This is a genomic window from Cutibacterium sp. LaCa_89, from assembly GCF_058177555.1.
The window spans coordinates 1494699-1552369 of sequence record NZ_CP190889.1; the positions used below are offsets into that span (position 1 = coordinate 1494699).

Annotated in this window: 54 protein-coding genes (2 of these 54 cut by a window edge); 15 read left to right on the plus strand and 39 right to left on the minus strand. The window is 63.3% G+C overall.

The annotated features are described in order from the left end of the window. From ACP8LP_RS06900 to ACP8LP_RS06910, 3 genes are all read right to left on the minus strand, one after another. Positions 1–1628: the 5' portion of a vitamin B12-dependent ribonucleotide reductase gene (locus tag ACP8LP_RS06900; protein WP_279186915.1), read on the minus strand. 1219 nt of this gene lie to the left of the window's left edge; the window shows 1628 of its 2847 coding nt (coding positions 1–1628); its start codon is at positions 1626–1628; the stop codon falls past the left edge of the window. An 81-nt stretch (positions 1629–1709) separates the two neighbouring features. Next, the gene (gene nrdR / locus ACP8LP_RS06905) at positions 1710–2216 is read right to left on the minus strand and encodes a transcriptional regulator NrdR (RefSeq protein WP_016667512.1); all 507 of its coding nucleotides are present in this window, start codon (positions 2214–2216) and stop codon (positions 1710–1712) included. 226 nt (positions 2217–2442) lie between these two features. Continuing rightward, entirely contained in the window at positions 2443–2793 is a 351-nt protein-coding gene (locus ACP8LP_RS06910; protein ID WP_016667511.1) for a hypothetical protein, read from the minus strand. Between the two features lie 283 nt (positions 2794–3076). On the opposite strand from ACP8LP_RS06910, the gene ACP8LP_RS06915 reads away from it, so the two are divergent. Continuing rightward, a complete protein-coding gene (locus ACP8LP_RS06915; protein WP_016667510.1) occupies positions 3077–3760 on the plus strand; it encodes a LexA family protein in 684 nt (227 codons plus the stop codon). A 9-nt stretch (positions 3761–3769) separates the two neighbouring features. Here ACP8LP_RS06915 and ACP8LP_RS06920 read toward each other — a convergent pair whose 3' ends face one another. The 4 genes from ACP8LP_RS06920 to miaA all read right to left on the minus strand — a co-directional run bounded on the left by ACP8LP_RS06920 (position 3770) and on the right by miaA (position 9170). Further along, positions 3770–5818, minus strand: a complete 2049-nt coding sequence (locus tag ACP8LP_RS06920; RefSeq protein ID WP_117189597.1) for an ATP-dependent DNA helicase — start codon at positions 5816–5818, stop codon at positions 3770–3772. After that, positions 5808–7259, minus strand: coding sequence for a GTPase HflX (gene hflX, locus ACP8LP_RS06925; RefSeq protein WP_016667508.1), 1452 nt, complete (start codon positions 7257–7259; stop codon positions 5808–5810). The genes ACP8LP_RS06920 and hflX overlap by 11 nt, the downstream gene beginning before the upstream one ends. A 122-nt stretch (positions 7260–7381) precedes the next feature. Then, positions 7382–8206, minus strand: a complete 825-nt coding sequence (dapF, locus tag ACP8LP_RS06930) for a diaminopimelate epimerase (RefSeq protein WP_016667507.1) — start codon at positions 8204–8206, stop codon at positions 7382–7384. Between the two features lie 4 nt (positions 8207–8210). Next, entirely contained in the window at positions 8211–9170 is a 960-nt protein-coding gene (gene miaA / locus ACP8LP_RS06935) for a tRNA (adenosine(37)-N6)-dimethylallyltransferase MiaA (protein ID WP_117189596.1), read from the minus strand. A 117-nt stretch (positions 9171–9287) separates the two neighbouring features. On the opposite strand from miaA, the gene ACP8LP_RS06940 reads away from it, so the two are divergent. Then, on the plus strand, positions 9288–9488 hold the full coding sequence (locus ACP8LP_RS06940) for an antitoxin (RefSeq protein ID WP_016667505.1): 201 nt from the start codon (positions 9288–9290) through the stop codon (positions 9486–9488). A gap of 156 nt (positions 9489–9644) precedes the next feature. Here ACP8LP_RS06940 and miaB read toward each other — a convergent pair whose 3' ends face one another. Together miaB and ACP8LP_RS06950 are read right to left on the minus strand one after the other, a co-directional pair. After that, the gene (miaB, locus tag ACP8LP_RS06945; protein WP_270236013.1) at positions 9645–11129 is read right to left on the minus strand and encodes a tRNA (N6-isopentenyl adenosine(37)-C2)-methylthiotransferase MiaB; all 1485 of its coding nucleotides are present in this window, start codon (positions 11127–11129) and stop codon (positions 9645–9647) included. Between the two features lie 49 nt (positions 11130–11178). Beyond that, positions 11179–12720 (minus strand): YfcC family protein, encoded by a 1542-nt coding sequence (locus ACP8LP_RS06950; protein WP_279186909.1) that lies wholly within the window; start codon positions 12718–12720, stop codon positions 11179–11181. 181 nt (positions 12721–12901) lie between these two features. Between ACP8LP_RS06950 and ACP8LP_RS06955 the strand changes: the two genes are divergently transcribed. Then, a complete protein-coding gene (locus ACP8LP_RS06955; RefSeq protein WP_016667502.1) occupies positions 12902–13801 on the plus strand; it encodes an aldose 1-epimerase family protein in 900 nt (299 codons plus the stop codon). Between the two features lie 51 nt (positions 13802–13852). Here the strand turns inward: ACP8LP_RS06955 and rny are convergent, their stop codons facing one another. The 4 genes from rny to ACP8LP_RS06975 all read right to left on the minus strand — a co-directional run bounded on the left by rny (position 13853) and on the right by ACP8LP_RS06975 (position 17671). Beyond that, positions 13853–15478, minus strand: a complete 1626-nt coding sequence (gene rny, locus ACP8LP_RS06960) for a ribonuclease Y (RefSeq protein WP_016667500.1) — start codon at positions 15476–15478, stop codon at positions 13853–13855. Between the two features lie 98 nt (positions 15479–15576). Beyond that, the gene (gene recX / locus ACP8LP_RS06965; protein ID WP_083940472.1) at positions 15577–16125 is read right to left on the minus strand and encodes a recombination regulator RecX; all 549 of its coding nucleotides are present in this window, start codon (positions 16123–16125) and stop codon (positions 15577–15579) included. Further along, complete coding sequence (recA, locus tag ACP8LP_RS06970) at positions 16122–17168, minus strand: recombinase RecA (protein ID WP_490292848.1); 1047 nt, start codon at positions 17166–17168, stop codon at positions 16122–16124. Before recA ends, recX begins: the two co-directional genes overlap by 4 nt. A gap of 308 nt (positions 17169–17476) precedes the next feature. Then, positions 17477–17671: a DUF3046 domain-containing protein gene (locus ACP8LP_RS06975; RefSeq protein ID WP_016667497.1), complete on the minus strand. Its 195-nt coding sequence runs from the start codon at positions 17669–17671 to the stop codon at positions 17477–17479. A 149-nt stretch (positions 17672–17820) separates the two neighbouring features. Between ACP8LP_RS06975 and ACP8LP_RS06980 the strand changes: the two genes are divergently transcribed. Continuing rightward, a complete protein-coding gene (locus tag ACP8LP_RS06980; RefSeq protein ID WP_036976577.1) occupies positions 17821–18579 on the plus strand; it encodes a DeoR/GlpR family DNA-binding transcription regulator in 759 nt (252 codons plus the stop codon). A gap of 120 nt (positions 18580–18699) precedes the next feature. Here the strand turns inward: ACP8LP_RS06980 and ACP8LP_RS06985 are convergent, their stop codons facing one another. The 4 genes from ACP8LP_RS06985 to rimO all read right to left on the minus strand — a co-directional run bounded on the left by ACP8LP_RS06985 (position 18700) and on the right by rimO (position 21724). Further along, a complete protein-coding gene (locus ACP8LP_RS06985; protein WP_004811583.1) occupies positions 18700–18975 on the minus strand; it encodes a helix-turn-helix domain-containing protein in 276 nt (91 codons plus the stop codon). Between the two features lie 101 nt (positions 18976–19076). Beyond that, positions 19077–19562 (minus strand): CinA family protein, encoded by a 486-nt coding sequence (locus ACP8LP_RS06990; RefSeq protein ID WP_016667495.1) that lies wholly within the window; start codon positions 19560–19562, stop codon positions 19077–19079. Next, positions 19559–20179 (minus strand): CDP-diacylglycerol--glycerol-3-phosphate 3-phosphatidyltransferase, encoded by a 621-nt coding sequence (gene pgsA / locus ACP8LP_RS06995; RefSeq protein ID WP_016667494.1) that lies wholly within the window; start codon positions 20177–20179, stop codon positions 19559–19561. Before pgsA ends, ACP8LP_RS06990 begins: the two co-directional genes overlap by 4 nt. 120 nt (positions 20180–20299) lie before the next feature. After that, positions 20300–21724, minus strand: a complete 1425-nt coding sequence (rimO, locus tag ACP8LP_RS07000) for a 30S ribosomal protein S12 methylthiotransferase RimO (protein ID WP_036976576.1) — start codon at positions 21722–21724, stop codon at positions 20300–20302. Positions 21725–21759: 35 nt separating this feature from the next. Between rimO and ACP8LP_RS07005 the strand changes: the two genes are divergently transcribed. Continuing rightward, positions 21760–22566, plus strand: a complete 807-nt coding sequence (locus tag ACP8LP_RS07005) for a fructosamine kinase family protein (RefSeq protein ID WP_016667492.1) — start codon at positions 21760–21762, stop codon at positions 22564–22566. Between the two features lie 126 nt (positions 22567–22692). Here the strand turns inward: ACP8LP_RS07005 and pyrE are convergent, their stop codons facing one another. The 11 genes from pyrE to ACP8LP_RS07060 all read right to left on the minus strand — a co-directional run bounded on the left by pyrE (position 22693) and on the right by ACP8LP_RS07060 (position 35920). Next, a complete protein-coding gene (gene pyrE, locus ACP8LP_RS07010; protein ID WP_016667491.1) occupies positions 22693–23343 on the minus strand; it encodes an orotate phosphoribosyltransferase in 651 nt (216 codons plus the stop codon). A 28-nt stretch (positions 23344–23371) separates the two neighbouring features. Continuing rightward, positions 23372–24082 carry an orotidine-5'-phosphate decarboxylase gene (pyrF, locus tag ACP8LP_RS07015; protein ID WP_016667490.1) on the minus strand — a complete coding sequence of 237 codons (711 nt, stop codon included), beginning with the start codon at positions 24080–24082 and terminating at the stop codon, positions 23372–23374. Positions 24083–24108: 26 nt separating this feature from the next. Beyond that, positions 24109–25032: a dihydroorotate dehydrogenase gene (locus tag ACP8LP_RS07020; RefSeq protein WP_016667489.1), complete on the minus strand. Its 924-nt coding sequence runs from the start codon at positions 25030–25032 to the stop codon at positions 24109–24111. Further along, positions 25029–25823 (minus strand): dihydroorotate dehydrogenase electron transfer subunit, encoded by a 795-nt coding sequence (locus ACP8LP_RS07025; RefSeq protein ID WP_016667488.1) that lies wholly within the window; start codon positions 25821–25823, stop codon positions 25029–25031. The genes ACP8LP_RS07020 and ACP8LP_RS07025 overlap by 4 nt, the downstream gene beginning before the upstream one ends. After that, entirely contained in the window at positions 25823–29029 is a 3207-nt protein-coding gene (gene carB, locus ACP8LP_RS07030) for a carbamoyl-phosphate synthase large subunit (protein WP_063279698.1), read from the minus strand. Before carB ends, ACP8LP_RS07025 begins: the two co-directional genes overlap by 1 nt. After that, positions 29029–30117 carry a carbamoyl phosphate synthase small subunit gene (locus ACP8LP_RS07035; RefSeq protein ID WP_063279697.1) on the minus strand — a complete coding sequence of 363 codons (1089 nt, stop codon included), beginning with the start codon at positions 30115–30117 and terminating at the stop codon, positions 29029–29031. Before ACP8LP_RS07035 ends, carB begins: the two co-directional genes overlap by 1 nt. Beyond that, the gene (locus ACP8LP_RS07040; protein WP_063279696.1) at positions 30114–31451 is read right to left on the minus strand and encodes a dihydroorotase; all 1338 of its coding nucleotides are present in this window, start codon (positions 31449–31451) and stop codon (positions 30114–30116) included. The genes ACP8LP_RS07035 and ACP8LP_RS07040 overlap by 4 nt, the downstream gene beginning before the upstream one ends. Beyond that, positions 31448–32392 (minus strand): aspartate carbamoyltransferase catalytic subunit, encoded by a 945-nt coding sequence (locus ACP8LP_RS07045; protein ID WP_016667484.1) that lies wholly within the window; start codon positions 32390–32392, stop codon positions 31448–31450. Before ACP8LP_RS07045 ends, ACP8LP_RS07040 begins: the two co-directional genes overlap by 4 nt. Then, positions 32389–32964: a bifunctional pyr operon transcriptional regulator/uracil phosphoribosyltransferase PyrR gene (gene pyrR / locus ACP8LP_RS07050; protein WP_016667483.1), complete on the minus strand. Its 576-nt coding sequence runs from the start codon at positions 32962–32964 to the stop codon at positions 32389–32391. Before pyrR ends, ACP8LP_RS07045 begins: the two co-directional genes overlap by 4 nt. Before the next feature lie 157 nt (positions 32965–33121). Further along, the gene (gene mgrA / locus ACP8LP_RS07055) at positions 33122–34135 is read right to left on the minus strand and encodes an L-glyceraldehyde 3-phosphate reductase (protein ID WP_036975936.1); all 1014 of its coding nucleotides are present in this window, start codon (positions 34133–34135) and stop codon (positions 33122–33124) included. Between the two features lie 174 nt (positions 34136–34309). Continuing rightward, positions 34310–35920, minus strand: a complete 1611-nt coding sequence (locus ACP8LP_RS07060) for a glycoside hydrolase family 13 protein (protein WP_484483057.1) — start codon at positions 35918–35920, stop codon at positions 34310–34312. 154 nt (positions 35921–36074) lie between these two features. Here ACP8LP_RS07060 and ACP8LP_RS07065 point away from each other — a divergent pair, with 154 nt between their 5' ends. Next, the gene (locus ACP8LP_RS07065; protein ID WP_063279695.1) at positions 36075–38312 is read left to right on the plus strand and encodes a glycoside hydrolase family 3 C-terminal domain-containing protein; all 2238 of its coding nucleotides are present in this window, start codon (positions 36075–36077) and stop codon (positions 38310–38312) included. Between the two features lie 101 nt (positions 38313–38413). Here the strand turns inward: ACP8LP_RS07065 and ACP8LP_RS07070 are convergent, their stop codons facing one another. The 3 genes from ACP8LP_RS07070 to ACP8LP_RS07080 form a co-directional block, all read right to left on the minus strand. Then, positions 38414–38818 carry a DUF3052 domain-containing protein gene (locus ACP8LP_RS07070; RefSeq protein ID WP_004811605.1) on the minus strand — a complete coding sequence of 135 codons (405 nt, stop codon included), beginning with the start codon at positions 38816–38818 and terminating at the stop codon, positions 38414–38416. A 116-nt stretch (positions 38819–38934) separates the two neighbouring features. After that, the gene (gene aceE / locus ACP8LP_RS07075; RefSeq protein ID WP_016667479.1) at positions 38935–41688 is read right to left on the minus strand and encodes a pyruvate dehydrogenase (acetyl-transferring), homodimeric type; all 2754 of its coding nucleotides are present in this window, start codon (positions 41686–41688) and stop codon (positions 38935–38937) included. A gap of 238 nt (positions 41689–41926) precedes the next feature. Further along, positions 41927–42055, minus strand: coding sequence for a hypothetical protein (locus tag ACP8LP_RS07080; RefSeq protein WP_256998299.1), 129 nt, complete (start codon positions 42053–42055; stop codon positions 41927–41929). On the opposite strand from ACP8LP_RS07080, the gene ACP8LP_RS07085 reads away from it, so the two are divergent. Next, complete coding sequence (locus ACP8LP_RS07085; protein ID WP_171023464.1) at positions 42054–43157, plus strand: PucR family transcriptional regulator; 1104 nt, start codon at positions 42054–42056, stop codon at positions 43155–43157. The genes ACP8LP_RS07080 and ACP8LP_RS07085 overlap by 2 nt on opposite strands. A 19-nt stretch (positions 43158–43176) precedes the next feature. On the opposite strand, the gene ACP8LP_RS07090 is transcribed toward ACP8LP_RS07085, so the two are convergent. Next, on the minus strand, positions 43177–44622 hold the full coding sequence (locus ACP8LP_RS07090) for a sugar porter family MFS transporter (protein ID WP_484483058.1): 1446 nt from the start codon (positions 44620–44622) through the stop codon (positions 43177–43179). Positions 44623–44779: 157 nt separating this feature from the next. Here ACP8LP_RS07090 and ACP8LP_RS07095 point away from each other — a divergent pair, with 157 nt between their 5' ends. The 6 genes from ACP8LP_RS07095 (at position 44780) to ACP8LP_RS07120 (ending at position 49785) form a co-directional block, all read left to right on the plus strand. Further along, positions 44780–45145 (plus strand): NifB/NifX family molybdenum-iron cluster-binding protein, encoded by a 366-nt coding sequence (locus tag ACP8LP_RS07095; protein ID WP_016667476.1) that lies wholly within the window; start codon positions 44780–44782, stop codon positions 45143–45145. Next, entirely contained in the window at positions 45142–46056 is a 915-nt protein-coding gene (locus ACP8LP_RS07100; protein ID WP_063279694.1) for a 2-dehydropantoate 2-reductase, read from the plus strand. Before ACP8LP_RS07095 ends, ACP8LP_RS07100 begins: the two co-directional genes overlap by 4 nt. A 187-nt stretch (positions 46057–46243) precedes the next feature. Next, positions 46244–47116, plus strand: a complete 873-nt coding sequence (locus tag ACP8LP_RS07105; protein WP_063279709.1) for an ACP S-malonyltransferase — start codon at positions 46244–46246, stop codon at positions 47114–47116. Then, the gene (locus ACP8LP_RS07110; RefSeq protein ID WP_016667473.1) at positions 47113–48111 is read left to right on the plus strand and encodes a beta-ketoacyl-ACP synthase III; all 999 of its coding nucleotides are present in this window, start codon (positions 47113–47115) and stop codon (positions 48109–48111) included. Before ACP8LP_RS07105 ends, ACP8LP_RS07110 begins: the two co-directional genes overlap by 4 nt. Before the next feature lie 81 nt (positions 48112–48192). Continuing rightward, positions 48193–48438, plus strand: a complete 246-nt coding sequence (locus ACP8LP_RS07115) for an acyl carrier protein (protein ID WP_004811613.1) — start codon at positions 48193–48195, stop codon at positions 48436–48438. Between the two features lie 72 nt (positions 48439–48510). Further along, complete coding sequence (locus ACP8LP_RS07120) at positions 48511–49785, plus strand: beta-ketoacyl-[acyl-carrier-protein] synthase family protein (RefSeq protein WP_016667472.1); 1275 nt, start codon at positions 48511–48513, stop codon at positions 49783–49785. 61 nt (positions 49786–49846) lie between these two features. Here ACP8LP_RS07120 and ACP8LP_RS07125 read toward each other — a convergent pair whose 3' ends face one another. The 6 genes from ACP8LP_RS07125 to ACP8LP_RS07150 form a co-directional block, all read right to left on the minus strand. After that, positions 49847–50350 carry a DUF3145 family protein gene (locus ACP8LP_RS07125; protein ID WP_063279693.1) on the minus strand — a complete coding sequence of 168 codons (504 nt, stop codon included), beginning with the start codon at positions 50348–50350 and terminating at the stop codon, positions 49847–49849. A gap of 73 nt (positions 50351–50423) precedes the next feature. Next, positions 50424–51143, minus strand: a complete 720-nt coding sequence (locus ACP8LP_RS07130) for a YggS family pyridoxal phosphate-dependent enzyme (protein ID WP_016667470.1) — start codon at positions 51141–51143, stop codon at positions 50424–50426. Between the two features lie 54 nt (positions 51144–51197). After that, a complete protein-coding gene (locus ACP8LP_RS07135; RefSeq protein ID WP_016667469.1) occupies positions 51198–52160 on the minus strand; it encodes a VWA domain-containing protein in 963 nt (320 codons plus the stop codon). Continuing rightward, positions 52151–53125, minus strand: a complete 975-nt coding sequence (locus ACP8LP_RS07140; RefSeq protein ID WP_016667468.1) for a VWA domain-containing protein — start codon at positions 53123–53125, stop codon at positions 52151–52153. The genes ACP8LP_RS07135 and ACP8LP_RS07140 overlap by 10 nt, the downstream gene beginning before the upstream one ends. After that, the gene (locus ACP8LP_RS07145) at positions 53122–54126 is read right to left on the minus strand and encodes a DUF58 domain-containing protein (protein ID WP_171023463.1); all 1005 of its coding nucleotides are present in this window, start codon (positions 54124–54126) and stop codon (positions 53122–53124) included. Before ACP8LP_RS07145 ends, ACP8LP_RS07140 begins: the two co-directional genes overlap by 4 nt. 48 nt (positions 54127–54174) lie before the next feature. Continuing rightward, a complete protein-coding gene (locus tag ACP8LP_RS07150) occupies positions 54175–55299 on the minus strand; it encodes an AAA family ATPase (RefSeq protein WP_016667466.1) in 1125 nt (374 codons plus the stop codon). 151 nt (positions 55300–55450) lie between these two features. Between ACP8LP_RS07150 and ACP8LP_RS07155 the strand changes: the two genes are divergently transcribed. Both ACP8LP_RS07155 and ACP8LP_RS07160 read left to right on the plus strand, forming a co-directional pair. Next, positions 55451–56371 carry a hypothetical protein gene (locus ACP8LP_RS07155; protein WP_063279692.1) on the plus strand — a complete coding sequence of 307 codons (921 nt, stop codon included), beginning with the start codon at positions 55451–55453 and terminating at the stop codon, positions 56369–56371. Further along, entirely contained in the window at positions 56371–57168 is a 798-nt protein-coding gene (locus ACP8LP_RS07160; RefSeq protein WP_016667464.1) for an HAD hydrolase family protein, read from the plus strand. Before ACP8LP_RS07155 ends, ACP8LP_RS07160 begins: the two co-directional genes overlap by 1 nt. 146 nt (positions 57169–57314) lie before the next feature. Here ACP8LP_RS07160 and ACP8LP_RS07165 read toward each other — a convergent pair whose 3' ends face one another. Next, a protein-coding gene (locus ACP8LP_RS07165) for an esterase/lipase family protein (RefSeq protein ID WP_016667463.1) crosses the window boundary here: on the minus strand, positions 57315–57671 show its final stretch. 678 nt of this gene lie beyond the right edge of the window; the window shows 357 of its 1035 coding nt (coding positions 679–1035); its start codon lies beyond the right edge, outside the window; it ends in the stop codon at positions 57315–57317.

Here is a 57671-nt window from a genome sequence, read left to right on the forward strand (position 1 = left end):
AGCACCGAGGCCTGGGCGTTGCGGAAGCCATTGGTACGCCCCAGCTTGACGACCTTGTCCCACTCGGCCTTGGCAGCAGCGAGGACGGTGGTGTCGTTGTCGTGCAGCGGATGAACCTGGCGGTTGGCGTCGCGATGCTTGACCATGACGGCCTGGTGCGACTCGGCATTCTCGGCGTAGCCGGCATAAGGACCGACGATGGCCGCCAACTCGGCGGAGCGTCGGTAGGAGACACCGGTCATGACGGAGGTGATGGCAGCAGCCAGGGCACGTCCACCATCAGAGTCATATCCCAGGCCCAGGGCCATGAGAAGGGCGCCCAGGTTGGCGTATCCAATCCCGAGCTGACGGAAGTTGCGAGTGGTCTCCCCGATGGCCTCGGTCGGGAAGTCGGCGAAGCAGATGGAGATGTCCATCGCGGTGATGACGAGCTCGACGGCCTTGGTGAACTTCTCGACGTCGAAGTGATCATTCTCGTCGAGGAACTTCAACAGGTTGAGGCTGGCCAGGTTGCACGAGGAGTTGTCCAGGCTCATGTATTCCGAGCACGGGTTGGAGGCGTTGATCCGACCGGTGTTCGGGTTGGTGTGCCAGGCATTGATGGTGTCGTCGTACTGCAGACCGGGGTCAGCGCACTCCCAGGCAGCCTGGGCGATCTTGCCGAAGAGTTCCTTGGCATCGACGGTGTCGAGTACCTTGCCCGGCTCGGTGCGGGAAGTCAGCCCGAAGGACTTGCCCTGCTCGACCGCCGTCATGAAGGCATCCGAGACGCGCACCGAGTTGTTGGCGTTCTGGTACTGGACACTGGTGATGTCGCGGCCACCCAGGTCCATGTCGAAGCCGGCATCGCGCAGGGCGCGGATCTTGTCCTCCTCGCGAGCCTTGGTCTCGATGAACTCCTCGACGTCCGGGTGATCGATGTCAAGGACGACCATCTTGGCAGCGCGACGGGTGGCGCCACCGGACTTGATGGTTCCGGCAGACGCGTCGGCACCGCGCATGAAGGACACCGGGCCGGAAGCAGTGCCGCCGGAGCTCAGCAGCTCCTTGGAAGAACGGATACGGGAAATGTTGAGACCGGCACCAGAGCCACCCTTGAAGATGAATCCCTCTTCCCGATACCAGTTGAGGATCGACTCCATGGAGTCGTCCACCGAGAGAATGAAGCAGGCACTGACCTGCTGAGGGCTCGCCGTACCGACGTTGAACCACACCGGGGAGTTGAAGCTGAAGTACTGATGGACCAGCAGCCAGGTCAGCTCCTCACCGAAGACCTTGGCGTCCTCCTCAGAGGCGAAGTAGCCGTTTTCACGTCCGGACGTCACGTAGGTCTTGACGACGCGGTCGATGAGGGTCTTGAGACTGTCCTCACGGACAGGAGTGCCCAGGGCGCCACGGAAGTACTTGTTCGTGACGATCGTCGAGGCGTTGACGCTCCAGAAGTCGGGGAACTCGACTCCGCGCTGTTCGAAGACCACGTCACCGGTGCGCCAGTTCGTCTGCACGACGTCGCGACGCTCCCACGTCACCTCGTCGTAGGGATGGATATCCTCGGTGCTGAAGGTGCGCTCGACGTGCAGCCCCTTGGAGCGGCTCGTCCTGCGTGGTGCGGACTTGGTCTCGGTCATGGCTCCCTCTAGATATTCGGTGATACGGGTGGTTTGGTGTCGGTACTTGTCATGAGCTGAGGCGCACTTGGCCAAGGCTCGTCAGAACAGCGGCTCGTCCTGCTTCGAAGGCCGCTTGCGGCCCGAGGACCGCGTTTTCTCGGGGGACTCGTCGCGCAACCGATCGATCTCGGTGGCGAAATCCTCGATGGTGTCGTAATTGAGATACACACTTGCGAACCGCAGATAGGCGATGGGATCCAGCTCACGAAGTGGGCTCAAGATTGCCAACCCAATCTCGTCGCTCGGAATCTCCGCGACTCCTCGGGCTCGAAGGCCGTCCTCGACGCGTTGACCCAACAAAGCCAGATCGGCATCCGTGACCGGGCGTCCCTTGCATGCATTGCGCACACCACGGATCACCTTGTCTCGGGAGAAGGGTTCTTCGATGCCGTTACGCTTGTGAACCGTCATCTGCATGCGCTCGACGGTGGTGAACCGTCGTTCACACACGGGACACTGTCGTCTCCGACGGATCGCAGTGCCGTCCTCGCACACTCGGGAGTCCAGGACTCGTGAGTCGTCATGCTGACAGAACGGACAGCGCATCGTCGCCTCCTTCCCCGACCTCGCTGGGTTCCGAACGGCAGATACGCCGTCGATTCAGAAGACTACTCCGAACTTGGACCGAAAACACAACTTATGGGGATGGCGAAGTTGAACACCACAACATCTGGTGTCGAAGGGGAACTATTGAGGATGTCGTTTGATCATCCGTCAAGCTGCCACGCGTGACACGCCGAAGATGCTCAGTCCACACGACCACCTTCCACCATCAGGACCTGATATCAGGCAGGTCGCCCGACTGATGTCCATCGGTCTGGACGACGGCAGCCGGGTCGGGGTGACCGCTCTCGGAGTTGCCCTGCCACACCTGACCAAGGCGTCCCAGGGACAAGATCACACCAATGATCATCACGACAACGGTAGCCATCACGGCGACGTCCCAGAACCGATCGTGGACGGGTTCATGGCGTGCGACGGCACCGGGACGCCCTGCCATCAATTCCTGACGATCGATGACGACCACCGGCTCGGCCAGCTCATCCTGCCACGGTCCGATGACCAGGTCACCTTGCCGACTGGTCGTCGTCTCAACATCCCACTCGTACGTCTGAGCACTCATCGGATCACCTCTCTGTCGACGAGAGCCATCCGCTCCCGTCAGCGGTCCCCGGAATGGATCCCGGGGAAGGGCCCGGCGGCACAACCTCCGCCGGCGCCATCCATGACATCCGACCCGACCGACAGGTTCACCGTCATCAGACTGGAACACCAGGAGAACAACCTAGTCAGAAGCAATTCATAGGTTCCCTGAGAGCTCAGATCGACGCCGTCCCCATGCTCCGGAACAACCATCGAACAGAGCTGACGGGGAACTGTCGTACCCGACCTATACCGTGACTGGCATGACCACCGATACGCCCGGAACCGACTCCTCGGACCCGGCCGCCGTCTCGTCGGCCGTCCCGTTCACCACTACCCGTCGACCTTCTGCCAAGGAGCACGCGGTGCTGACCGCCGTCAAGGAAGGGCTGCGCCGCGACGGTCGCGCACCGACTGTTCGTGCCCTGGCTGACATGACGGGAGCAGCCAGTACGTCGACCGTCCAGAGGCGTATCTCCGCACTCATCGATCTCGGCCTGTTGCGACGCACTGACGGCACCCTCGAGGTCGTTGAGGACGTCGTCGACGTCAATGATCCCCACGGACCCCAGGCCCTTCAGATCGAGGTTTTCAACCCGAATGAGATTGCCGATGACGAGCATCACGACACTGTCATCGCGGTTCCCCCCCAGTTACTGAGCCACGGAGACCACGTGGTGGTCGTCGTCCGCGACGATGGGATGGCACCCGATTTCCACGTCGGAGACCTTGTCCTCGTCCAGCAGCTACCCATGGCGGACCTTCCCGACGACCCACCCGAGCCCTATTTCGTGGCGGCCACAGTGGGTGGCACGACCATCATCCGTTCCTTGGCCAAGCTCGGGGGGAAACCGTGGCTGATGGCCTCAAACCCCGCTCACTCACCGGTAAACCTCGATGATGCTTCTCTCATCGGTCGCGCCGTCTCCATCATGAGACGACTGTGACCCTGGTGGTCACTCCCCCAACCTGCGCAGAGCTCCGACAGCCATCTCACGATTCGTTGTCGTCCAGAACGAGGGCATGGACGCCCTCAGGAAACCGCCATATCGCGCCGTCGCCAACCGCGGGTCCAGAACCGCGACGACTCCCCGATCGTCGGAACGTCGAATGAGCCGGCCCGCCCCCTGGGCCAACAGGAGGGCCGCATGTCCGGCCGACACCGTCATGAATCCATTACCGCCAGCATCCTGAACTGCCTTGCCCCGTGCCGCCATGAGCGGGTCATCCGGACGTGGGAACGGAATCCGGTCAATGATGACCAACCGACACGTGTCACCAGGAACGTCCACCCCCTGCCACAGGGACAAGGTCCCAAAGAGGCATGTCCGCGGATCAGCCGTGAATCGGCGTGTGAGATCGGCCAGATGTCCCTCCCCCTGACACAACACCGGAATGTCCGGCATGACCTTGCGCATGTGTTCGGAGGCAGCCACCGCGTTGCGTTGGGAGGAGAACAGCCCGAGGGTACGTCCACCAGCGGCCCAGATCAGCTCGGCAAGATCGTCGAGAACCTCTGGCGCGATGCCATCTCGACCCGGGCGCGGCAGGGACTTACCGACATACAGAATCCCCTGCTTCGAGTAGTCGAACGGTGAGCCGACGTCAACCCCTCGCCACCCCATCTGAGTGTCGAGAACCTCCGGAGCGTCCCCCTCGATCTGCTCACGTGGCGACAGCCCGACGTTCCTTGCCGTGGCCAGGAAATTACCGCCGATGCACAAGGTGGCCGAGGTGAGGATCGTGATCGCCCCCGCGAAGACGTTCTCGCGCAGCAGGCCTGCCACACTCAATGGCGCGACGTGGATGCTGCGGTACCCCTTCTCCGATTCCGAGACCCACACCACGTCAGCAGCTGCCATCGACACCATGCGGTCGACGGTCTCGAAGACCTCGCGCATGGCGGCCTGAGCCTGCACCCTCTCGGCGTCGAGGGATTCCTTAGAATCCTCGTCCCGTCGACCCAACTGGCTCACTGCTTCCCTGGCCAGATCTCGCAATACCGTGCACGCCTGTATGACCTGGGCCTCGGGCTCGGTGACCTGTCCCGGCGCGGTCGCTTCCAGGGCCCTGGCCAGCACGTCAGCCTGATTGAGCAGATCGGCGCTCACGTCATCGTCAAGCCATGTCGAGGCCCGTTTCGACGTCGTCGTCACGAGGGAGGGAGACAGACCCTTGGAAGCAGCCCCGGTGAACCGATCCACCAGCTCGTGGGCCTCGTCGATGATGACGGTGTCGTGCTCCGGCAACACGTTGTTACCGTTCAGCGCATCGATCGCGAGCATGGCGTGGTTGGTGACGACGAGGTCAGCGTTTCGGGCCTTCTCACGGGCTGCTTCGGAGAGGCACTCGCTGCCGAAGGGACAGCGCTGAGTCCCTAGACACTCGTTGGCTGGCACACTCACCTGAGCCCACGCCAACGGAGTGTGCGGAGGTGCGTCATCACGATCGCCGAGCCCCGACTCCTCGACCTGCTTCTCGGCCCATTCACGCAGCATGACGACCTCGGCGCCCAGTGCGGAGGTCGGCGCCGTCCCAGCCTCCCTGGTGTCCTCGGCCTCAGCCGCGAGATCAGCCCCAGGGACCAGCGCGTCCTGTCCTCTCGCCCCCGTCGATCCACCGCGAACCTTGTGCAGACAGACGTGGTTGTTGCGCCCCTTGAGCACGGCCACCTTCGGCCTACGGGATAGGACCTTGTCCGAGGCGTCGAGAATTGCCGGAATGTCCTTGTGGGCGAGCTGTGTCTGTAAGGCAAGGGTGGCAGTGGCGACGACGACCTGCGCCCCTTCCTCGACACAATGGACCAGAGCAGGCGCCAAGTACCCCAAGGATTTTCCGGTTCCGGTTCCGGCCTGAACCAAGAGGTGCAGTTCCTCACGCATCGCCTGGTCGACGGCCTCGACCATCGTCACCTGACCAGATCTCTCCTGACCCCCCATCTGGGAGACGGCTACGCCGAGGAGATCGCGACACATCTTGCTGACCTCAGCCGACTCACGCGTCATGACACGCCTCCTCGACCTCAGCGGCCAGAGCAGGATGAAGATGGGCGATCACATGGGTGCCATCGGCGGTGTGGTCAATGAGTTCGATCGTCCCGTCGCGGTGGATCTTGTCCATGAGGTCTCCGCGCGCATAGGGCATGACGACATCAACCTTCTGGGACGGCACCGGCAGCGACCCCTCGATGGCTGTTACGAGGTTGTCGATTCCCTCTCCGGTATGAGCCGAGATGACATGAGCACCGGGGAAGGTCGAACGCAACGTCAAGATGATGTCGTCGTCGAGACGATCAATCTTGTTGAGTACCAGGATCTCAGGAATGTCACTGGCACCGATTCCCGCGAGCACACCACGCACGGCGTCGACCTGTCCGATGGGGTCGGGGTCAGATGCATCGACGACGTGCACCAGGACATCTGCCATCGCCGTCTCCTCGAGGGTCGAGGCGAAGGCCTCGACGAGGTCGTGGGGAAGATGCCGCACGAAGCCGACGGTGTCGGTGAGGGTGTAGACGCGACCATCCGCCGTCGTGGTACGACGGGTGGTGGGGTCGAGGGTGGCGAAGAGGGCATCCTCGACGAGCACTCCGGCACGGGTCAGCCGGTTGAGCAGGGAGGACTTCCCCGCGTTGGTGTATCCGACGATGGCGGCGGAGGGCACCTTGTTGCGAAGGCGATCAGCCCGCTTGGAGACACGGGTGGACTCGATGCGCTTGAGACGACGACGCAGCACAGCGATGCGATGACCGATACGTCGTCTGTCGGTCTCGATCCGGGTCTCACCGGGGCCACGGCCACCGATACCGGCGCCGCCAGCCGCGCGGCCACCCGTCTGGCGGGAGAGGTTTCCACCCCAGCCACGCAGCCTCTGCTTGAGGTAGTTGAGCTGGGCCAATTCGACCTGGGTACGGCCTTCCACGCTGCGAGCGTGCTGGGCGAAGATGTCGAGGATCAACGCCGTCCGGTCCACCACCTTGACCTTGACGCGGTCCTCGAGGTTTCGAAGCTGAGCGGCGTCGAGTTCACCATCACAAATGACGGTGTCAGCTCCGGTGGCTCGGACTATCTCGGCGAGCTCAACCACCTTGCCCGAGCCGATGTAGGTCGCCGGATCCGGGGTCGTTCGCCTCTGCATGACGGCCTCGAGGACCTGGGACCCCGCGGTCTCAGCCAGTGACTTGAGCTCGGCCATGGCGTTCTCGGCATCGACAGCTGACCCCTTCATCCACACCGAGCAGAGCACCACTCGCTCGAGCCTCAACTGTCGGTACTCGACCTCCGAGATGTCGGACAAGTCGGTCGACATGCCCGGCACACGAGTCAGGGACAACCGGGCATCCAGGTCGAACTGGTCACCGTCATATTCGTTCTGATCGTCGCTGAAGTCCTCAACGAATTCGGGCGCATCCTCGCGCTCGTCGTCGAATCGTGCGGTGTCGCTCACCCGGTCCCCGTCCTGTTGGCCCACTGTCTCGTGCCCCCGACACCTCGTGCTTCGAGGTCATCGGGCCAAGTGTAGGAGGAGAAGCCGACAGGTCAACGGCGGTTCCTTGACCTCGGTGTTCCTCATTCCTCGGGAAGGCTGACCGTCCCGGTCGCGAGAATGACCGCAGGGCCCGTCAGCACCGCGTCATAGCCGTCATCAGCAGGGGTGAGGGTGACGATGACGCGGCCACCGGGCACATGGACCGTCCACGGACCACGGTGACCGGTACGGGTGGCCATCGTCGCTGCCACGGCCACGGTTCCGGTACCGCACGACATCGTCTCTCCCGATCCGCGCTCATGGACCCTCATCGAGACCGAATGACCGTCCAGCTGCTCGACGAATTCGACATTGGCCCCCTCGGGGAAGGCCGACCGTGGACGCCAGGTGGGCGATTCATCGAGGTTGAGCGCAGTGATGGTGGTGTGGTCCGTCACGACCACAGCGTGTGGGTTGCCAACGTCAACCTTGCATGCCGGCCACCACATGTCCTGATGTTCGATGGTGAGATCGTCGCCCTCGACTCGGACCGTCCCCATCGTCACCGACACACCGCCGTTGTCATACAGGGTGACGTGACGAACACCGGCCCGCGTCGCGACGTCAGCCTCGTTACCCGCGATGCGCCCGGTCCGGGCGAGGTGCCGCGCGAAGACTCGTAGTCCGTTGCCGCACATCTCCGCGACGGTGCCGTCGGCATTGCGGTAGTCCATGAACCACAGTTCCGGATCACCGTCCCACCCGGCGACGTCGCCGGCCCGCAGAGCCTGCAGGGTGCCGTCGCCGCCGATACCGAATCGACGGTGGCACAGCCATCGCACCTGCCCAGGGGTCAGGGGGTCGGGGCGGTCGACGATGACGAAGTCATTGCCGGTCCCGTGTGCCTTCCAGAACGTCGTCGTCATGTCGTCAATCCTCCTCGTCGGTGGACAGGGCGGTCAACACCCGCGCCACAACCTTGTCATCGAGATCGGGATCAAGTGCATTGAGCCATTCAATACGATCGTCCCGGCGATACCACATGAGCTGTTTCCGGGCGAAGCGGCGGGTGCCGGTCACGGTACGACGACGGGCCTCCTCCTCGTCATACTCGCCGTCAAGGAACTCCAGCACCTGCCGGTATCCCAGCGCTCGACTTGCCGTGAGGCCGTCCCTCAATCCGACGTCGACCAAGGCACGAACCTCGTCAACCAGTCCGTTCTCCCACATCTGGTCGACGCGATCGGCTATCCGTCGATCCATGTCCTCACGAGGAAGTTCCAGACCAATGTGCACCGTGTCAGGCCAGTGAGAGGTGCCGTCGGGAATGGTGGCGGTGAAGGATCCGGTGAGGTCAATGACCTCGAGGGCTCGCACGATCCTCCTGCCATTCCCCGGCAGGATCGATTCAGCCGCCTTGGAATCCCGTCGTGCCAGTTCCCTGTGCAGGGCCTCCGGACCTTCGGCCTTCAGACGTTTCTGCCACTTCGCCCGTACCGTCGGATCGGTGGGGGGAATGGTCATCTCGTCGACGACGGCCTTGGTGTACAGGGCCGAACCGCCGACGAGCACCGGGACGACACCGCGAGACAAGCACTCTTCGGTCGCTTCGCGCGCCAACTTCTGCATGAGGACGATTGAGGAGGATTCGGTGACGTCAAGGATCGAGACCACGTGGTGCCTCACTGCACGCTGCTCGGAAAGCGTGGGGGTGGCGGTACCGATGTCCATCCCCCGATACACCACCATTGAATCAGTGTTGACGATCTCGGCCGGGCGCCCTTCACGTCCCAGGCGTGAACAGACTCGCACCGCCAACCCTGATTTTCCGCTGGCAGTAGGCCCGAGAAGACAAATGACCGGCAAACTCACACGTTCATCCTTGCGCACTGCAACGACATTGCGGGGCCAACGCGTAGAGCGAAAAACCTCACATGAGTGGACCATCTTGTGTGTAGCCTAAAGGGGTCATCCCCGAGAGGGGGAAAGCTCCCGAAAGGAGATCACATGGGACTCTTCGACAAGGCCAAGGACGCCATCAGCGACCACCAGGACGACATCAAGGACCAGGTCAGCCAGCACAGCGACAAGGTCGAGCAGGGCATCGACAAGGCTGGCGACACTGTCGACGACAAGACCGGCGGCAAGTTCTCCGATCAGGTCGACAAGGGCCAGGATGCCCTCAAGGACAAGCTCGGCGACCTCTGAGTCGTCCACGACATGACGCGGCCCGTCCTCTGAGGGGACCTGCTCCGGATGGGAGCGGATGAGCTGCGACACGAGGGGTGGTGCTCCACTGAGCACCACCCCTCGTCGCATGTCTGAACAAGTTTCACAGCAGGCTCCGATGCCACCCACCCTTGGTCAGCCCTGCGCCGCGCCGATCGTCGGAATACCGAGCATGGTGACACCGGGCTGAGCGCATGCCCCTTCACGGATCTGCCATGCGTCGCCACCACGGGTACGACGCAGGTTCACCAGGCCACCATCGGCGACCAGGTGATGGGGATGACCGGACGTGATGACGACCTCTCCTATGTCGCCCGGACGCGGGACCTCGTCATCTGGGGCCAAGCTGACATGAACCAGGCGGTTGTCCCGGGCCCTTCCGGTGACGCGGTGGGTGACCTCGTCCTTGCGCCCCTCGCCCTCGGCGAACATCACCTCGACGGTGCGACCGACCTGAGCCTTGTTTTCCTGCCAGGCGATGTCGTCGACGAGATCGACGAGGCGTTCGTAGCGTTCCTGGACGACCGGCTTGGGGACCTGGTCCTCCATGATCCCTGCCGGGGTGTTGGGACGGATGGAGTACTGGAAGGTGAAGGCAGCGGAGAACCTCGACTCCTCGACGACACGCATTGTCTCGGCGAAGTCCTCGTCGGTCTCCCCGGGGAACCCGACGATGATGTCTGTGGTGATGGCGGCGTCCGGAATGGCCTCGCGCACCCTGTCAAGGATTCCGAGGAACTTCTTGGACCGGTAGGATCGGCGCATCCGGCGCAGCACCTCGTCAGACCCGGACTGCAGAGGCATGTGCAGGCTGGGCATGACATTGGGGGTCTCGGCCATCGCCTCGATGACGTCATCGGTGAAGGCGGCCGGGTGGGGTGAGGTGAACCGCACCCTCTCCAGACCGTCGATCTCGCCACAGGCCCGCAGCAGCTTGGCGAAGGCGCCGCGATCACCGAACTGAACTCCGTAGGAATTGACGTTCTGGCCGAGCAGGGTGATCTCCTGGACTCCCTCGTCAACGAGGGCTCGGATCTCCGAGAGGATCTCACCGGGGCGTCGGTCGGTTTCCTTGCCGCGCAGCTGCGGGACGATGCAGAAGGTGCAGGTGTTGTTGCATCCCACCGAGATGGAGACCCAGGCCGAGTACGCCGAATCGCGTCGGGTGGGCAGGTTCGACGGAAAAGTGACCAGGGACTCCTCAATCTCCACCTGGGCCGTGGCATTGTGACGGGCGCGCTTGAGCAGGGCCGGCAGGGAGCCCACGTTGTGGGTGCCGAAGACGACGTCCACCCATGGTGCCCGTGCGACGACCGTGTCCTTGTCCTTCTGAGCCATACAGCCGCCGACGGCCAGCTGCATCCCGGGATGGGCCGACTTCACCGAGGCCATGTGGCCGAGGGTGCCGTAGAGACGATTGTCGGCGTTCTCCCGGACTGCACAGGTGTTGAAGACGACGACGTCAGCCGGAGCCAAGGTGTCGGTTCTGGGATCGGGAACGTAGCCGGCCTCCTCGAGGAGACCGGCAATGCGCTCGGAGTCATGGACATTCATCTGGCATCCGTAGGTCACGACCCGGTAGGTCGGGGCCTCGGTCTGCCGCACGGTGTTACTGGGCATGGCGCGAACACTCTACGTCATCAGCCCACGTACCGGACCAGCCCGTTCCTCACACGATCGTCTGCAGGACCAGGAGGATCCCGCCATACACCAGGACGAACACGACCAATGGCCACACGAACTTCAGCCAGTGCGAGTACCTGATGTCCAGCATTTGCAGAGTTGCCATGACCAATCCTGTGGGTGCCAGGAACAACATCGCGTACTGACCCCACTGATAGGCGCACAGCACTGTGGCCCGCGATACCCCGGCGGTGTCGCCGAGGGGAGCCATGATCGGCAGTGCCAGAACGGCCAGACCTGACGACGAGGGCACGATGAATCCCAGCAGGAAGAACACGATGAGCAGGGACAGTACGAAGACGGGGCCGTTGACATGGGAGACCACCTTGGCTGACTCATACAGCAAGGTGTCAGAAATCAAGCCTTCATTGAGGATGTGATTGATTCCCCGCGCCAACCCGATGATGAGGGATACGGCCACCAGGCTTGATGATCCTGCGCTGAACGCATCGACGAGTTTTTTCTCACTGAGTTTGTTTGGTCCGGTCGCAGCAATGAACATGATGACAATGGCAATGGCGAGGAATGATGACGCCATCGCCGGGAACCACCATCCTCGGGCCATAACTCCCCACACCATGATGGGGAAGGCTGCCGCAAAGAGGACGAGGATGACTTTACGACGCCAATCGAATCCCATCTCGGCGCCGTCATCACCCAAACCCCACTGAGCCGCAAAAGCGTCGCGATCCTCCCAGACGTAGGAGAATTCCGGATCTGCCTTCACCTTTCGTGAATACCAGGCGAGATAGATGACGACAGCTATCGCTCCTCCAACCAGACCCACAACACGCCATGACATACCTTCGGTGAGTCGAATACCGGCCGCATTCGCTCCAATGGCAGAGGAGAACGGGTTGATGGTCGAGAAACACGTACCAATCGATCCAGCGAGGAAGACCGACCCAACGACGACCAGAGCGTCATACCCCATGGCGATGAAGACCGGCGCAAGGATGGGATAGAAGGCGACTGCCTCCTCCTCGAGTCCACACGTCGTCCCGCCCACGATCATGAACAGGGACACGGAAAGGACAAGGATGAACTCTCTTCCCTTGGACTTGGCAGTGAGTCTCCCGAGACCGGCCTCGAATGCGCCGCTAGCCCTCACAACGCCGATGAGGCCACCCAGTACAAGGATGAAAACGATGATGTCGACGGCCTCGATCGTTCCCGTCACCATGCCGTTCGTAATCTCTCCGATACCGGCTGGATGGGATGCCAGGCGTTGATAAGTACCTGGTACTGACACCGACCCCGTCATGGACCCTGAGGTGAATTCCGAGATCCTCATGGCGACCCCGTATTTGTCCAGGGTCTCCTGGGTGGCCGCATGCTTCGTCATGGCGCCATGAGGATCCACAATGACCAACTGCTGCGAACCTGCGGAGTAACTCATCTTTGAGTAACTTCCGGCTGGGACTAGCCATGTACACGCAACGGCGAGAACTGTGAGGACGAAAAGGATTGTGAAAGCTGACGGAACCCGTAGGCGATGGCGGGTCTCAGTGGCATTGTTGCTGGACAAGGTTCACCTACTTTCAGCATCGGTGAGTCGTCGCAACGGAAAGACCGACGACACTGCCGGTTCACCTGCCCTCCGTTGGGCACTATCAACTCGACTAACAATAGTATAACAACCCAGCATCGGCAGGTACTGGGGCTTAAGAATTAACGCCCGGAAAGGACGGGACGATAGGCTTTTCATCATGATCAATGACGTCATGCTCCCCACCGGCACCCAGTACGAGATTTCCCACGGTCTTTGGCAGGCCGTCGTGACGGAGCAGGGAGCCACCCTTCGCAGTCTTCGCCACAACGGAGACGACGTCATCAAGACCTTTGAGGCCGACCAGTCCCCCGCTTCGTCGCAGGGGCAGCAGCTCCTCCCCTGGCCCAACCGCATCCGTGACGGCCGCTACCGATTCGATGACGTTGACCAGCAGCTGGCTATTAGCGAGGTCGATCGCAACAATGCCATTCATGGTCTGGTGGCGTGGTCACCGTGGCACCTCGTCGAACACACCGACTCCTCGGTGACCCAGGAGATCCGGATCATGGCTCGGCCTGGCTGGCCTGGAACGATTGATGTCCAGCTGACCCACAACCTGGATGATCACGGACTGACGGTCACCGTGAGGGCTCGGAACGTCGGGGCCACGGCAGTGCCTTTCGGCTATGCCGCCCATCCCTATTTCTGCCTTGGCGGGTCCATCGATGAGTGGAAGATTGACGCCCCGTTTGCATCCTGGCTGCAGGTTGACGATCGGCTTCTGCCAGTGCGGATTTGTGGGATGGACGAGGTCCACACGATGAGTGGGCAGTCGCTCGGTCAGCGCACCTTCGACACCGCCTACACCTTGGATCGTGGAGGAACCGTTGGATCGCCGGCATGGCGCATCAAGGTCACCAGCGATGAGGCCAGCCATGAGTTGTGGGGAGATGCGACCATGGGCTGGGCGCAGATTTACACTCCAGATGACCGCCTCAGCCTCGCCGTCGAACCGATGACATGCGGGCCGGACGCCTTCAACGAGGGGCCCACCCATGGAGACGCCATCCGCCTGGAATCCGGGGACGAGGTCACCCTCACCTGGGGAATCGCCTGAGCTGCTCGGGACGGCATCCCGAACCACCACGTTTCCACAAGGGCTGGTGGCTCAGGATTCCCCCACCGTCTCCACGGCTTGGAAGGAGCGGATGACGGTGACCCTGGTGCGTCCTGGCACGGTGACCTGCTCACCCACCGCCAACGCGATCTGACGTGCGAGTCGGGACGCGTGCAGATCGTCCACCGTACCCGGATCGACGAGGATCTGGACCTCACGTCCAGCTTGCAGGGCGAAAGCCCGTTCGACCCCGGAGAAGCTGGTGGCAATCTCCTCGATGGTGTCCATCCTGCGGACATGGGCCTCCAAGGAATCTCGACGTGCCCCTGGACGAGCCGCAGAGATTGCATCCGCAGCCTTGACGATGAGATCCGTGACGCTCACGGGCTCAATCTCATCGTGGTGAGCTGCAATGGCATGCACGACCTCATCAGATTCCCCATGGCGTCGTGCCAGTTCAGCACCGATGGCCGCGTGGGTTCCTCCAACCCCCGGGGTGAGGGACTTACCGAGATCGTGCAGGAAGGCCGCACGACGACAGGTGTCGACGTCGCCACCGATTTCAGCTGCCAGGGTGGCCGCGAGTCGGGCGCACTCGACGCAGTGATCGAGCACCTGTTGACCGTAGGAGGTCCGGAAGCGCAGGGACCCGAGGATGGGGAGGAGCCGATCGTCAATGTCGGCGATCCCGGCTTCGGACAGCGCCTCGGATGCGGCTTCCAGACACATCTGTTCGATGTGGTCGACGGCTCGCTGATGGGCCTTCTCGATGCTGATGGGGTGGATGCGACCGTCTTCGACCAGATCTACGAGAGCCTGTCGGGCCACCTCGCGCCGCATGGGGTCGAAGCAGCTCAGCAAGACGATGCCCGGGGTGTCATCGATGATGACCGTGACTCCCGTCACTTGCTCGAAGGTGCGGATGTTGCGGCCTTCTCGCCCGATGACGCGACCCTTCATCTCGTCGCTGGGCAGTGGAACGACGCTGACGACGGTGTCGGCAACCATCTCGGAGGAACACCGCTGAATGGCATCAGCCACGATGTGCCGAGCTTTGCCCTCGGCGTTCGTCGTCGCCTCGGCGATGATCGCCCGGGCACTGTATTCAGCCACCGCACGAGACTCTCTGCCGAGGTGCTCTGCCAGTTCGTCTTGGGCCTGGCCAAGGGACATCCCGGCGACGCGCTCCAGCTCCGCGACAATCTGCTCGTCACGTCGATCTAGCTCGGCGTCCCGCTCATCGAGGTGAGAGCTGCGCTCCGCCAACTCCAGGCGCTCCTTCTCGAGCTTGTCGAGGCCGGCGTCGAGGTGGCGACGGGCTTCGCGCAGCTGACGATCACGCTCTGTCAACTCTTCGGCAGAGCGCTGGTTGATCTCGAGCAGGGCCTCGGCGCTGTGGCGAGCTTGCTCGGCATGATCGGCTCGACGCTCTTCATCAGCGAGCCGCACTCGACTGGACTCGAGCGCAGCGCGAGCTGCCGCGGTCTCGTCACGACTGCCCGCAAGATCTTGAGTCGCACGCACCAGGCGCTCCTCGCTGCGAGAAAGCTCCAATGCCTTCGCATCGCGTTCGGACTCTGCTCGTTCCGCCCTCCTGCCAATGGCTCGACGGTCTGCCAGCCAGCCAATGATGACTGCCACTGAGAGCACCGCCACCACGACGAGTGCGATGAGCATGACCTCCACCCTTCCTCACATCCTGACTCGGAGCTGCAGCGTCGCCCCCCCTGACGTCGGTGCCAGGAAAACCGAGGTGAGAGGCAAACGATACGACCCTAGTCGAAGGGGCCGGTTATCGGCGCTTCGGGGGGTTCCTCACCGAGTTCCTCGCGGGCGGCACGGATGGCGGCCCAGGAGACCTGAGGTCCGTAGCCCTTGCGGGCCAGGGCACCCAACACCCGGCGGGTCAGACGGGCTTCCTCGACACCTCGACCTGCCCGCAGCTTGTTCACTGCGAGTTCGGTGGCGGCATCCAACTCGTCAGCCTCCGTGATCTGGGAGGTCGCGTCCTCAATGATCTGGGAATCGACCCCTTTGCGCGACAATTCGACTGCCACTGCTCTGCGGGACAGACCTCGCACACCGTGACGGGACGCTATCCATCGGTTGGCAAAGTCAGCATCATCGACGAGTCCCACCTCAGTGAGGCGATCAAGGACTGCCTCACGCACCTGCTCAGGCACACCTTTGGAATCCAGAGCTGCTGCGAGTTCACTTCGGGTGTTGGCCCGACGATCCAGTCGTTTGAGGCAGATCTCGCGAGCTTCCTCGTACCACTGGTCGTCGGTCAACTCCTCTGGAGAATCCTTGTGTCGCCGGCTCAGAATTCCACCTCACCGGTTTCGGGATCGACTCCCTCGGGAATTTCGGTCTCACGCAGACCCAGGTGGGTGAGGATCTTGTCCTCGATCTCGTTGGCGACGTCCGGGTTGCCCTTGAGGAAGTTGCGGACATTCTCCTTACCTTGACCCAGCTGCTCATTGTTGTAACTGAACCACGATCCGGACTTGGTGATGATCCCGCAGTCCACGCCCATGTCGATGAGGCTTCCCTCTCGGGAAATGCCCTGACCATAGAGAATGTCGAACTCGGCCTGCTTGAACGGCGGGGCGACCTTGTTCTTGACGACCTTGACGCGGGTACGGTTACCGACCATCTCGGAACCGTCCTTGAGGGTCTCGATGCGACGCACGTCCAGTCGCACTGAAGAGTAGAACTTCAGCGCGCGTCCACCGGTGGTCGTCTCCGGAGAGCCGAACATGACACCGATCTTCTCACGCAGCTGGTTGATGAAGATGGCCGTCGTCCCGGCCGCGTTGAGGGCACCAGTCATCTTGCGCAAGGCCTGGCTCATGAGGCGAGCCTGTTGACCGACGTGGGAATCACCCATCTCTCCCTCGATCTCAGCCTTCGGGGTGAGGGCTGCGACGGAGTCGATAACGACGAGCTCAAGAGCGCCCGACCGCACCAGGGTGTCGGCAATCTCGAGGGCCTGTTCACCGTTATCAGGCTGGCTCACCAGCAGGGAGTCAGTGTCGACACCAAGCTTGCGGGCGTACTCCGGGTCGAGGGCGTGCTCGGCGTCAATGAAGGCGCAGATGCCGCCTTCGGCCTGAGCGTTCGCGATGGCGTGCAGGGCCACCGTCGTCTTGCCCGAGGACTCCGGACCATAGATCTCGACGATTCTGCCGCGTGGGAGGCCTCCCACGCCGAGGGCGACGTCCAGGGCCACCGATCCCGTCGGAATCGCCGCAATCTTCACGGTCTCCTGCTCGCCAAGGCGCATGACGGAGCCCTTGCCGTGCTGCTTCTCGATCTGCTGCAAGGCCGTGGCAAGGGCCTGTTCGCGATCTGCGGTCGCTGCCATGTCGTTCCTTCCTTGAAGACGGTCTCCCGCCCCATTTGCCGCGCGGCATCGCCGCAGCGTTGGTCATGTGTCGTGATGAGGGAGACTCACCGGTTTCCTTGTGTCATCACTCAAACTGTAGGAGCGGGGTCGGACAATCCGTCAGGCAAGTTCGTTCCTGTGGATGACTGCCGTCACGGCTGTCCGCTCGCTTGTGGACAACCCTTCCAGATGCCACTGACGACTTTGCAGCGCGTCGTGTTCCGGTTTTGTTCCGTTTCCGTTCTGGCACCGTTCCTCGGCATCCGGACACGTCCCATCTCCCCAGGTCAGCGCAGCGAGTCGGGCAGCTCCAGTGCCTTCCAGCAGGCCCGCCAAATCGTCTTGGCATCGACTCCGTCAGCCAAGGCTTCCTGCACCGTCCGTGAGTCGAGACCCGGTACAGCCTGCTGTGCAGCCCAAATTCGGCAGTAGTCGTCACCCAGGGCCTCAGCCAGTCGCGTCCACAATTGGGTCTCTGTCATGAAGACAAGCCTAAGGGCAGGATAAGATCAGCGCAGATGTGCGAACGCTCACTGCACGGCTCTCCCCACGAGCCGTGAGTCGCGCGAAAGGAGAAGCGATGACGATGCCGTCGGATGCCCACTCATCATCCTCACGGCGAAACGACCGCATGGTCGCCATTCTCGCCATGTTGCGTGACCACGACGAGGTCCCCTTGCGGACCATGGCGGCCACCCTGGGAGCGAGTGCTGCGACGATCCGACGCGATGTCGCCTCACTCGCTGAACAAGGCCTTCTCATTCGCTCACATGGAACAGCTCGCCGCGCCGGAACGGGGGCCGAACTACCCGTCAACTTACGGGACGGCCGTCGTCGTCGCGCCAAGGAAGCCATCGCACATACCGTTGCTTCCGAGCTTCCGGTGGGACGTCACGCGATTGGACTCACCGGCGGCACGACGACCACCGAGATCGTCCGAGCCTTGCATCATCGCCATGACCTCACCCTCATCACGAACTCCGTGAGCATCGCCCTCGAGGCCGCCAGCCAGGGCCAGCAACGTGTCCTCATCACCGGCGGGGTGCTACGCCCCTCCTCCTTGGAACTGGTCGGCTCCCTGGCCGAGTCCACCTTCAAACAGGTCAACGTCGGCACCGCCATCGTGGGATGCGACGGACTGAGCGCCGAGGGTGGCCTGACGACCCACGACGGCATCGAAGCCGCTGCAAACCACACCATGATCAAGAGGGCAGCTCGCATCATCGCGGCTGTGGACGGTTCCAAGATCGGCCGGGTCACCCTGGCAAAGCTGGCTGAGGCCAAGGACGTCGACCTCCTCGTCACCGACGACTCAGCTGATCCCGACGAGCTGACCCGGTTGCGCGCCCTCGGAATCGCCATTCGCATCGTCCACGCATCGACTGACTGATCGGGCCGCACATCGCCCCAGAGACGGAGCCAATCCGGACCATGCGTGGTCGAGAGACCCACAACACAGAAGTTCCCGGCCCCAACGGGACCGGGAAACGTCAGAAGTTCAGGGTGTTGTTCATGCCGCAACAGTAATGCGGTGCTCGGGGGTGCCTTCACTCTTGAGCATCTTGTCGCTGACGATGCGCATCAATTCGGACTGCGGGAGATCCAAAGCGGTGCAAATGGCCAGGATGAGCTCGCTGGAAGCTTCCTTCTGGCCCCGCTCGACCTCCGAGAGGTATCCGAGGGACACGCGTGCGGCAGAAGACACCTCACGCAGGGTACGGCCCTGTGCGAACCTCTGTTCACGCAGCGACTCGCCGAGCATTTCACGCAGCATAGCTGATTTCATGGGCGTCTCCTCCTAGGTGATTCATCCATGACAACGCTCTCGACGAATGGAACATTCCCCACACGGCGAAATTCTTCACATTTTTTCTTGAGGGGGCGTCGTCAGTTCTGTGAACCGCTCAAAACCTCGCATCCGAGGTCCAGAAGCGCCTGGACCGTCGCCCGTCGAATCTCCTCGCGTGGTCCCTCCAGCTGAAGGTGCTTCACGATCGGAGCTCCCTCGTACACCGCACCGATGAAGACTGTTCCGGCCCTTTCACCGTCCTGGGGATCTGGCCCGGCAACCCCGGTGCAGGACAGACCGATGTCAGCCCGGCAGGCTTTCCGACATCCCATCGCCATTTGGGCCGCAGTGATGGAATTGATGACCCCGTTCTCGGCGATCCAGCCGGCGTCGACCCCAGCGAGCTTGGTCTTGAGGTCGCTGGCATAGGTCACGAGACCGCCACGAAAGACCGCCGACGCCCCCGGAACGGTCGTGATGATCGCCGAGACCAGGCCTGCTGTCAGGGATTCGCAGGTTGCCGCCGTCAGACCGCGTTCCGACAGCTCGGCAATGAGTCGACGTGCGCCTTCGTCGCCGGTCACTTGAGGTTCTGCTTCCGAGACTTCACCGGCTTGACCTCAGCGTTCTTGGCACGGTTACGGATCTGGATGGCGTCCCTGATGTACACCAGGCCAGTGACGACGGTGAGCAGGAAGGCGATGATCATGACGGCCCAGGCGAAGACGTCGACGAAGGTCGGGGTTCGCCACAGGCCGAGGCAGAACAGCGTGATTGCCAAGGACTGCATCGCGGTCTTGAGTTTGCCGCCCTTGTTGGCCGCCATCACCTCATACTTGAGCATCTTCATCCGCATGACGGTGATGCCCCACTCGCGCAGCAGGATGATGATCGTCATCCACCATGGCAACTCGCCGAGAATCGATAGACCAATGAAGGCCATGCCGGTGAGTGCCTTGTCAGCGATGGAGTCACCGATCTTGCCGAAGTTGGTGACGAGGTTGTACTTGCGGGCAATCTTGCCGTCGACGAAATCGGTGAGGATCGCCACCATGAAGACGATCGTTGTCGCCGTCCGCCAGCTGCCCTCATGGGCATGGGCCAACAGCATCCATCCGAAGACGGGAACCGCAACGGCTCTCAGCAGGGTCAGCGCATTCGGAACGTTGATGTTGCTGGAGCGGTCCTTCTTCGTGGCCATGGGCACAGTATCTCGCGTGACGACGCCTGATGCGACTCACCGCCCCGAAATGGTTCCCGATTGGTCCGTCGACGTCAGCGCCGTGGGACCACGGTAGTGCCGATGCCGTGGCACTGACGCTCAGGTCAGTACCGGGCGCGCGACGAGGTCGACGCCGTCAGAGCCGACGAAATCGACATCCACGATGTCGCCGACGCTCACTCCGGCAGAATCGACGAGGGTCACGACCCCGTCGACCTCCGGGCCCTGATGCTCCGCCCTGCCGACGATGACTTCGTCGGTCTCCTCAATCATGACCCGACCACGGGTGCCGATACGATCCTCGGCGCGCTGGGAGACGAGTTCGTCGATGAGATCGGCGAGATCTTCGCGTCGTGCAGCAATCACGTCCTCGTCGACATGGCCGTCGAGGGTGGCTCCCTCGGTGCCTTCCTCGTCGGAGTAGGCGAAGATGCCAGCAACATCGAGACGCGCCCGCTGCAGGAAATCGGCGAGGATTTCGACATCGGACTCGGTCTCGCCGGGGAAGCCGGTGATGAAGTTCGATCTGAAGCCGGCTTCCGGACAACGCGAACGGATGGACTCGATGATGTCGATGAAGGACTCGGCGTCACCGAAGCGGCGCATCCGGCGCAGCAACGGCCCTGATGCGTGTTGGAAGGACAGATCGAAGTAGGGCACGACCTTGGCGGTCGCCAGCATGGTGTCGACGAGCCCTGGTCGAAGCTCCGCGGGTTGCAGGTAGGACACCCGAATCCACTCCAGTCCGTCGACATTATCCAGGCCGGTGAGGAGCTTCTCCAGAGCGCGCAGATCCCCCAGATCCTTGCCGTAGGAGGAGGAGTTCTCACTGACGAGGAAGACCTCCTTGACGCCATGGTCAACCAGCCAGCGTGCCTCCTCGACGATCTCGGCGGCAGGTCGGGAGAGGTAGGAGCCACGGAATCGCGGGATGGCACAGAAGGCACAGCGACGATCACAGCCCGAGGCCATCTTCAGCGCTGTGCTGGGTCCCGAGCCGAGACGGCGTCGGGTGGCTCGAGGTCCCGAAGCCGGGGCCATCGTGGCCGACAAATCAGGGGCGGTGCCATGGCCGGGAATCGACACACCTGAGCTGGCTGACCTGCGGTCGACCGGGCTGATCGGGAGTAGGGTGCGACGGTCATGCGGAACATGGGCCTCGATGGATCCCCCGTCGAGGATGGTGCGAAGTCGATCGACGATGTCATCGTAGTCGTCGAATCCCAGCACGGCGTCAGCCTCAGGGAGGGACTCGGCCAGTTCACGTCCGTAGCGCTCGGCCATGCACCCAACCGCTATAACCGACTGGGTTGGCCCGTGGCCCTTGAGGTCTGCGGCTGCCAGCAAGGTGTCGACGGAGTCCTTCTTGGCCTGCTCGATGAATCCGCAGGTGTTGACGACGACCGTCTCGGCCTCGCTGGGGTCGTCGACGAGACGGAATCCGCCAGCCTCCATGCGGGCCGCAAGCTCCTCGGAATCGACGTCGTTGCGGGCGCAGCCCATCGACACGAGATGGACTGTCATGAGGTGATCACCGACAGACACGAGACTCCATTCTGATGGACGAGGTGGTTTCGGCTGCATCCTACGCGTCTACCGTGAGATACATGACCTTTCGTAAGACCGATCACCACAAGAACGCCATCGACTACGAGGTTGCCGGGTTGACATGGCTCGCGGCTGCTCAGCCCGCTGGAGCTGCGATCGTCGAGGTGTTGGACCATGGCAATGGTTGGCTCACGGAACCCGAGCTCTCCCCGATCCGTCCCACCCGTGAGGCGGCTGAGGAATTCGGTCGACGCCTGGCTCACACCCACGCAGCAGGGGCATCCCACCTGGGAGCGGCTCCCGACGGGTTCACCCCTGACGGCGGATACATCGGCCGCGCTCCCCTGCGCCTGCCCTCCGAACACATCGACTCATGGGGAGAGTTCTACGCCCACCAGCGCATCGAGCCCTACATGGACAGCCTTGACGCCGACGCCCGCGCGATCATGTCCAAACTCGTCGACCGGCTGGCCAGCGGGGTGTTCGACCACGACCAGCCCGCCCTGGTGACCGATCCTGCCGCGCGTACGCACGGTGACATGTGGTCCGGGAACCTCATGTGGACCTCCGACGGAGTCGTCCTCATCGATCCTGCTGCCCAAGGTGGTCATGCCGAGGAGGACCTTGCCTCCTTGTCGGTCTTTGGTGCCCCCTTCACCAACGAGATTCGTGCCGCCTACGACGAGGAGTCCCCACTGGCCGACGGTTGGCAGGAGCGAGTTGGGCTGCACCAGCTCCACATGCTCATCGTCCACTGCTTCCTCTTCGGCGGCGGATATGTCGGTGAGACCGTCGAGGTAGCACGCCGCTACCTCTGATCGCTTTCCCCAGGAACGAGCTCATGGCCCCGCCATGTGAGGAGGCCACGAATATGTCTCACCAGCCGGTTCTCGGCATCGATGTGAGCCGATGAGGCCAGCCTGGACAGGCTCACATGAAAGGAATCAGTGGGAGTCGGACCAGGCCTGCGGATCTGAGGACCAGGTCTGCAGGGTGGCCAGCTGCTCCGGGGTGATGCGTCCGGACTCCGCTGCCACTTCGATGAGGGTCGGGTAGTTCGACAGGGTGTACAGAGGCAGGCCGGCCTCCTCAAACGCACGATGCCCCTTCTCCAACTGGTAGGAGAACAAGGCGAGGACGCCGACCACCGTCGATCCCTCTCGCTCGACGGCCTGAGCAGCCTTGAGCACCGAGCCGCCGGTGGAGATGAGGTCCTCGACCATGACGACCTTGGAGCCGGCCGGGATGCGTCCTTCGATCTGGTTGCCGCGTCCGTGGTCCTTCGGGGCGGAACGGACATAGGCCATCGGGGCTCCGAGACGATCGGCAGCCAGCGCGGCGTGGGCGATGCCAGCAGTGGCGGTCCCGGCGACGACGTCGACCTGATCGAAATTCGCGCGCACCAGATCAGCCAGGCCCGAGGCGATGAGGTCACGGATCTGTGGGTCCGAGAGGGTAACGCGGTTGTCGCAGTAGATCGGTGAGTGCAGGCCGGAGGCCCAGGTGAACGGGGCATCCGGGGACAGCGAGACAGCTTCGATGTCGAGCAGACGCTCGGCGAATTGCTGGGCGATCTCCTTGTTGGTGACGGTCATGACGGTCTTCCTCCAGGTGGTGTTGTCGTCAGGCTGCCGTGCGTCCGGCATTCCATTCGTCGCGGATGGCGTGATAGGCCGCGACCGGGTCGTCGGCCTTGGTGATGGGACGGCCCACCACGATGGCCGAGGACCCCATCGAGGCCGCGTTGCCAGGGGTGGCAACCCGGGACTGGTCCCCCACTGCGGCGCCTGCCGGACGGATACCGGGGGTGACACGCAGGAAGTCCGGACCCGTCACCGAGGCGATGTCGGCGGCCTCATGGGCCGAGCAGACGACACCGGCCAGACCGGCCGACTGGGCAAGTTTGGCGTAGTTACGCACCGATTCGGCCAGCGGCACCTCGATGAGCTGCTCGGTCTTGAGCGCTTCTGGGGAGGTCGAGGTGAGCTGGGTGATGGCGATGACACGAGTGGTCTCGGCCGCATCCCCGAGGCCCTCCAGAGCTGCCTCCATCATGGCCTTTCCGCCCGCAGCGTGGACGGTCAGCAGATCTGCTCCCAGCCGGGACAGGCTTACGGCCGCGCCCTTGACGGTGTTGGGGATGTCGTGGAGTTTGAGGTCGCAGAAAACATCGTGCCCGGCATCCTTGAGGCTGGTGATGACACTCGGACCTGCCGCGTAGAACAGTTCCATCCCCACCTTGACGAAGAGGCTCTCGTCGAACTTCGCGACGAAGTCGAGGGCAGCCTCGGCGCCGGGAAGGTCGAGGGCGATGATCGGACGGCTGGTGTCCATGTGTACTCCTTGATGGTGGTCGATGATCAGCGAGACCGACGGACCTCGGTGCGGAGGTCCTCGAGGCTGGGGATGTGCAGGTCGTCCATGAGCGGCTCAAGGCCGTCGATGATCTTGGGACATGCCACCGGATCGGTGAAGTTGGCGGTACCGACGGCGACCGCCGAGGCCCCAGCCATCATGAGTTCCAGGACATCGGCGCTGGTCATCACCCCACCCATCCCGATGACGGGGATGTCGACAACCCGGGTGACGGCGTCGATCATGCGCACTGCGATGGGAAGGACGGCTGGCCCGGAGAGCCCGCCCGTGCCGTTGGCGATGACAGGTTTTCGCCATCCCAGGTTGATCCTCATCCCGGTGAGGGTGTTGATGAGGGTCAGGCCGTCGGCCCCGGCGTCAGCGACCGCTCTGGCGATCTCAGTGATGTCGGTGACGTTGGGAGACAGTTTGACGTAAACCGGCACGTTGGCGGCCGCGACGACGGCTTTCGTCAGGTCGTGGGCGGCGGTCGCATTGGTGCCGAAGGTGATTCCTCCGCGCTTGACGTTGGGGCAGGAGATGTTGATCTCCAGGGCTGCCACGTTCGGAGCGGTCGAGATGACCTCTGAAACCGTGACGTAGTCCTCGGTAGTGTACCCGGCGACATTGGCAATGATCGGCAGGTTCGGGAAGCGCTCGGCCAGCCACGGCAGCTTCTCGGCCATGACGACGTCGAGACCCGGATTCTGCAGACCGATGGCATTGAGCATCCCGCCGGGGGTCTCGGCGACCCGAGGAACCGGATTGCCGGGACGCGGCTCAACGGTGGTCGCCTTGATCATGATCGATCCCAGCACTGACAGGTCGTAGTACTGGGCATACTCGGAACCGAAGCCAAAACACCCGCTGGCGGGCATGATCGGATTCTTGAGCTCCAAGCCCGGCAGCGAGACGGCCAACCTGTTCACAGCACGACCTCCTCGGCCTCGAACACCGGGCCGTCGTAACACACCCGGAACTGATGATCGGGGTCCCCGGCGTCCCCGATGACACAGGCGTAGCAGGCACCCACCGCGCAGGCCATCCTCTCCTCCAGGGAGAGCTGAGTGCGCACCGTCGGAGCCAGGGCCGACTTCACCCACTTCAGCATCGGGATGGGCCCACAGGCTTGCACGATGTCGGGGATGAACCGTCGCGCTGCGTCAGTCTCGGCGATCTGGGCGACGGTCCCCCTCGTCCCCACCGACCCGTCATCGGTGGAGATGAGCACCTCGCCCAGCTGGGAGAATTCATCAGCCCAGAAGATGTCGTTGCGGCCCCGGAATCCCAGTCGGAACTGCACCTGGACGCCACGCTCCACGAGGCGACGACCGAGCAGGTACAGCGGCGGGATGCCCACACCTCCACCAACGAGCAGGGCCCGTTGTCCAGACTGCACGGAGTCGAGGGCAAATCCGTGTCCCAGCGGGCCGAGGACATCCATCCTTGCCCCGAGAGGCACCCGCGACAGCTCGTCGGTTCCCCGTCCGACCACCCTAAAGATGAGGGTGTATCCTTCCTCGTCCGCGTCAGCTATGGACAGTGGCCGACGCAGCACGTGCAACCCACCGGGCAGCAGGTCGAGGAAGGTTCCCGGGACGGCCCTCGGCATCGGCCTGTCAGGGATGAGCCGCACCGAGTACACCCCGCGGGCAATCTCCTGGCGATCCGTCAGTTCCATCATCTGAGGGGCCGGACGCTGCCCCGTGGCCCCGCTCATCAGATCGACTCCGTCGAGAAGGCTCGCGACTCCATCACCCGGCAGATCGCTGCGGCGGTATCGAGGGAGGTGAACAGCGGGATGCCCCGGGCGATGGCCTCACGACGGATCTGCTTTCCGTCGATGATGGTGCCCTGGCCGTTGCCCATGACGTTGATGACGGCGTCACAGCCGTTGCGACTGATGAGGTCGAGGACGGACTCGGTGGAACCAGCCTCCCCCGACCCGATCTTCTCGGCCACGTCGATCCTCAGGCCACCCTCGTCGAAGAACCGCGCGGTGCCCTTGGTGCCGACGAGCTGGAATCCAATCCGGTCGAAGCGACGGGCCAGGGTGAGAGCCTCGGGTTTGGCGTCGTCGGCCACCGTGATGAGGATCCTGCCGTATTCGGGGACGTGCAGACTTGCGGCCTCGAAGACCTTGTACAACGCCTTCTCGACGGTGTCGTCAGAACCCATGACCTCACCGGTCGACTTCATCTCCGGTCCCAGGTGCGAGTCGACCAGGTCGAGCTTGGAGAAGCTGAACACCGGAGACTTGACGTGGATGCGCGTGGAGACCGGCAGCAGTCCAGGTTGCAGATCGAGGTCCGAGAGCTTCTCCCCGAGGATGATCCGGGTGGCCACCTCGGCCATCGACACCCCGGTGACCTTGGACAGGAAGGGAACGGTGCGCGAGGCACGAGGGTTGGCCTCGATGACGTAGACCGTGTCCGCACCGCTCAAGGGGTCCTTGGCGATGACGAACTGGATGTTGAGGATGCCCTTGGTGTTCAGTCCCAGGGCCAGCTCCGTCGTCACCTCGACGATGCGATCTGCGACCCGCTGGCCCATCCGCTGCGGCGGGTAGACGGCCATCGAGTCTCCGGAGTGTACGCCCGCACGCTCGATGTGCTCCATGATGCCGGGGATGAGGACGTCGGTGCCGTCACAGATGGCATCGACCTCGCACTCAAGACCGTTGAGGTAACGGTCCACCAGCACCGGCTTGTCGGGGCTGGCGTGGACGGCGTCGCGCATGTACCGCCTGAGCTCCTCGGCGCTCGTCACGATGGCCATGGCACGACCACCAATGACGTAGGAAGGACGCACCAGCACCGGGTACCCGAGCTCCTCGGCGACCACCAGAGCCTCCTCGGTGGACCGGGCGGTACCACCAGGAGCCTGTGGGATCCCCAGCTCCGCAAGCAGGGACTCGAATCCCTCACGGTCCTCGGCGCGGTCGAGGTCGGCAAGCTGGGTGCCCAGAATCGGCACCCCGGCAGCCTCCAGCGGGCCCGCAAGATTGATGGCCGTCTGGCCACCGAACTGGACGATGACCCCCTCCGGCTGCTCGAGGTCGATGACGTTCATGACGTCCTCGATGGTGAGAGGCTCGAAGTACAGCTTGTCGGAGATGGAGAAGTCGGTGGACACCGTCTCCGGGTTGGAGTTCATGATGATCGCCTCATACCCGGCGGCCTGGATGGCCTTGACCGAGTGCACGGTGGCGTAGTCGAACTCGATGCCCTGACCAATGCGGATCGGCCCGGAACCCAGCACCAGGATGCTGGGGCGATTCGACTTCACCGACTCGTTCTCCATCTCGTAGGTCGAGTAGAAGTACGGGGTCGAGGAGTCGAACTCGCCGGCGCAGGTGTCGACCATCTTGTAGACCGGCTTGATACCGGTCTCGACTCGACGGTTGCGTACCTCATCGGCGGTCCTGCCCCAGAAGTGGGCAATGGCCGGATCGGAGAAGCCGTTGCGCTTGGCGATCCAGAGAGTCTCCGGATCATCAGGGCAGGCCCGCAGCCTCTCCTCGATCTCGAGGATGTGGGCGATCTTGTCGAGGAAGAAGACGTCGATCTTGGTCTGCTCGTGGAGTTCGTGCACAGTGCGACCGCGGCGGATCGCCTCGGCCAAGCAGAAGAGACGGTCGTCACGGGCGTGCAGCAGGCGTTCCTCGAGGATGTCGTCAGGTAGGTCCGCGACATCACGCAGAGCAATGTGGTCGACGCCGATCTCCAGGGAGCGCACTGCCTTGAGCAGGGATTCCTCGATGGTGCGCCCCAGAGCCATGACCTCGCCGGTGGCCTTCATCTGAGTGCCGAGACGACGATCAGCCCGGGCGAACTTGTCGAAGGGCCAGCGCGGAATCTTGGCGACGACGTAGTCGAGCATGGGCTCGAACATCGACCAGGTCGTCCCGGTGACCGGATTGCGGATCTCGTCGAGGGTCATACCGACGGCAATCTTCGCAGCGATCTTGGCAATCGGGTAGCCAGTGGCCTTGGAAGCCAGGGCCGAGGACCTCGAGACTCGCGGGTTGACCTCGATGACGTAGTACTGGAAAGACTCCGGGTCCAGGGCGAGCTGGACGTTGCAGCCTCCCTCGATGCCCAGCGCCCGGACTATCTCGATCGACGCGTCGCGCAACATCTCGTGCTCGACGTCGGTGAGAGTCTGGGTGGGGGCGAAGACGATGGAGTCTCCGGTGTGGACACCGACCGGGTCGAAATTCTCCATGGTGCAGACGACCATGGTGTTGTCGGCGCCGTCGCGCATCATCTCGTACTCGATCTCCTTGTACCCGGCGATCGACTGCTCGACCAAGCACTCGGTGACCGGGGAGAGTTCCAGACCCTTCCCGACGATGCGAACCAGTTCGGCCTCGTCATGGCAGATACCGCCGCCGGTACCGCCGAGGGTGTAGGCGGGACGGACGATGAGCGGGTAACCGATGGTGTTACCCACCTCAACCGCCTCGTCGACAGTGTGGACGATCTCGGAAGCCGGCACCGGCTGGCTCAGCTCGTCCATGAGCTGCTTGAACAGGTCACGGTCCTCCGCCTTCTCAATGGCGGAGAGCTTGGTTCCCAGCAGTTCGATGCCCAACTCGTCGAGGATCCCGGACTTAGCCAGTTCGGTGGCCATGTTGAGACCAGTCTGGCCGCCCAGGGTGGGGACGATGGCGTCGGGACGTTCCCGGCGCAGGATTGAGGAGACGAATTCCAGGGTGATCGGCTCGATGTAGACCTTGTCGGCGATGTCGCGGTCGGTCATGATCGTGGCTGGGTTGGAGTTGACGAGGATGACCTCGTACCCCTCCTCCTTGAGGGCCAGACAGGCCTGGGTGCCGGCGTAGTCGAACTCGGCGGCCTGACCGATGACGATCGGACCGGATCCGATGACGAGGATGCGATGCAGGTCGGTGCGGCGGGGCATCAGTTCTGGCCTCCAGAGTGATTGGCGTCCATGAGTGCCACGAAGTCGTCGAAGACGTGGGCTGCGTCGTGCGGCCCGGCGGCCGCGTCGGGGTGGTACTGCACCGAGAAGGACCCGAGACGGGTGTGACGCACACCCATGACCGTCTCGTCATTGATCTCGATGTGGGTGATCTCCAACTCCGTCCCGGCCACTGAGTCGGGATCGACGGCGTATCCGTGGTTCTGGCTGGTGAAGTCGATCCGTCCGGTGGACAGTTCACGCACCGGGTGGTTGAAACCACGGTGTCCGAAGGACAACTTGTAGGTGTCAGCACCGTTGGCCAGGGCGAAGACCTGGTGGCCCATACAGATACCGAAGACCGGATAGTCCTCCTGGAGCTCACGCACAACGTCCTGGACCTGCGGGATCGACTTCGGGTCGCCGGGGCCGTTAGACAACATGATGCCGTCCGGGGCCAGGGCACGCACCCGGTCGGCCGAGATGTTCCAGGGCACCACGGTGACGGCGCATCCCCGCTTGCCGAGCTCGCGCAGGATGGAGTGCTTGAGGCCGAAGTCGAGGAGCACCACACTGCGTCCACCCAGGGGCGACGGATAGGCGGTGCGGGTGGAAACCTGGGCGATCTGGTCGGTGGGAAGCTGGGTGTCGCGCAGCTTCTCCAGCTCGGCGTCGAGATCGGCGCCCGGGCCCAGCAGGACCCCCTTCATGACCCCCTCGTTACGCAGTCGTCGCACCAGGGCACGAGTGTCGATACCAGCCAGGCCTGGAATGCCATGGGTGGTGAGGAACTCGTCGAGGCTGCGTCGGTTGCGCCAGTTGCTGGCCAGTCGCGGCACCTCTCGGCAGATGACCCCGGCAGTCGTCGGGAAGAGGGACTCCATGTCGTCGCGGTTGATGCCGCAGTTTCCGATGAGGGGGTAGGTGAAGGTGACGATCTGTCCGTTGTAGGACTGGTCGGTGAGGGTCTCCTGATAACCGGTCATCCCAGTGGTGAAAACGACCTCGGCCCTCACCTCGAGGTCAGCCCCGAAGGCCTCCCCCTCGTAACTCGTCCCATCGGCCAACAACAGGGTGCGTCTGCTCATCGCGGGTCTCCCATCTCGTGGTCATCAGTCTTGCCGATCTGCTGTCCTCGACGGTGCACCGTCCGGCCACCGACCATCGTCAGCACGCAGTCACCGAGGACGGGACGACCGGCAAATGGGGTGTTGCGTCCCATGCCGGCACCCTCCTCGGGGATGATCGTCGTCTGGGTCTGCAGGTCGAAGGCGGCCAGATCGGCCGGTCCACCCACTCGCAGTCGTCCGGCATCGGCCAGCCCGAACGTGTCCGCAGGCCCAACGGTGAGCCAGTCGACCAACTGGTCCAGGCGGAATCGACGGTTCAGCACGAAGTTCGTGTACAGCAGGGCGAAGGTGTGCTCATTCGTGATGACCCCGAAGGCGGCATTGCGGAAGGAACAGTCCTTCTCAGCGCCGGCGTGCGGGGCATTGTCCGTGGCGATGCAGGTCAAGGTGCCGTCACACAGCCCCTCGACCATGGCGTCGACGTCATCCCGAGTGCGCAGCGGTGGATTCATCTTGTAGAACCCGTCGTCGCCAGGAATGTCCTCGTCAGCCAGCAGCAGGTGATGGGGTGCTACCTCGCCGGTGACCCGCGCACCGTCCTCCCGGCCACGACGCAGGGTGCGAATCGACTGCCTGGTCGAGGCATGGCACAGGTGGTATTGGGCCCCGGTGGCTTCTGCGATCATGACGTCTCGGGCCACCTGGACGGTCTCGGTGAGACGGGTCATGGGCGGCAGGTCGAGTTCACGGGCCCGGCGTCCGTCATTGATGACCCCGCCACGCACCAGGGACTCGTCCTCGGCATGGGCAGCGATGGGACGGTCCGCCGCGGCGGCAGCGCGCATGGCGTCGTACATCGTTCCGGCCAGCTGGACGCCCTTGCCATCATTGGAGAAGGCCACGGCCCCGGCCTGGGTCAGGGCATCGACGTCGACCAGATCGGCACTCGTCAGCCCGACGGTGATGGGAGCGATGGGCCGCACTCGCACCATCGCTGACTCCTTGATCCTGCGCTTGAGGTCGGCCATGAGCTCAGCGGTGTGCGGGTCGGGCACGGTGTTCGGCATCGCGCAGATCGTCGTCCACCCGCCGCGGGCTGCGGCGGCAGTGCCCGAGGCAATGGTCTCCTTGTGCTCCTGTCCCGGCTCGCGCAGATGGACGTGCAGGTCCACCATGCCGGGAGTCACGAGAGCCCCGCCCAGGTCGATGACCTCGGCGTCGGCTCCGTCGAGGGCATTGCGACGACCTCGTGAAATGGCTTCAATTCGGTCATCGTGGACGAGGAGCTGGGAGGGAACCGGGGTGGCTCCCTCCAGCATGGTCAACCCGGTGAGGAGGACCCTTCGGCTCACTTCGTCTCCCTGGCCTGCAGCACCTGTTCCAGAATGGCCATTCGCACCATGACTCCGTTCCCCATCTGCTCAAAGATACGAGACGAGGGGGCCTCCACGAGGTGACCGGAGATCTCACATCCTCGGTTCACCGGAGCCGGGTGCATGATGATCGCGTTCGGCTTCATCCGCTTCGCCCGTTCGTCGGTGAGTCCGAAGGCCTGCAGGTAGTCGGTGGCGGAGAAGTCTGGGCCGGCGTCGAACCTCTCGTGCTGGACTCGCAGCATCATGGTGACGTCGACGTCGGAGATGATCTCGTCGAGGGTGGCCATCGTGCCAAGCCTGGTGACGTCGTGGTCCATCCACTCGCGCGGGCCGGTGAAGACGACATTGGCACCAAGACGGGCAAGGATCTGGGCATCGGAACGAGCCACTCGCGAGTGGGCGATGTCCCCACTGATGGCGACCGTCAGGCCATCGACGTGACCGAACTCCTCGGCAATGGTCATGAGATCGAGCATGCACTGGCTGGGGTGCTGGCCGGAACCGTCGCCACCATTGACGACCGACAGACCGAGCATCCCGGTCGACAACAGGTAGTCGTAGTAATGGTTGGTGGAGTGGCGGATGACGGCCACCTCGGCACCGATAGCGTCGACCGTGCGCACCGAGTCGTAGAGACTTTCCCCCTTGGTGACGCTGGAGTGTCCCGGATCAAAGTCGAGGACCTTCATGCCCAGGCGGTGCTCGGCCATCTGGAAGCTCGTCATGGTTCGGGTGGAGTTCTCGAAGAACATGTTGATGGCGACGTGCCCAGGCCCGACGTGCGGGGCCTCGCCGGCCTTGAACTGACGTCCGCGATCGATGATCTTCATGACGTCGTCATTGGACATGTCCTCCACGGACAGGAAGTGACGTCCGGAGTAGTCGACGTCGAACTCGTCAACGACCTCAGCACTCATCGGGATGCCACCTTTCGAATGGTGACGGCGTCCTCGCCATCGACTTCGGTGACGCGGACGTCAACAGCCTCCCCCAGAGAGGTGGGGATGTTCTTCCCGACGAAATCGGCACGGACCGGCAGCTCGCGGTGACCGCGATCAACCATGACAGCCAGCAGGATGCGGTCGGGACGGCCAGTGTCGAGCAGGGCGTCAAGGGCAGCCCGCACGGTGCGACCGGTGAAGAGGACGTCGTCGACGAGGACGACCGTCTTGCCGGCCAGGTCCCTCGGGACGTTGTTGCCGGAGAGCACCGGGTTCTGCGGACGCTCGCGGTGCTCATTGGGATCGAGGTCGTCCCGGTACAAGGTGATGTCCAGCTCGCTGACGGGAACATCCACATCGCTCAGGGAGGACAGCTTGGCGGCCATTCGCTGTGCCAGGTATGCGCCGCGGGTGCGAATACCGACGATGACCAACTGGTCGAGCCCCTCATTGCGCTCGACGATTTCGTAACAGATTCTCGTCAGCGCCCGCTCCAAAGCCTTGGAGTCGAGAACGGTGACTTGGCCGGATGACTGGGTGAGTTGCATAACAGGCTCCTACCGCTGGACACCGCGGGTGCGAGGGTGGAGCACACCGGGCGACGCGCACATGCGCAGCCGCCTGTTGGCACGACCTTCGCGACCTCACGGGATCGCCATTAAAGGGCGTCGCTAGGAGCGTAGCACGACCCGGGCTGAAGTTGTCTCAGCAGGCGTGATCAGCGAGCACCGACTCGATGTTCACCCTCTCGTCGTCGGTGAACGGTGTCGCTCCCAGCGCGTCAAGGTCGGAGTCCAGTTGCGGCACCGAGGAGGCACCGACGAGGACGCTGGTGATGCGGGAATCCCGCAGGATCCACGACAGAGCCATCTGGGCGAGGGTCTGGTCGCGGTCCTTGGCGATCGCGTTGAGGGCCGAGACGGCGGCGCGGGTGGCGTCGTCGATCTGCTCGGGACGCAGGGAAACCGCGCCCATGCCAGCCCGGGACTGGGCCGGAACGCCTCTGAGGTACTTGTCGGTGAGGATTCCCTGGGCCAACGGGGAGAAGCAGATGATGCCCATCCCCTCCTGCTCACAGGTGTCGACGAGGCCATCCTCGATCCAGCGGTCAAACATGTTGTAGCGCGGCTGGTGGATGAGAAGCGGGGTGCCGAGGTCGCGGGCGATGGCGGCTGCCTTCTCGGTCTGCTCCGGATCGTAGGAGGAGATGCCGACGTAGAGGGCGCGTCCGGAGCGGACGATCCGGTCGAGGGATCCCATGGTCTCCTCGAGCGGGGTGTCCGGGTCGAAGCGGTGGGAGTAGAAGATGTCGACGTAGTCCAGGCCCAAGCGCCTGAGGGACTGGTCGCAGGAGGCGATGAGGTACTTGCGGGAGCCGCCTCCCTGCCCGTAGGGGCCAGGCCACATGTCGTAACCCGCTTTGGAACTGATGATGAGCTCGTCACGGTAGGGCTTGAAGTCGGTGGCCAAGATGCGGCCGAAGTTGATCTCCGCCTGACCGTAGGGCGGACCGTAGTTGTTGGCGAGATCGAAGTGGGTGATGCCACGGTCGAAGGCGCGACGCAGCACGGCACGCTGGGTGGACCCTGGGTGAAGGTCTCCGAAGTTGTGCCACAGGCCCAGGGAGATGGCAGGCAGCAGCAAACCGCTGGTCCCGCAACGTCGGTACTCCATGGTGTCGTAGCGATCTTGGGCTGCCCCATAGGTGCTCACTGCCATGGCCTCAGCGTACCGACAGTCAGCCGTGGTGGGAGCAAGTGTCCAGGACCTCGTCACATCGCTGCCCGCCACGATCGTTACGGGATAGTGGTCACGACTCAGGATTGGCACAGTGCAAGGACACCAGTCTCGATGCTCAGCCGCTAGGATTCGAGACGCGGTACCTGACCGATCTCAGCGACGAACCCACACCGTCGTCTCCCCCGGGAGCTCATCCGTGACGATACCCGAGGCCAGTTCGACGGTACCCCCGGGGAGCGGGCTGGGGTCATCACCGAAATTGGAGACGATGAGCCACTTCCCTCGCCGAAAGGCCAGGACGTCGTTCTCGCCGTGACTGGTCCAGAACAGGTCATCGTTACCAATGAGCTCCTTGCGCAGCCGCAGCGCGTCGCGATACATCGTCAGGGTTGAGGCGGGGTCGTTTCTCTGCGTCGAGACGGCGTAGTGGGAGAACCACAGCGGCTGCGGTAGGTGGGGCCCCGCCGGCCCGAATCCGTAGGAAGGCCCGATCGGTTCCCACGGCAGGGGGACGCGGCAACCGTCCCGCCCGACCTCCTCGTCACCGCGACGGAAGAATGTTGGGTCCTGACGCTGGTCGACCGGGATCTCAGCAACCTCCTGCAGACCCAATTCCTCACCTTGATAGAGGTAGGCCGAACCGGGCAAGGCCAGCATCACCAGAGCGGCGGCCCTCGCCCGGCGTAGGCCTTGGGCCGCATCACACATCGCCGGGTCGCCACCGGCCTGTAACCAGTCCCCGCCGTATTTGCGGATGGGCCAGCCGTTCTCACCCAGCCCCGGATAGACCGTGCCGTATCGGCTGGCCGACCTGACGGTGTCGTGGTTGTTGAGCACCCAAGTCACCGACGATCCCGATGCGGCCGTGATGCACCGGTCGATGACGTCGGCAAAGACTTCCGCATCGTACTCGGCGGACAACAGATCAAAGAAGAAGGCCTGGCCCAAGGAGGAGGGGTCGGTGTACCGGGGCAGGCGAGCCGCCGGGACCGTTGCCTCGGCCACCGCAGCGCGAGGCGGGTCGAAGGAATCCAGGAGCCGTCGCCAGGAATGGAAGATCTCGATGGTGGCGTCGCGATCCTGCAGAGGGTGGTCCTCGCCGATGGGCCATGCGTCCAGGTCCGCCTTGGAGGGGAGCGGTTCGTGGAGATCCTTGGCCAACAGGGACGCGGCATCAACACGGAAACCGTCAACCCCTCGGTCGGCCCAGAAGCGCAGGATGTCGAGGAACTCCTGCTGCACCTCGGAGTTGTCCCAGTTGAGATCTGGCTGTTCTGGTGCGAAGGAGTGGTAGTACCACTGCCCGTCAGGAACCTGCGTCCACGTCAAGCCACCAAAAATCGACACCCAGTCACTGGGAGGCTCGTCGCCGTCGTGGAAGTGATATCGCTGCCGTGCCGGTGAGCCGGGTCCGGATGCCAGAGCCTCCCGGAACCACGGATGCCGGTCACTGGTGTGGTTGGCGACGATGTCGATGATGACCTTGATGCCGTGCGCATGCAGATCGGCGATGAGGTCATCAAGGTCATCGAGGGTTCCGAAGACTGGATCGACGTCGCGCAAGTCGATGACGTCGTATCCACCGTCAACGAATCCGGATGGGTAGAAGGGGCTGAGCCACACGGCGTCGACCTCGAGCTCGACAAGGTGATCGATGTGGTCGCGGATACCGGCCAGGTCGCCAATTCCGTCACCATTGGCGTCGGCGAAGCTACGCGGATAAATCTGATAGACGGTTCCGTCGCTCCACCACTGCTGGGACATCGCACCTCCTGTTGCCAAGGGCGCCAAGCCTACTGGTCCAGTTCGATCTTGCGATGCTGACTCATGATTCCGCCGTGACAAGCCAGAACATCCTCTCCCCTGATCTGTCGCAGGCCAGGACGATAATGGTCTCGACGTTGACGAAGGAGCCAGCATGACCCCAGCTGAGATCACCGACCTCATCTCCCAGCTCACCCTCGAGGAGAAGGCCTCCTTGTGCTCAGGAGGTGATTCCTGGCACCTCCAGACCGTCGAAAGGCTGGGGATTCCCGGACCGATGGTGACGGATGGTCCACACGGCCTGCGCAAGGTTGCCGACGGATCCATGGCAGGGATTTATGACTCCGTCCCCGCGACCTGTTTCCCCACCGCTGCTGGGTTGGCATCGACGTGGGATCCAGAACTCGTCCATGATGTCGGCGCGGCTCTGGGTGAGGAGACGCGAGCCGAGGCGGTGTCCGTCCTGCTCGGTCCTGGCATCAACATGAAACGCTCCCCACTGTGCGGACGCAATTTCGAGTATTTCTCGGAGGATCCGGTTCTCGCCGGGATTCTGGCCACCGAGTTGGTGCGCGGCATCCAGTCCCAGGGAGTCGGAGCGTCGCTCAAGCACTTCGCCGCGAACAACCAGGAGACCGACCGACTGCGAGTCAGCGCCGGGATTGACGAACGCACTCTACGCGAGATCTACTTGTCTGCCTTCGAGATGGTCGTCAAGCACGCGAAGCCCTGGACGGTGATGTGCTCCTACAACGCCCTCAACGGGGTCTACTGCAGCCAGAATCGCTGGTTGCTGACCCAAGTACTGCGCAACGAATGGGGGTACGACGGTCTCGTCATCTCTGACTGGGGCGCCGTCGTCGATCGGGTCGAAGGGTTACGTGCCGGACTCAATCTCGAAATGCCCGGCGATGCTCCCCACAACGATGCCCGGATCGTCGAGGCGGTACGCAACGGTGATCTTGACGAGGAGGTCCTCGACACCGCTGTGGCGCGGATTCTCACCCTCGTCGCTCAGGCGTCTGCGGCTATGGCGGATCCTGGCAGCTACGACACCGAGGCCCATCATCAGCTGGCTCGTCGAGCGGCTGCTGCCTCGGCGGTGTTGCTCAAGAATGACGGGGACGCCCTGCCACTGACCGGCCCGGACGACGTCGTCGTCATCGGAGAGTTCGCACGCACGCCACGTTTTCAGGGAGCGGGGTCATCCAAGGTCAATCCGACTCGCGTCGACACCGCGCTGGACAGTCTGCGCCATATCTGGGGCGACGTCCCCTTCGCTCCCGGATTCGCCCTCACCGGCGAGTCTGATCCCCGTCTGGCCGAAGACGCCGAGTCATTGGCCCGGGGTAAGACAGCCGTCCTCTTCCTCGGGCTTCCGGCCGTCGCCGAGTCCGAGGGCTACGACCGCACGAACACCGATCTACCGGCCGACCAGCTCGATCTTCTGGCCTGTGTGAGCAAGGTCGCTTCCCACACGATCGTCGTCCTTTCCAATGGATCATCGGTGGGCATGGCCGAGTGGGACGACCAGGCCGACGCCATCGTCGAGTGCTGGCTAGGTGGACAGGCCAGCGGATCCGGCGTCGTCGATGTCCTGACCGGCAAGGTCAATCCCTCCGGACACCTCGCCGAGACCATCGCGGTGACGCTGTCCGACATCCCTGCCCAGTTGAACTTTCCTGGAGAGTTTCAGCACGTCACCTACGGCGAGGGCAGATACATCGGCTACCGCGGCCTTGACGTCATCGAGCGCGAGGTTGCCTATCCCTTCGGCCACGGACTGAGTTACACGACCTTTGACTACTCCGATCTCGATCTGGCCGTCCGGCCCGTCACCGACGAGACCGCCCAGGACGAGTCGGTGCTCACCGTCACCTTCACCATCTCCAACACCGGTGACCGCACTGGTTCCGCCGTCCCGCAGGTGTACCTGGGATTCCCCGACGCGACTGTCAACCGCTGTGTACGCGAACTCAAGGCCTTCCGCCGCGTGGAGTTGGCCCCCGGCAAGAGCCGATCGATCACCATTGACCTCACTCGTCGAGACCTGTCCTACTGGGACATCCTGCTGCAGTCATGGGCCGTCGAGCCAGGCACTGTCAGGGTTGAGGTGGGCAGGTCAAGTCGCGATCTTCCGTTGACCGGAGTGGTCATCCTCGACGCCCCGACAGTCCACCACCCGCTGCGTCGCGATTCCACCGTGGCTGAGTGGATGGCCGCGGATGAGGAGTTCGCCGCCAAGGTCCGGCGGGCCACCGAGCAAACCGGCATCGACCTTGACAGCGACCCGACAACGGCTGCCTTCATCCTTGCCATGCCGGCCTATAAGATGCTCCAGATGGCGCCAATCATGACGCCGGAGGAACTCGACGAGATGCTCGGCGACTGAGACGCGAGTCGATGGCCCATGACAGGTCACCGATGCATGTCAAAGGAAGCGTGCCGCCGCACGCCTGGATGAGATCAGACTGAGTCAGGGAGTGGACCAGGTCAACGACGTCCACCGCGGGGACGCAAGACCTTGTGGGCCTGCCAGTCCTCGCCGGCGTCATAACTGGTCGTCAGCACCATGCCAGCGGTGTCGACACCGTCGGAAAGATCTGCCGGATCGATGGTGCCAGGACGTCCCACCTTCGGGGTGACGAGCACGATGAAACCGTCGTCGGAGAGGTCGCGCATGGCGTCCACCAGTCCATCGGCCACATCCCCGTCTTCGGCACGCAACCACAACCAGACGATGTCGACGGCATCGATCGAATCCTCGATCATGTCGCCGTCGATGATGTCCATGACCTCCTGACGGAGGTCCTCGTCAACGTCATCGTCCCAACCGAGCTCCTGGACCACCTGCCCGGCCTCGAGACCGAGCTTGTCCAAATCGGTGCCGCTTCCCACGAATCCTCAGCTTCCTCACGTATGTGCGTCTGGCGCGAAAGACGCCTTGGAACAAGCGTGCCAGATGCGAGACGCGGAGGCCACCTCAGGGGTGACCTCCGCGTCGTCAGATTCGATCAGGCGTCGCCGCCGGCATTGCCGGACGACCCGGCGTTGACGTTGAGAAGGTCGTACTTCTCAGCCGCCTTGGCCGGCCAATCCTGCGGAATCTCACCGCGCTCGGCGAGCATCTGCAGGGCTCGGACGGCCATGGACGGTCCATCGATGTGGAAGAAGCGACGGGCAGCGGCGCGAGTGTCGGAGAACCCGAACCCATCGGCGCCCAGGGACGCATAGTCTCCCGGCACCCACTGAGCGATCTGGTCGGGGACCTGACGCATGTAGTCGGTGGCCGCGACGACCGGGCCCGGGGCATCAGCCAGGCGCTGCACGATGTACGGGGTGCGCTTGTCCTGCTCAGGATGCAGGAAGGCGTGTTCCTCGGTCTCCATGGCGTCACGACGCAGCTTGTTCCACGAGGTGACCGACCAGACGTCAGCGACGACACCGAAGTCGTCCTTGAGGAGATTCTGAGCCTCAAGGGCCCACGGCACCGCAACGCCGGAAGCCAACAGCTGGACGCGACGAGCGTCCTCACCAACACCCTCGAAGGAACCCTTCGACAGCAGGTACATGCCCTTGACGATGCCCTCGGCGTCGACTCCCTCAGGCTCGGCCGGCTGGACGATCGGCTCGTTGTAGACCGTCAGGTAGTACATGACGTTCTCGGGGTTCTCACCGTACATCTGTTCCAGACCGGCCTGGACGATGTGGGAAATCTCGTAGGAGTAGGCCGGGTCGTAGGAGACGACCGCCGGGTTCGTGGCAGCCAGGATCGGCGAATGGCCGTCCATGTGCTGGGTGCCCTCACCTGTCAGGGTGGTGCGCCCGGCGGTTGCGCCGATGATGAATCCCTTGCACATCTGGTCGCCGGCTGCCCAGAAGGAGTCACCGGTGCGCTGGAATCCGAACATCGAGTAGAACAGGTAGATCGGCACCATCGGCACGCCCTGGGTGGAGTAGGCCGAACCGGCAGCGATGAAGGCAGCCGTCGAGCCTGCCTCGTTGATGCCGGTGTGCAGGATCTGGCCGTTCCTGGCCTCGCGGTAGCTGAGCATGAGCTCGTGGTCCACCGGGGTGTAGTTCTGGCCGTGCGGGTTGTAGATCTTGATCGTCGGGAAGAACGAGTCCATGCCGAAGGTACGGGCCTCGTCAGGGATGATCGGGACGACGTGCGGGGCGAAGTTCTTGTCGCGCATGAGATCCTTGAGCAAACGCACGAAAGCCATGGTGGTGGCGACTTCCTGCTTGCCCGATCCACGCTTGACACCGTCGAAGGCCTTCTGCTCCGGGATTGGCAGAGAGGTGAACTTCAAGCGACGCTCCGGCACGAAACCGCCCAGAGCACGACGACGCTCCATGAGGTACTGGATGCGCTCATCGTCGGCGCCCGGGTGGAAGTACGGGGCGCGGTACGGGTCGGCCTCCAGGACCTTGTCGGAGATCGGGATCTCGAGACGGTCACGGAACTGCTTGAGGTCGTCGAGGGCCAGCTTCTTCATCTGGTGGGTCGCGTTGCGGCCCGCGAAGTGGGTTCCGAGGTCGTAGCCCTTGATGGTGCAGGCGAGCACCACGGTCGGAGCTCCCCTGAACTCGGTGGCGGCCTTGTAGGCGTTGTAGATCTTGCGATAGTCGTGGCCACCGCGACGCAGCGCCCAAATCTGTTCGTCGGTCCAGTTCTCGACCATCTTGGCGGTGCGCGGATCACGACCGAAGAAGTGCTCACGGACATAGGCACCGTCGTTGGCCTTAAAGGTCTGGTAGTCGCCGTCACGAGTGTTGTTCATGATGTCGACGAGAGCGCCGTCGCGGTCAGCCTGCAGCAGCGGATCCCAGCCCGATCCCCAGATGACCTTGATGACGTTCCAGCCGGCACCGCGGAAGACGGCCTCCAGCTCCTGGACGATCTTGCCGTTGCCACGTACTGGGCCGTCCAGACGCTGAAGGTTGCAGTTGATGACGAAGGTGAGGTTGTCGAGTTCCTCATTGGCGGCAACCTGCAGGAAGCCACGCGACTCCGGCTCGTCCATCTCGCCGTCGCCGAGGAAGGCCCAGACGTGCTGGTCGGAGCAGTCCTTGACACCACGGTTGGTGAGGTACTTGTTCATGGACGCCTGGTAGATGGAGTCCATCGGCCCCAGACCCATTGACACCGTCGGGAACTGCCAGAAGTCGGGAAGCATGCGCGGGTGGGGGTAGGAGGGCAGGCCGTGACCAGCCTTCGACTTCTCCTGACGGAACCCGTCAAGATCCTCCTCACTGAGGCGTCCCTCCAGGAAGGCGCGGGCATACATACCCGGAGCTGCATGGCCCTGGAAGAAGACCTGGTCGCCGCCGCCGGGAGCGTCCTGTCCACGCCAGAAGTGGTTCTGGCCGACCTCGTAGAGGGTGACTGCGGAGGCATAGGTGGAGATGTGGCCACCGACGCCGATACCGGGACGCTGAGCGCGATGCACCGTGATGGCGGAGTTCCATCGCAGCAGACGACGGATGTTCCGCTCGATCTCGGCGTCGCCGGGGTACTCCTCCTCGTCCTCGGCAGCGATGGTGTTGATGTAATCGGTGGAGGTGAGAGCCGACAGACCGAGATGACCGTGGCTACGAGCCCGCTCCAGCATCTTCAGCAACACGATCCGGGCGCGGTTGGGACCGTCAGCCTCGACCATCTTGTCGAGGGATTCGATCCACTCCTGGGTCTCCTCGGGATCGATGTCAGGCAGTGTTGTCGGTAGTCCGTTGAGGACTGGTCCGCGTTCTTCGCGTGGGATCACGCTGGGTCCTTTCTCATCGACGTTGACGCGCTACCGGCGTCGTCACCGGTGACGGTTCGAGGTGGCAGCCCGAGGGCCCGCCGCCAACCTATTGTGTCGTGTTATGAAAGAAAAGTCACTTGCAGATGTCGTAAATCGACTCAGCGCGAAATTCCCGCCTTGACGGCAGACGCGAGGAAGGACATCGCGGCCAAACCACATCCCCATTAGACTGTCCGACGTTTCGCCGGGGGGAGGCTCAGGTGGCCAGGAATGACATCGCGCCGACGTCCGCGCGCCGAACGTCGAGTACCGGTCGCACCGTCGTCCCCTCTGACCGCACCCGCCGAGCCATCGCGAAGCGCTTGACTGCTCGCACTTCCGCCATGACAACCGCCACCCTCGAGGAGATGGGCCGTCGTCATTCCTGGTTCCGCGACCTTTCTGCCGAGGAGAGGTCGTGGATTTCGATCGTGGCCCGATCCGGCATCGACGGCTTCGTGCAATGGTTTGCTGACGACGACGCCGAGCCCTACTCCCCAACCGACGTCTTCGACGTGGCACCGCGATCCATGACTCGCAAGATCTCGCTGCACCAGACCGTCGAGCTGGTCCGCACCACGATTGAGGTCGTCGAGACTCAGATCGAAACCGAGATGCCACGCGGAGATCGCCAGGTCCTGCGTACCGCCATCGTCCACTACTCCCGAGAGGTCGCTTTCGCAGCCGCCGAGGTGTATGCCCGAGCCGCCGAGCGCCGCGGCACCTGGGACGAGCGACTGGAATCCCTCGTCGTCGATGCCGTGGTCCGCGCCGACGCCGACGAGCAGCTCATCTCTCGCGCTTCCACCCTCGGGTGGCGTCCCGGTATCAATCTGTGTGTCGTCGTGGGCCGTGCCCCGACCACTGAGCATGAACTGCACGTGCTGCGTCGCGACGGGGAACGGATGCAGATGACCGTGCTGGCCGCCCTGCAGTCCGATCGCCTCGTCGTCATCCTCGCCAGTCAGAAACTCGTCGACGCTCCGGCCGCGGTGGCTGCCACCGAAGCCTTGGCCGAGCATTTTGCGCCCGGCCCCATCGTCGTCGGACCGGTTGTCGCTGACCTCACCCTGGCACCGGCCTCCGCTCGCGCCGCACTGTCAGGAGCCCGAGCCGCGCGAGCCTGGCCGGAGGGTCCGCGGGTCATGGCTGCCATCGATCTTCTACCTGAGCAGGTTCTCTCCGGTGACGCCGAGGCCACTGCGTGGCTCGTCGATGAGGTCTACACCCCGTTGGCCGCCGCGAGTGGGGACCTCATGGACACCACCGTCTCCTTCCTCGATCACGGCTGCTCGGTGGAAGGCACCGGGCGGGCCATGTTCATCCACCCGAACACGGTGCGCTACCGCCTCAAGAGGATCCAGGCCGTCACTGGCTATTCCCCATCGGACCCTCGAGAGGCTTATGTACTACGACTGGCGATCACCTTGGGGCGGCTGACGAACTGATGCCAACCGGTCTCAGGGCTCACGCCATCGAAGATGATTCAGTCTCAGGCCACCTCGCGCCGTTGTTCCAGTAGTCCTGGATTTCCTCGAGCGAACGACCAGAGGTTTCCGGGGCGTATCGCAGCAGGAATAGCAGCGCAAGGACGAGGAGCCCACCATATACGCCGAAGGTTCCAGCAAGCCCGATGCCGTCGAGCATCACGGCTCCCAGTTGAGCAGTGATCGCATTGGCGACCAAGTCGGCGGTGAGCACCAAGGACGCACCGAGTGACCGGTAACGAGCCGGGAAGATCTCACCTGCGTAAACCCATACGATTGAGCCGAAGCCGAAGGTGAATCCCATCGTAAACAAGGACATGCCGATGAGGCCCATAACACCGGCTGCGGTACCCTCGAAGCCGCTCACCAGATAGGTCACGATGAGAATGATCGTCGCAGCGATCATCGTAGATATTCCTGTAATGAGTACAAACCGACGCCCCACCTTGTCAATAACCAGCATGGAGGCGACAACACTTATCAGCGACAAGAACTGAACCAAGGACGGCACGAGGTAGGTCGTCGCGGTATCCGTGAACCCCATTCGAGAATAGATGCCAGGCGCATAATAAATAGTGGCATTGATCCCGGTGATCTGGATTGAGAATCCTAGTACAATGGCAAAAATGGTGGTTCTGGCCATGCCACCATGGAACATCTCACGCAATCGTTCCCACACAGATCCGGCAGGTTGGGACGACAATGAGTTTCGGGTCTCGTTGAGGCTTGGCTCAACCAATTCTGCTACTTCAATGCGCTCCATTGCACGGCGAGCCTCCTCCTCTCGTCCCTTGAGCATGTACCACGACGGAGTTTCTTCAGTGCGAAACAGCATCAACAGAACGATGAATGCCGGGACGGCTGCCACACCGAGAATCCAACGCCATGTGTCCGTGGGCAGCAACAAGTACCCGACAAGGTAACCCAAAATAATTCCAATAACGCACGTCACCTGATACGCAGTCGCCAACCCGCCACGCCGCGACGCCGGAGCGGATTCAGCAATAAACACCGGGACGACTGTAATGGAGAGTCCAATAGTTATTCCCAGGAGGACTCGCATCGCAAGGAATGACCCGGCAGACGGAGAGATGGCAGTCAAAATCGCAAAAACCGTGTAGCCAGCGGCAATGATGATCATCGATTTCTTGCGCCCAATGGCATTAGCCATGGGGCCGCCGAGAATAGCGCCAGCTATTTGACCCACGACCGACGCCGTGTTGATGGCACCATAGATACCAAAGTCCCGCTTCACGAACTGCAACGCAGCAGCGGTGTTAGAAATATCAAAACCGTAGGTAATTCCCAGAGCTGCTGCTGTCACCGCCATGAAGACAGCCCTACGCATCTGGCTACCGTCCGCGGCACCATCTGTCTCGTATCCGCCTGCCTTGACATTCCCCCGCACAGGATCACTCGACGCCATATACTCCCTTTCTCCGAGCACTGAACTTCACGCACGCAATAACCGACCCGGCTAGCTCCCTAACACTACAGTTAATGGTCGTCACCCCGCTTCCCCGCGCCGCGCATCGAGTTTCTCTTGCCATCACACTTGCCGTCCGGGAAGCTAGGCTCACGTTATGAACGTCATGATTCCAGTTCGCCCGGACGGCTCAGTGGAGCCCCGGTTCGGCAAGGCACCCATGGTGGCCGTCGCACAGGTCGATGACAACGGTCACGTCACGCAGTGGCAGACCTTCGAGGTGGAGTGGGACCGCCTCCACGACGAGGGCACCGAGGGCAGTCATCACGCTCGCATCGTCCGTTTCCTGCGCGAACACGAGGTCGTGGCATGCGTGGCCACTCACGCCGGAATGGGGATGCAGCGCACGTTGGCAGCGATGAAGGTTCCGCTGCTGCCAGCAACCCTCCCCGACGCCCGGGAATCAGTCGAACAGGCGATGGTCGCCGCCTGCGCCACCGTCAAGAATGAGGCGGAGCGATGAGAGCAGCTGTGATCGGCGCCGGAGCCATCGGCGCTTTCTACGGTGGCGTGTTGGCCGACGCCGGGGCCGACGTCTCCTTCGTCGCCCGTGGCAAGACCTTGAAAGCCATTCGCGAGCACGGACTGCGCATCGTCGGCAACACCGAGGTGACCCTCGACGTTCCCGCCACTGACAACGCTGCCGAGATCGGACAGGTCGATGTCGTGCTCATGTGTACCAAGACCTTCCAGGTAGCCGGTGCCGCTCGTACCCACCTGTCTGCTCTCATGGGACCCGACACCCTCGTCGTCACGACCCAGAATGGCGTCATTGCACCTCGGGTGCTGGCCGAGATCATCGGCGCCGAGCACGTGGCCCCCGGTGTCTGCAGGGAATGGGTCAAGATCGTCGAGCCAGGCCTCGTCATGGATCTGGGCGGACCTCGCATGTTGGAGGTCTCGACGATGGACGACTCCCCCAATCCGATCATCGATGAGTTGCGAGCTGCCTACGAGACGGCCAGCATCGTCTCCCCCGTCATCGCCGACATCACCACCACGCTGTGGGTCAAGATGTGTTCCGTCGTTCCCCAGGGAGCCTGTGGGGCCGTCCTCGACGTCGCTCTGGGCGACCTACTCAGCACCCATCGCGACATCTTCGCCCGGTGCATTGACGAGACGGTGCATGTCGCTCGTGGACACGGCGCCAAGATCGCCGACGACTTCGTCGAGAAGAACCTCAGGTTCCTCGCCGGACAGGATCCTGCCTCGACGACCTCATTCCAACGCGACATCCTTGCCGGTCGTCCCAGCGAGTATGCCGCCCAGGTCGGAGCCGTTCCCGGACTGGGTGACGAGGTGGGCGTCGACACCCCCGTCAATGACGTCCTTGCCGCTGTGCTGGGACGCCGGGAGGCCGCCAATCGGACCTGATTCGAGACACACACCGGGTTTTGGAGGAACCCCCCTGTCCCTTTGTGAAAACCCCACAAAGGCAACCCCGGGTACTTCGTCGGTTCCATGTCTCGCCTCAGGGCCTGCCAGGGGGCAAAGTGGGAACGTGCTTGCAATCGTCGCTCCGGGCCAGGGAGCCCAGAAACCAGGATTCCTGTCGGACTGGATGTCCGACCCCACCTTCTCTGACCACCTCGCATGGTTGTCAGCGGTGGCCGACATCGATCTGGTGACCCACGGCACGACCTCCGACGAGGCGACCATCAAGGACACCGCTGTCGCCCAGCCGCTGCTCGTCGCCGCCGCGCTGGCGACCGCATGGTCGGTCGATCCCGAGATCTTCTCCAAGGCGGACCTGCTGGCCGGACACTCGGTCGGCGAAATCGCCGCCGGCGCTGCCGCTGGTGCTTTCTCGGCCGAGGCCGCAATGGTTCTCGTCCGTGAGCGCGGCCGCGCCATGGCAGAGGCCGCTTCTCGCACCGCGACTTCGATGACCGCCGTCATTGGTGGCAAGCCTGACGAGGTCCTGGCGGCCATCGAGGCTGCGGGCCTCACCCCGGCCAACCACAATGGCAAGGGTCAGATCGTCGCGGCCGGAACCGTCGAGCAACTCGAGGCCTTCGCCGCTGAGCCTCCGGCTCGTACCCGACTCTTCCCGCTCTCGGTTGCCGGCGCCTTTCACACCGTTCACATGGAGCCTGCCGTTGACCGCCTGCGCGAGGTCGCCGCGGCCATGCCGACGACCACCCCGTCGGTGGCCCTGCTGTCGAACCGCGACGGTGTCGTCGTCACGGACGGACGCGAGTTCGCTGATCGTCTTGTCAACCAGGTTGCCCACCCGGTGCGTTGGGACCTGTGCATGGGCACCATGGCCGAGCGCGGCATCACCGGCATGCTCGAACTCACCCCGGCTGGCACCCTGACGGGTATCGCCAAGCGCAACCTCGGGGGTGTTGAGCTGTTCAACCTCAACACCCCAGACCAGATTCCGGCTGCCCGCGATTTCATCGCGGCCCACGCTGGCAAGGAGAATGCATGACAGCCATCAAGACCCGCCCGATCGACAGGTACTCGCAGTTCCTGTCCACCGGGTCAGTCCGCGGTTCGCGGGTCGTCACCAACGAGGAAATGTGCACCATGATCGACTCCACCCCGGAGTGGATCGAACAACGCACCGGTATCACCGAGCGTCGCTGGGGTACCGAATCCGAGACCGTGTTGTCGATGGGCACCGAGGCCGCTCGTACCGCCCTTGAGCGCTCCGGCCTCGAGACCTCGCAGATCGACGCCATCATCGTCGCGACCGTCTCGCATCATCGTCCCTCCCCGAGCCTGGCGACCTACATCGCTCGCGAGCTCGGCCTGGGCAACGCCGCAGCCTTCGACCTCAACGGTGCCTGCGCGGGATTCTGCTACTCGACCGCTCTGGCCGACTCGATGATCCGCACCGGATCCGCGAACAACGTGCTCGTCATCGGCGTCGAGAAGCTCTCCGAGATGACCAACCTCGACGATCGCTCCACTGCCTTCCTCTTCTCCGACGGCGCAGGGGCTGCAATCATCGGCGCGAGCGACGAGCCGGGAATCGGTCCGGTCATCTGGGGATCGCGCTCTGACCAGCTCAAGACCATCGAGATCGAGGACTGGGCAAGCGCCAGCGCCGATCCCGAAAAGGTCCACCCCCTCATCCACATGGAAGGCCGCGCGGTCTTCAAGTGGGCCATGACCGACGTCGCCAAGCGCTCCGCCGAAGCGGTGGCCGCGGCCGGGATCACCCCCGAAGCCCTCGACGTCTTCATCCCGCACCAGGCCAATGATCGCATCACCGACGTCATCTGCCGCCACCTCAAACTGCCCGAGTCGGTGACCATCTGCCACGACATCGCTGACATGGGGAATACCTCCGCCGCGTCCGTGCCGATCGCCATCGACCGTATGCTTCAACGTGGGGAGGCCCACAGCGGCGACCTCGCCCTCATCATCGGTTTCGGAGCCGGACTGGTGTACGCCGGTCAGGTCATCCGGCTCCCCTGAGACCCATATTCACGGCACGAACACCACCCACACACTTCGGGTCGATGGCCCGGGGACATCACGAGAAAAGGAACAATCATCATGGCCGACAAAGACCAGATCCTCGCCGACATGGCTGACATCGTCAACGACATCACCGGTGTCGACCAGTCCGAGGTCACCCTTGAGAAGTCCTTCGTCGACGACCTCGACGTCGACTCTCTCTCCATGGTCGAGATCATCTACGCCTGCGACGAGAAGTTCGGCGTCGAGATCCCCGACGAGGAGTCCAAGAACATTAAGACCGTTGGCGACGCCGTCAACTACATCATCGAGCACAAGGGCTGATTCCAGGGTGTCCGGGGCGGATGAGTCCCGGACACCGGCCCGCACCAACCCATCACCGACACTGGAGAACTCATGAGCGACGTCGTCATCACTGGCTTCGGGGCCACCACACCGTTGGGACCCGATGCCCCCACCACATGGCAGGGGCTGCTGGAAGGCCGAAACGGGGTGCACACCCTGGACTTCGACTGGATGGACGACGTGCCGGTCAAGTTCGCCGCATCAGCGGTGGACGAGCCGACGAACCACATCCCGCGCCCGCAGGCTCGCCGCCTGGACCGTTCCAGCCAGCTTGCCCTGGTGGCAGCCAAGGAGGCCTGGGCCGACGCCGACCTGGAGCTTCCCGAGCCCGGCGACGAGACCGGTGACTCCAACGGTATCGACCCCGAGCGTCTGGTGGTCTGCTGCGCCACCGGTATCGGAGGTCTGCACTCGCTGCTCGGCCAGTGGGACATCCAGAAGGACAAGGGGTTCAAGCGGGTCAGTCCGTTCACCGTCCCGATGCTCATGGCCAACGCGCCGGCCGCCAACATCGGTCTGCTGGTACATGCCAAGGCAGGCGTCCACACCCCGGTGTCGGCCTGTGCCTCCTCGTCGGAGGCCATCTCTCTCGGTCTGGACCAGATTCGTCTGGGACGTGCCGACATCGCTGTCGTCGGTGGCGCCGAGGCCATCATCCACCCGCTGCCGGTAGCCGCCTTCGCCCAGATGAAGGCGCTGTCGACCCGCAATGACGACCCCGAGCACGCATCCCGTCCGTGGGACGTCGACCGTGACGGATTCGTCATTGGTGAGGGTGCCGCAATCATGGTCATCGAGACCGAGGAGCACGCCAAGGCCCGCGGTGCCAAGATCTACGGCACCCTGGCCGGATCGGGCATCTCCGCCGACTCCCACGACATCGTCCAGCCCGATCCGACCGGTTCAGGTCAGGCCTCCGCGATGCGCAAGGCTCTCCACTCGGCTGGGCTTTCCCCCTCTGACGTCAACCACGTCAACGCCCACGCCACCTCGACCCCGCTCGGCGACACTGCTGAGGCTCACTCCATCGCCTCGGTGCTCGGAGACGCCACCGATCAGGTGCTCGTCACGGGTACCAAGTCGATGACCGGGCACCTGCTCGGTGGAGCCGGCGCTCTGGAGTCCTTCGCGTCGGTGATGGCCCTGCTGGACCACAAGGTTCCCGGCACCATCAACATCAACCAGCTCGAGGAAGGGCTCAAGGTCAACATCGTCACCAGGACGACTGATCTGCCCGGCGGAGACCTCGTCGCCCTCAATAACTCCTTCGGGTTCGGCGGACACAACGTCACCCTGGCGTTCACCAACGCCAACGCCACCCGCTGATTCAATCGCACGAGACCCCGGTCACCGTTCGTGTGACCGGGGCCTCGTCATGTCTCAGGAGTCAGCCGACCTCGCGAGCAAGCCACGATACGTCCAGGGACGGGTCACAGGCCCGGTAGGCCTCCAGCTCGACGTCCCACGGTTCACCAAGCAGGTCACAGATCTCGTCCTCGAGACGAAGTCCTGTCCTTCGTGCCGCGGTCACGGCGGCTCGTAGTCTCATCTCGTCGACGAGAACCGAGCCGGCCTCGTCCGTGTGGGCGGAGAAAATACCCAGGCTCGGTGTCAGACTCCAACGATGCGGAACGGCGCCGGTTTCCACCGTCATCTCGACGCGTACCCGCTGCCATGCCGCCAGGGTGGAAATGAACTTGCCGGCATCGACGACGTCCCCGCGCCACGGCGTCTCTGCACGCCACGTCCCGGGTTCCACCGGCTGGCTGGTCCAGCGCAGCGGCGCGGGTATGGCGAAAGCGGCATCGGCGGCCCATTCGATGTGGCTGCGCAATGCCGTCGGTGCCGAGTGGATGAAGAGAGTTCCACTGGCCAGCTGTGTTGTTTCCACGGTCGTCCTCCCGGTACCACGTGCCTTCCCCTGCAGCGGTACGGATGGACATCTCAACCATAGACGACCGGGTTCAGGGACGCCAGATCTCCGCGGGATCGGTCCTGGCACCGAAAATGTCGGTGCCGATACGCACCTGGGTGGATCCGTGGGCGACCGCGATTTCCAGATCCCCCGACATCCCCATGGACAGTTCTGCCCAGTCGGAGACCTCGTTGACCTCCTGACGCAACTTCTCCTGCACTCCGACAACGACGTCGAAGCAGTCGGCCACTGCCTTCGGGTCGGGGCTGTTGAGGGCCACCGTCATGAGGCCTCGCACGTCGAGGGAGTCGAAGGCCGCCAGCTCCTTGGCGAAGTCGATGGCCTCCTCTGGAGCGATACCGGACTTCTGGGGCTCGGCCGAGGAGTTCACCTGCACCAGCACCCGAAGTTGGCGCCCCTCCTTCTGCAACCTCTTGTCGAGCTCGCGGGCCACCTTGGGGGAGTCCAGGGCCTGAAACTCGGTGGCGAACCGGGCGACATACTTGGCCTTGTTGGTCTGCAGACCGCCGATGATGGCCCACCCCAGCCCGGGGTGATCGGCGTCCATGAGTTCCGACTTCGCCAAGGCGTCCTGCACCTTGTTCTCCCCGAAGAGTCGGTACCCCGCCTGATATGCCTCCTCCACCATGCTCGGCGGCTTGGTCTTGGACACCGGAAGAAGGGACACCTCGTCGGGGTCGCGATGACAGGCCCGGCAGGCGTCGTCGATGCGGGTACGTACAGCCATCAGATTGTCGGCCACGCTCATGGGAACTCCTTCTGCGAAGACGTCGAAGAATCTACTCCCGGTCGGGACGAGTAATCAGGGCCAACGGGCACACAGAGTAACGACGGAAGCAGCCGTCAAGACCATGAGGACGAGGGCGACGCCGACATATTTGTCGGAGACCTCCCCGAAGACCTTCTCGTAACCGACTGACTGGGCGATCGACTTATAGACGTCGGAGAGCTGACCCAACGATTCCGCGGAGAACTTCTCGCCATCCGAGGCCTTCGCCACCGCAGCCAACTCATAGTGGTTGACGGGAACGGGCTGACGCTGACCACCCTCGACGACATATCCACCGGCAGTGCCGTAAGCGATGGTGTACACCGGGACGTGCTCGCGTCCGGCATCCGTGGCCGCCTCGAGGGACGGACGCCCGACATTGGTGGCACCGTCGGACAACAGCACGATCGCCGAGGGAGGCTTCTGTCCGGGACGCTTCGGGTCGTCCGGCACCAGCTTCAAGGCATTGAGGGAGGAGTAAATCCCCTCACCAATCGCGGTGGACGGCATCACCTGGAGGTTGGTGATCGCAGTCGACACCGCAGCCCGATCTGTGGTGGGAGGGACGACGATCTGGGCCGAGGCGGCGAACTTCACCAGGGCGACATTGAATCGTGGCGGCAGATCGCCCAGGAAATCCTTGGCGGCGGTCTTGGCCGCTGACAGGCGGGAGGGGTCGACGTCGGTGGCGACCATGGACCGTGAGACGTCAATGGCGACGACGACCGTCGCTCGGTCGCGTGGCACCTCGTGATAGGCCTTCGGCTGGGCGAACGCCAGCACCATGGTCGCCATCGACACCACCGACAACCCCATCGCCAGATGCTGCTTCCACGGTCGGGAGCTGGGCAGCAACCTCTTCAGCTCGTTGCGGCCCTGGCGAGGTTGGCGACGCCACAGGACGACGATGAGGTAGACGACGAGGAAGGCGAACGGCACCACCAGCCACCACAGTCGTCCCGGACGTCCGAATGCGATGAGGGTCATCATGTCCATCTCACCGCCACTGACAGTGTCGCCAGCCCGGAGACGACGGCGAAGCAGAAGGCGTAGAAGGCCCAGGTCGACGTCACCTCCTTCTTCACCGGTTCATAACCCACCGAGGAGTGCACCTGCTTGTAGACCTCCTGGAGCTTGTCAGCCGAGTCCGCAGACCAGGACCGACCGTCGGTACGGTCGGCAATGGCTGACAGGAGTTTGGTGTCGGGAGCGACCCTTTCCCGATTCCCGTCGAGATCGACGTAGCCGGTCTCGGTGCCGAAGGCAATGGTGTACACCGGCACCTTGGCTGCGGCAGCACGAGTAGCGGCAACCATCGGCGACCCGCCCTGGGTGTTGCCGCCGTCACTGAGCATGACGATCGCTGCCGGAATGGGATCCTTGGAGTCCTTGGCTCCCGGAGCCATCTTGACAGCCTCGATGGACTTGTCGATGGCCCCGCCGAGAGCGGTACCGTCCTGCAGGTCAATACCGTCGACGGCACGCAGCACGGTGGGGCGGTCGGTCGACGGGGGCATCCGAATCTCGGGATGATCGGAGATGCTCACCACCGAGACGTTGAACCCCTCCGGAAGACTGTTGATGAAGCCCTTGGCCTTGGCCTTGGCAGCTGCGAGACGATTGGGCGAGACGTCCTCAGCCTTCATAGACAAGGAGGCGTCGATGGCGACCACGATCGTGGCGCGATCGCGCGGCACCTTCTCGATGCCCATCGGACGGGCCCACGCGAAGGTGGTCGTCGCCAGGCACAGCAGCGCGGCAGCAACGGCGATGTGTCTCTTCCACTGCGGCTGTCTGCTCATCACCGAGCCGAGGATCGCGGTGTTGGTGAACCTCATCGCGGTTGAGCGGCTGCGGTGCAGGGCCCAGATGTAGAAGATCAACAGCGCCGGGATGATCAACAGCAGCCACAGGACCCACGGGGTCTTGACCTCAGGCAGGCCCAGGAACAATGGCGTCATTTCGTCACCCCCTGCGGAGGCTGATGCAGGATCGCCGCAGTGCGGCGGTACCCGAGCACGAAGCGGGCAATGTCGGTGACCCAGTCGGAGTCGGTGCGTAATTGCAGATGACCGGCTCCAGCTCGTCGAATGGCAGCCGCGACCCGCTCGCGCTGAGCCCGGGAGGCTGCATCCATGCGCTCCCGGGTGGCCTTGTCGGCGGTATCGACATAGTGGGCGAAGGAAGTTTCTGGATCTCGCACCATGACATCACCCACGTCGGGGAAATGAACCTCGGCAGCGTCAACGACCTCGATGCACAGCACCTGGTTGCGCACCGAGAGCCTTCGCAGGGACCGTTCCCAGTCGGGGCGATTGTTGGGGTCGAGGGTGTTGTCGCCCGGGGAGAGGAAGTCCGAGACGACCACCTTCATGCCTCGGCGTCGGCCCGACGCAGCCAGGTTCTCGATCCCCTTGGCCAGGGTCATGTCACCAGCTGCATTGTCGGCGACGATCGGTTCGGTCAGCATCGAGCGCAACAAGCCGTAGAGGGCAGTTCTGCCAGAGCGCGCTGGCAGACGACGCACTGAATCAGGGCGCATGATGAGGCCACCGAATCGGTCCCCCATCCGTTGAGACAGGAATCCGATGGTGGCAACCGCTGCGATCCCCAGATCACGCTTGGTCATGGACACGGTGCCCCAGTTCATCGACCCGGTGACGTCCAGCAGGGCCCACACCTCGAGCTCGCGATCAGCAATGGTCTCTCGCACATGTGGAACGGTGGTACGAGCGGTGACGGCCCAGTCCATCATGCGCACGTCGTCCTGGCCGGGCTCGTAGGGGCGGGCATCATTGACGTCAGCCCCGGTGCCCGGGAGCAGACCGAGATGGTCACCGTGCAGGAAACCCTCCAGACGACGCACGATCGTCAGCTCCAATCGGCGCAGCGCAGCCTCGGGGGCGAGCTGGTTGAGCGGCAGGGTCGCCCCGGTGGGCGGACTCACCAGGGTCTGCGCCACCGACGGTGGCTGCGGGTCGCGGAATGTCGGTCGCGTCATGAGGACGCCTCAGTGCTGGACAGGCGGAGTCGTCGGTGCGGGGTACTGGCTCAGGTCGTCGGGATAGCTGTGCTGCTGATGGGCGGCCTGGCGCTGCTCCTCGTTCCATACAGGGGTGGGCGGCGGAACCATGGCGACAACCCGCTCGATGACGTCCGAGGCCGAAACGTTGTCGGCTATGGCGTCGAAGCTGAGCACCAGCCGGTGGGCCATGACGTCGACGGCGACGGCCTGGACGTCGGTGGGAAGGACGTAGTCACGACCATGAACGAGGGCCAGGGCACGCGCAGCGGCAATCAGACCGAGGGTGGCGCGCGGAGAGCAGCCGATCTGGATCACGTTGGCGAGGTCCGGCATCCCGAAATCGCCCGGATTACGGGTGGCCAGCACCAGCCGAACCACGTATTCAGCGACGAGGTTGTGGACAAAGACGTCGGAGGCCATGTCCTGCAGGGCTGTGACGGTCTCGGGAGTCAGCACCTGCTGGGGCTCGGGAGCCTTGACACTCATCCGGCGCAGGATCTCGAACTCCTCGTTGCCTCGCGGGTAAGGAACGTCGATCTTGAGCAGGAAACGGTCGCGCTGGGCTTCCGGAAGCGGGTAAACGCCCTCGGACTCCACCGGGTTCTGGGTGGCGATGACGCTGAAGGGGTGCGGGGCCGGGAAGGTCTGTCCTGCGATGGACACTTGTTTCTCGGCCATCAGCTCGAGCATCGCCGACTGGACCTTGGCCGGAGCTCGGTTGATCTCGTCGGCCAGCACGAAGTTGACGAAGACCGGGCCGAGCTCGATGTCGAAAGTCTCCTTGGAGGCCGAGTAGATGCGGGTGCCGACGATGTCGGAGGGGACGAGGTCCGGGGTGAACTGCACTCGGGCGAAGTCACCGCCGAGGACCGTCGCGAAAGAGCGCACCGCCAAGGTCTTGGCGACACCGGGGACACCTTCCAGAAGGATGTGGCCCCTGGCCAACACACCGACCATGAGCTGTTCGACCATGCGCTCCTGGCCGACGATGACCCGCTGGACCTGCCCGATGGCCTGCCCGATGAGGCGAGCGGCCTCGTCATTGGACATCGGGGCATCCTGGTTGCCCTTGCCGATGTCCTGACCATCCGAGTAGTGCTGGGTGCTCACTAACGTCTCCTGCCTGGCTTGCGCATAACCCGTGACGGGCCCGCACTCACGATACCGTCAGAGTGCCGCAGCCCAAGAACGGTGAGAAATCACCAAGCGCGAACGCCTGCCGTTCGGAGGTCACGGCTGGAATGTGGTGAGATGGTGGGCGATGTCGAGTAACCCGTGGCCCATCGAGGCCCTGCCCCTGGAACCGTGCGACCCACCGAGGATCGACGAGTTCTGGCTCGATGTCCGTGTTCTCGCGATGCCCTCGGGCACTGTGTTCCGGGCCCATGACGACGACGGCCAGGCCGTCCTCATCATTCTGTTGTCCCATGGCGCCGCGAGTGATCCAGCTTCCTGGGACCGGTTGGCAGGGGAGGTCAACCACCTGCACTCCGAGACCGTCATCGCTCGCGGTGGTGCGGGACAGAACTCTGGACGCTTGGGCGAGTTGTACCGCCCTGTGACTGGTCCGGGCGGGGCTGGCGGTGAGTCCCTGGCCCCGTGGGTGGCCTTGGTCTATGACGGGTCGGCAGCAGCGGTGGCCGAGACCCGACGCATCCTGGAGGCCGTCGACATGTCGGCCCTCTCGGGATCGTCAGTTGCAGGCCCGAATTTCCGGTTGCACTGGATCGACGACACCCTTCCCGGCCGGGTGCGCGCCTGGCCGCTGCCGTGGCCGGGTCGTCGTGACAGGGTCGGCTGGTCGACGACTGTGGTGGCATGGCTGCTCACAATCTTCATCGCCCTGACTGGTCTACTCATCGCGGTGCTGTTGTTCCAGAACGTGCCGCCCACTCCCCCGCCTCCACCGGTTCCGACCTCGGCCTCGTCGAGTAGTTCTGCCAACAGTTCTTCGAGCCCCAGCCCGAGCCAAGGATCGAGCCAGAGCGCGTCTCCGTCGAACAGCAGCGGGTCGAACAGTGCCACGCCGAGCGAGTCGCAGTCCCCGTCAACGGGTAGGAGCGCATCGCCGAGCATGTCGAACAACCCATCAAGGAGTCCGTCGCGCACCCCGTCGATGCAGTCGCCGGGAGCCGGCACCGGTACGTCGTCGGGATCTCCGACCGGGCGAGGAAGGTTGTGATGGTCTCACTCATTGCCACTGATTTGGACGGCACCTTTCTGGGCGCTGACAAGATGCCCAGCGCCGAGAACACCGAGGCGATGCTCGCTGCGGCCGAGGCGGGGGTCCACGTCGTCTTCGCCACTGGACGGCCCTACCGCTGGTTGACGGTTCTCGACCCGTTCCGCTCAATCCATCCGACCCTGCTGGCCTCAAATGGGGCGGTGAGCGTCGATGCCACGACCGGCGAGGTCCTCCACGACATCTTCATGAGCCCCACCCGCGTCGCCGAGATCATTGCCGATGTCCGCGAGGCCCTGCCTGAAGCTCTGTTCTGCACCGAGGAGGCCACCCAGTGGTTCGCCGACGAGGGATTCGATCGCTGGCAGATTGGCGGCCCTCCGGACGGCGAGGGACCGATCGAGAACTACCTTGGAGCCGATCGCCGCATCGTCAAGCTGTTGGTGCGTACCTTCAACTTCCCCAGCGACAAGCTCTTCGACGTCGTCAATCCCATCGTGGGCGACCGCGGCACAGCGACTTTTTCCGCCACCATGACGAACGGTCTCGTGGAGATCGCGGCTCCCGGGGTTTCGAAGGGAATGGCGTTGGCCCAGGTCTGTCAAGATCTCGGCATTGACCCATCTGACGCCGCAGCTTTTGGTGATATGCCCAACGATCTCACCATGCTGGAGTTAGTGGGACATCCGTATGTTGTCTCGGACGCCCACCCAATATTGCGTGATCGTGGATTCCCCATCATCGGAAACCATGACGAGTCTGCGGTAGGACGACAGATACGTATTTTGCTGGGTTAATTCGCGTCATGGCCAATCCAGTGCAGCCCCTCATACTTATGAGTCATAGCACTCGACCACCACCATGACATCGTTCGCGCTGGCTGCCAGGATGGCAACCAGCGCGAACAGGACTCATCACACCAATGGAGCAACAGCGATAACGATCACTGGATGTACCCCGGCACGTATACGCAGCGGATGGCCTTGGCCTTGTCAGGAAGCAACGTGTTGAAGACGACCTGGAAGGCAACGGGGTCATAGGTGAACCCGAAATGATCCGTGTGGTCCTTGGCACACACTGATTGCATGGTGATATTCGTTACTCCAGGCTCACGGATGAATGCGTTGGTGTATGGAGTCACCACATCGTCATACTTGGTACTGATGACGGTGTACCGGACACCCGGTGCGGTCATCCCACCGTCATTGAGTTCACCCAGGAAGCGAGAGCCCGCAAGCTGCTGCGGAAGCGACTCATAGTTGTGTTTATCCGCATAGTTCTGCAAAGCCCGAGCGCTCAG

Excerpts from the sequence above, each read along its gene's own strand:
- nrdR (WP_016667512.1), bottom strand. The coding sequence starts at position 2,216 with ATGCGCTGTCCGTTCTGTCAGCATGACGACTCACGAGTCCTGGACTCC.
- ACP8LP_RS06910 (WP_016667511.1), bottom strand. The coding sequence starts at position 2,793 with ATGAGTGCTCAGACGTACGAGTGGGATGTTGAGACGACGACCAGTCGG.
- ACP8LP_RS06915 (WP_016667510.1), top strand. The coding sequence starts at position 3,077 with ATGACCACCGATACGCCCGGAACCGACTCCTCGGACCCGGCCGCCGTC.
- ACP8LP_RS06920 (WP_117189597.1), bottom strand. The coding sequence starts at position 5,818 with ATGACGCGTGAGTCGGCTGAGGTCAGCAAGATGTGTCGCGATCTCCTC.
- dapF (WP_016667507.1), bottom strand. The coding sequence starts at position 8,206 with ATGACGACGACGTTCTGGAAGGCACACGGGACCGGCAATGACTTCGTC.
- ACP8LP_RS06940 (WP_016667505.1), top strand. The coding sequence starts at position 9,288 with ATGGGACTCTTCGACAAGGCCAAGGACGCCATCAGCGACCACCAGGAC.
- miaB (WP_270236013.1), bottom strand. The coding sequence starts at position 11,129 with ATGCCCAGTAACACCGTGCGGCAGACCGAGGCCCCGACCTACCGGGTC.
- ACP8LP_RS06955 (WP_016667502.1), top strand. The coding sequence starts at position 12,902 with ATGATCAATGACGTCATGCTCCCCACCGGCACCCAGTACGAGATTTCC.
- rny (WP_016667500.1), bottom strand. The coding sequence starts at position 15,478 with ATGCTCATCGCACTCGTCGTGGTGGCGGTGCTCTCAGTGGCAGTCATC.
- recA (WP_490292848.1), bottom strand. The coding sequence starts at position 17,168 with ATGGCAGCGACCGCAGATCGCGAACAGGCCCTTGCCACGGCCTTGCAG.
- ACP8LP_RS06975 (WP_016667497.1), bottom strand. The coding sequence starts at position 17,671 with ATGACAGAGACCCAATTGTGGACGCGACTGGCTGAGGCCCTGGGTGAC.
- ACP8LP_RS06980 (WP_036976577.1), top strand. The coding sequence starts at position 17,821 with ATGGTCGCCATTCTCGCCATGTTGCGTGACCACGACGAGGTCCCCTTG.
- ACP8LP_RS06985 (WP_004811583.1), bottom strand. The coding sequence starts at position 18,975 with ATGAAATCAGCTATGCTGCGTGAAATGCTCGGCGAGTCGCTGCGTGAA.
- pgsA (WP_016667494.1), bottom strand. The coding sequence starts at position 20,179 with ATGGCCACGAAGAAGGACCGCTCCAGCAACATCAACGTTCCGAATGCG.
- rimO (WP_036976576.1), bottom strand. The coding sequence starts at position 21,724 with ATGACAGTCCATCTCGTGTCGATGGGCTGCGCCCGCAACGACGTCGAT.
- ACP8LP_RS07005 (WP_016667492.1), top strand. The coding sequence starts at position 21,760 with ATGGACGAGGTGGTTTCGGCTGCATCCTACGCGTCTACCGTGAGATAC.
- pyrE (WP_016667491.1), bottom strand. The coding sequence starts at position 23,343 with ATGACCGTCACCAACAAGGAGATCGCCCAGCAATTCGCCGAGCGTCTG.
- pyrF (WP_016667490.1), bottom strand. The coding sequence starts at position 24,082 with ATGGACACCAGCCGTCCGATCATCGCCCTCGACCTTCCCGGCGCCGAG.
- ACP8LP_RS07025 (WP_016667488.1), bottom strand. The coding sequence starts at position 25,823 with ATGAGCGGGGCCACGGGGCAGCGTCCGGCCCCTCAGATGATGGAACTG.
- carB (WP_063279698.1), bottom strand. The coding sequence starts at position 29,029 with ATGCCCCGCCGCACCGACCTGCATCGCATCCTCGTCATCGGATCCGGT.
- ACP8LP_RS07035 (WP_063279697.1), bottom strand. The coding sequence starts at position 30,117 with ATGAGCAGACGCACCCTGTTGTTGGCCGATGGGACGAGTTACGAGGGG.
- ACP8LP_RS07045 (WP_016667484.1), bottom strand. The coding sequence starts at position 32,392 with ATGAGTGCTGAGGTCGTTGACGAGTTCGACGTCGACTACTCCGGACGT.
- pyrR (WP_016667483.1), bottom strand. The coding sequence starts at position 32,964 with ATGCAACTCACCCAGTCATCCGGCCAAGTCACCGTTCTCGACTCCAAG.
- mgrA (WP_036975936.1), bottom strand. The coding sequence starts at position 34,135 with ATGGCAGTGAGCACCTATGGGGCAGCCCAAGATCGCTACGACACCATG.
- ACP8LP_RS07060 (WP_484483057.1), bottom strand. The coding sequence starts at position 35,920 with ATGTCCCAGCAGTGGTGGAGCGACGGAACCGTCTATCAGATTTATCCG.
- ACP8LP_RS07065 (WP_063279695.1), top strand. The coding sequence starts at position 36,075 with ATGACCCCAGCTGAGATCACCGACCTCATCTCCCAGCTCACCCTCGAG.
- ACP8LP_RS07085 (WP_171023464.1), top strand. The coding sequence starts at position 42,054 with ATGACAACCGCCACCCTCGAGGAGATGGGCCGTCGTCATTCCTGGTTC.
- ACP8LP_RS07080 (WP_256998299.1), bottom strand. The coding sequence starts at position 42,055 with ATGGCGGAAGTGCGAGCAGTCAAGCGCTTCGCGATGGCTCGGCGGGTG.
- ACP8LP_RS07090 (WP_484483058.1), bottom strand. The coding sequence starts at position 44,622 with ATGGCGTCGAGTGATCCTGTGCGGGGGAATGTCAAGGCAGGCGGATAC.
- ACP8LP_RS07095 (WP_016667476.1), top strand. The coding sequence starts at position 44,780 with ATGAACGTCATGATTCCAGTTCGCCCGGACGGCTCAGTGGAGCCCCGG.
- ACP8LP_RS07100 (WP_063279694.1), top strand. The coding sequence starts at position 45,142 with ATGAGAGCAGCTGTGATCGGCGCCGGAGCCATCGGCGCTTTCTACGGT.
- ACP8LP_RS07105 (WP_063279709.1), top strand. The coding sequence starts at position 46,244 with ATGTCCGACCCCACCTTCTCTGACCACCTCGCATGGTTGTCAGCGGTG.
- ACP8LP_RS07110 (WP_016667473.1), top strand. The coding sequence starts at position 47,113 with ATGACAGCCATCAAGACCCGCCCGATCGACAGGTACTCGCAGTTCCTG.
- ACP8LP_RS07115 (WP_004811613.1), top strand. The coding sequence starts at position 48,193 with ATGGCCGACAAAGACCAGATCCTCGCCGACATGGCTGACATCGTCAAC.
- ACP8LP_RS07120 (WP_016667472.1), top strand. The coding sequence starts at position 48,511 with ATGAGCGACGTCGTCATCACTGGCTTCGGGGCCACCACACCGTTGGGA.
- ACP8LP_RS07130 (WP_016667470.1), bottom strand. The coding sequence starts at position 51,143 with ATGAGCGTGGCCGACAATCTGATGGCTGTACGTACCCGCATCGACGAC.
- ACP8LP_RS07135 (WP_016667469.1), bottom strand. The coding sequence starts at position 52,160 with ATGGACATGATGACCCTCATCGCATTCGGACGTCCGGGACGACTGTGG.
- ACP8LP_RS07140 (WP_016667468.1), bottom strand. The coding sequence starts at position 53,125 with ATGACGCCATTGTTCCTGGGCCTGCCTGAGGTCAAGACCCCGTGGGTC.
- ACP8LP_RS07155 (WP_063279692.1), top strand. The coding sequence starts at position 55,451 with ATGTCGAGTAACCCGTGGCCCATCGAGGCCCTGCCCCTGGAACCGTGC.
- ACP8LP_RS07160 (WP_016667464.1), top strand. The coding sequence starts at position 56,371 with ATGGTCTCACTCATTGCCACTGATTTGGACGGCACCTTTCTGGGCGCT.